We start from the raw sequence: 54859 nt of genomic DNA on the forward strand, positions 1-54859 counted from the left end.
CTGGTCCGGGTTCCGGGGTCGGTCCGGGTTCGGTCTCCGGTCCGGGTTCGGGGTCCGGGTTCGGGCGGTGGTCCGGGGCTGGTCCGGGTTCCGGGGCTGGTCCGGGTTCGGCTTCCGGTCCGGGTTCGGAGGCCCGGACCGGCTCCTCGTTAGGCAGGGGGCGGGCGACGCGCTGGTGGATCTGCCGCATCAGCACCCCGAAGGCGAGCATGCTGGCCGTGGGCGGGACTGCGGCGACCACGTAGTCCAGGTGCGGCACCGGACCGGGGGTCGCACCGCTGACGCCGAGGACGTTGAGAGCGATCGATCCGATGGATCCGGTGGCGGTCACGCCGATCGCCCACCAGTCCGTCCGTCGGCGCAGGCCCGCGCGGAACATCAGCAGCTCACCCGCCACGATGAAGGCGTCGAGGGTTGCCGGCCAGGCCCACTGCCGGATGGGCGAGCTGTCGAGGCCGTGTCGTGCGGCGACTTCCGCCAGGTGGGCGTAGGAGAGCCAGAAGCCGGACCCTGTCAGCACCGCGATCACCATCACGGCTGCGGTCAGGGCGTATCGGTCCGCAGTCTCCTCGGTCAACAGGTACCTTCCGTTCGGCGTGGATGGAGGCGGGTGAGGTGGGGCTGAGACGGCTCATGCCGCCTTCCGCAGGGCATCGATCAGGTCATCCGTCTGGGCTTGCCGGGGGACCGGGCAGAACGTTTCTTCCGTGGCGTCGGCCTCGTTGTCGTCCGGGTCCGCCGGCGTCCAGTAGCGGTCGCGGTCCGTGATGGCGTGGCCGGCGTCTCGCAGAAGGTCGCGGGCATGGTCGAGGTCGACGGCGAGGACGTAGGAGAGGCGCTCGGGGGTCCACTTGCGGACGTAGGCGTGGCGGGCGACGGCGTCTCGTTCGGCGGCGGTGAGGAACACGTCCCGGCCCATGATCGCGGCGCGCACTCGGGCGTAGTCGAGGCGCTTGGCGACCTTGGCGTGCCAGGGCCGGCGCTCGTCTCGGGTCAGTCCGCCCCACATGCCCCAGCGGATGTCGTTGTCGAGGGCGTGGGTGAAGCAGTCCTGGCGGACGGGGCACCGGTGGCAGAACGACTTCGCCTCGGCGATGTCGGAGAGGGCGCGCGGCGCCGAGAAGAACAGCCGGTCGGCCTCGTCGGCTTCCAGGTCCCGGCAGGCTCCGCGGGCGTGCCAGGAGATATCAGCGATGCCTCGTACGGGCGGGGTCGGGCTGCTGGCGTTGGTGGTGATGTGGCGCATGGGTGTCTCCAGGGGATGCCGCCGGGCAGGCAGGAGCGGCGCGGCACGCGAAGGTGGTGGTCGGCGCGCGGCTGGGGCGGGCGGCGAGAAGCAGGTGAGGGGTTCCGGGGCCGTCAGGCGGCGGCGCGGAAGCGGCGGTCGGGGCCGCCGAGGTGGACCGGGGTGCACATGCCGGACAGGCGGGAGAGGACGCGGTCGCCGATCTTGTCGCGCAGGACAGGCTGGCGAGGGTCCATGTGCTCGGTGCGCACCGGCGGCAGGTTGGTCGTGATGATCGTCGGCCGGCGGTGCTCCGAGCGCCAGTTGAGCAGGCGGAAGGTGATCTCCTCCGTCCACTCGCTGCTCTTGGCGGCGCCGAGGTCGTCCAGCAGCAGCAGCGGTACGCGGACGATCCGGCGCAGCAGGTACTCGGGATCGAGCCCGTTCCGGGCCCGCATCGCGCCGTAGAGGTCCGCTGCGGTCGTCGCCTCCCACCGCACCCCGCACCCCGCAGCGGTCAGCGCGCGGATCGCCCCGTACGCCTCGTGGGTCTTGCCGGCGCCTGTGGGCCCCCACAGCAGCAGGCTGCGGCCGTGGGTGATCTCGCGCTGACCGGCCCGACCGACGTGGGGCGCGAGGGCGTTGGCGGCGTGGCCGACCGCCGCGTCGGCGATGGAGCGTACCCAGCGGGCGACGTCCGGATGTTCGGCCTGAGCGGCGCGGTACTCGTACGGGATGCGCTCCTGGGCGGCTTCCAGGGCCGGGTTCGGCTCAGGACGTTCGGCGAGCGGCGCAGTGACGTTCGGGTCGATGCCCCGCTCGGCGAGCTTGCGCTGCATCCAGGCCATCGCCGGGTTGTCGGCGGCCGTCTGAGGGTCGTCGAGGCGAGAGCGGATCACAGGGCGACTCCGAAGGTCCCGGTCGGGGCGGTGGGATTGAGGTACGGGGTGTAGGCGGCGGCCCAAGGGCCCGCGCCGGAGGCGGAGGACGGCGCCGAGTTGACCACCTCGTTGACGAGGCTCGGCAGGACGCTCGGGTGCAGGCCCTTGGCCCGCAGGCGGTCGAGCGCGGGTCGCAGCGAGCCGGGCTCGAAGCCCTCGTCCAGCAGCTGGCGGATCTCCTTGCCCAGATGGCCGAGGAACGTCTTCGGCGGACGGCGGCTGCATCCGCGGAGGTACTCCGCCATCAGCCGCTTCGCCGACCACTCGCCCGCCTCGGCGGACTCCAGCACCTGCTCCGAGGAGGGGACCGGCGCGGGCGCCTCGCGCCCCCTACGGGAAGATCCAGGATCCAAGATCCTAGATCCAGTACCGGAACCCTCAGTGAATGTGACCTCCGTCACGTCACCGGATCCAGCGACATCGCTCTGACCTGCGACTTTTTCGGATCCTCGCCAGAGAGCAAGCCCTTCCGGCGAAGTGGCCTCCATCACGCGAGGGGCTGAGGGAGTGATGGGGGCCTCTTGGGCGCCAGGGGCCGGCGGATCAGCCAGCATGAGGTCGTCGTGAGGGCTCATGAGGGCGGGCGCCACCAGGTCGCCCTCGCGGCGGCCGAGGTGGCCCTGCGCCGGGCACGCGCGGGTGCCGCATTCGCCGCACGGCTTCTTGGCCTCGTGGAGCGGGCAGCGCGGCAGGCGGGACACCGAAGGGCGGTTGATCTTCTGGTGACGATCCCACGTGACGATGTGCAGCCACGTCTTCCCGTCACATCCGGTGTAGCGGCAGATCAGGCCGCGTTCGGCCAGCTGCTCCAGGTCCTGGGCGACATGTGCTGGGGTGTGGTCGGGGCGCAGGGCCCACAGCCGCCCGGCGATCACGGCTGGCAGGTCGCGGTGCCGGCCCGCGTCATCGGCCTGGGTGAGCAGGCCGATGAAGGTCAGTACGGCTGTCACGGGGACGGAGGCGAGGTCCTCCGACTCCCAAGCCTCTGGCTTGATCGTGCGGATGCGGGCCATCAGACCTCACCGCCGTGCCGGCGTGCCGGACGGTTCGTGACAGCCGTGACAGCCGTGACCGCGGTGGGCTCCACGGGCCCGGTCCCAGAGGACGGGGTTCCGCGCAGGGCCGTGCTCATGCAAGACTCTCCTTGTAGTACAAGCCGCTCCGGTGTTGCCCCGTAGGAAGGGCCGGTGCGGTGGTGATGGGTCGCCTGTCCGCCGTTGGCTCGGCGGAAAGGTAGGACTCTTCGCATTCCGGCGCCCGGGAGTTGGCTCTCCTGGGCGCCGCGGCGTTTCTAGGTGCTTGCTCGGATCCTCATATCGCTCTTTCGCCGGTCGCCGGGCTGCCCGGCGGGGGACGACGAACATACGTAGAGCGCCGGCGCAAGTCCATACTTTGCACTAGTTTTCGTCACTGTCCGTGTGGGTTGCGGTGCCCCCAGGTGAGGGGTCAGGGTCGTAGAAGCCCGTCTCTGTCTGCCGCTCAACGGAAATGATCTTCTTTCTCCTTGCCTCGACGACGGGGCGATCACGCCGCCGATCTGGTGATGTCCAGGATTTAAGCCCGCTCGGGATTCATCGTCAACGCCATCTCAAGCCGCGTTTACGCGCGTAGAAAATGGTGCTGACGGGAGGCCCTGGGGAGTGATCTGACCCCCAACTTGCCTTTCCTGTAAGGAGGGATGGCGGGAGGGTGTCCGTCGAGGGTTGGTCGTGAAGAGGTCGTAAAGGTGCCGAGGGTGCGTGGAGAGAAAAAACCGGCAATTAATTGCCGGTTTTGGAACCGGAAAATCCTTGCCGGTTTATTGTCCGATTCGGGCGGATCGCGTCTCTATTGCCCCTGGGGCTCTTCCCTACGCGAGCGTAGGTAGATGTGGGGCGCGTCACTCTGTGGAAGGAGGTGATCCTGGCCACCGAAAATGATCTCGTACTCTGGAGTAGAGGCAGGGGAGGGCCGGCGCGTATCGCGCAAGGTCCCCCCTCTTTTTGTTGCCTCCGCTCGGGGAAGGTAGCCCTCAATGCGAGGGGAAGTACACGATGATCGAGGAGAGCGGATGGGCGCGACTGAGCCCCTCCACCCGGGCCCCGGGAGCGGCGGGGAAGGCGCGGAGCGGACGGCTGGCAGGGAGCGCGAAGGGCAGGAGACCCCGTGGGCCGGACAGGTCATGGGCTTCGCCGGCCAGCTCAAGACCTGGCGCAAGGCGGCTGGGCACCGTCGGGGGCGGAGAGTGACCCAAGAGGAGTGCGCGACCGCGGTCGGCAGGTCGGAGAGGTGGTGGCGAGCCCTCGAACGCGGTGACGGCCGCAATCGCCTCGACCGCTCCCAGTGCGACAGCCTTGCGGAACTACTCCAGCTGGATCGGGATGAGTACATCGCCCTGCTGCTCTACAACAACCTGACCATTGCCGCTGCTGACAGCGGGGCCACGGCAGATCCGCGTGTTCGCAGTGGTCTGCGCCTGCTGATCGACAAGCAGATGCCGGCTCCCACCTACCTGTGCGATGCCCACTGGAACATCATCGGATTCAACCCGGCGATGGCTCAGTGGTGGCCCTGGGTCCTTGAGCCCGGCGCCAATCTCATGAGGTGGGCGCTCACGTCAGGCGAGGCGCGCGTCCAGTATCACGACTGGGAACGTCATGCTCGCGAGTACGTCCGCATGCTGAAGTTCGCCCTCGCCCGCGGGAGCGACTCGGCCGAACTGATTGAACTGATCGGTGACGTCTGCAAGGACGAGGATGTACGGGGTATCTGGGAGACGACGAACGAGCTGACGGAGAACCGGGACGGGCACATCTTCCGGATGTCTATCCCGGCGATGGATTGGGAACCGATCGACGTCGTCTCCCACGTCTTGTATCCGGCAGCACTTCCCGACTGCCGCATGGTCGTAATCACCTGGTGGACAAACGAGGATGGCGAGGAGGAGGCGCGCGACGTGGACACCGCACTCGGCGCTGCAGGAGAAGAGTCGCAGGTTCAGCAGCCGGCTCCGCCGGCCGCCGCAGCTCGACGTCGGATCGCTCACGCGATTACTGGACGGATATCCGTTCCCACGGCAGAAGAAGCAGCCGCGCTGGCCGGGGCTGACGCTGTTCCCCTCCCGGTGCTCAGCCGGCTCATGGGCGACGGGTGCCAGCTCACCCTGTCCCCCTCTGCCCAGTCGGTCATCTGGGCGGTGAAGGAGGAGGACGGAGCCTGGAGCGTCTCGGAGGTCTCGGTCTACACCGCGATCGTGAAGCTTCCTCACGCTGCCACCGAACCCGAAGCCCGGGCGGAGATGAAGACCTTGGTCAGGGCCAATCTGCCGGCCGACCCCAAGGAGGCGTCGGGACGGATCCAGGAGCTGCTGCCCCAACTCCGTAACCGAATCCACTTCCTGGAGCAGATCGGTCGGGACCTGTACGAGCAGGACCCGACACTCCCGTACATCTGGGATCCGACCGACGAGATCTGAGCGGGCCCGTCGGGTCGCCGGAGGCCAGCCTCAGTCGGAGGTGGCCTCCGGCGTTCTCCGACCTTCGCGGACACGAGTCGTCCTCAGAGATCGGCGAACCGTGCCTGTCGGGGACAGTCGAAGTGGGGCGGTAGGGCCAGATGGGGCAGAGGCTGCGCATCGACCGGCACTCCCGCCGCATCGACATCACCGCGCCCGCCTCGCCTTCTGCTGCGTCACCCTCGATCGCCTCCCCGAGGGCTGGGCCGCCGAAGCGGCCACGATCACCACCGCCTGGCGCCCGCCGACGCCTCAGAACCAGCCCGGCTCCACGATCTCCTCGCCCTCACCCTGAGGCTCCTCGAACCGCACGAAGAAGTCGTCCAGCGCCTCCGGCGTCACGACGAGCGCGTTCGCGTCCGCCCGCTCGTTGCGTTCCGCCAGCCGGCGCAGCAGCTCGTCCCGGGCCACGGGGAAGTACAGCAGCCGCCACCGCCCGCCGGCCGACTCCACCAGCGTCTTCATCGCCTCGCGGTCCTTGCGCGGCCACAGCCCGTGGTCCCACACCACGTCCCGGCCCTCCGCGACCAGCTCGGCCAGCCGCTTGTGCAGCTCGGCGACGACCGGAGCCTCCTTCTCGAAGTACGCGTTTTCCGGGTAGTCGACGCCGTACCGGCCGTACCGCGCGAAGACCACCTCGTCCACAGACAGTCGCACCGCCCCCCGAGGCTCCAGCACCCGCTGGGCATAGGTCGTCTTCCCCGAGCCCGTCAGCCCCACCAGCAGGAAGACCGTCGGAGCCCCGCTCTCGACCACCATCAACTCCTCCCCACATCCGCCTCGTTCCCGGGAGTCTTCCACCGTCGTCCCAACCCTCGTACGTCGTGGGGGCCGCGGTGCCGCCGCTCGCGCATGGATCTTTATCTTGTTCCAGCCGTTCAAGGACTGCCCGGGGTGGTTACAGGGAGAGAGCCTCGGTGTACACGCTCCGCAGGCGCTGCTGGAGCCCGGGGTGGGGAATGAGTGCGAGCGCGTGCGCGTAATCGGGCGTGGTGGTCGCGAGCAGTCGGCGCTGCTGGTCGAGGTAGCTGGCCAGGAAGCGGTGGATGGCGGGGTCACTGGTTTCGGTGAGGACGCGAGCGGTGTAGATCATGGTCAGGGGGAAGGCCCAGCAGGCGTGGAGGAAGCCGAAGGCGGGCCTTTGGGAGTTTCGCCAGGGGGAGTGGAACGTGGCCGCCTCGTCGAGCTTGCAACCGATCGAGGCCAGGGCGTCGTTGAGCCAGTTGTGGCCACCTTCGTGAATCAGGTCGCGGCCGAGTATGACAGGGGCGTCGACGTGATCGGTGTAGACGGTTCCCGGAAGTCGCGTGATGGCCCAGCTGACGAGGGTGTCGCCGAGCGCCTTGCGCCGGAGCAGACAGGTGACCACCGCGTGGTCCGCCAGCAGATCGCCGAACCCGTGCCGAGCTGCCGTGTCGAAGGCGGTTGCGGTGAGGGCGAGTTCGTCCGCCGAGGCGACGGTGGTGTCGGGGCCCAGTACGTAGTACGCCGTGTCGGAGATCGGGGACCGCGGCATGAGGCCCGGGTCGGGCGAGACGACGATACGAGGGCCGACGGCGGTCGGTGTGGTCAGAGCGGTCCCGTTCGCGTCGGGGTGGGCCTGGTACCAGTCGAAGGAGGGGGTGTCGCCGGCGCGGGCGGCGGCCTCGGCGCCTTCGAGGGCGTGATGGGCCAGACAGTAGGTGTCGGCCGGCCGCTCGGTCTCGCCGACGGCGGTCCGGAAAAGGCCGTGAATCCGCCGGGTACGGTCCTGGTGCAGGTCACGGATGGGGGAGAACACGAAGTCGAGGGGTGTGGGCACGAGGGTTCCTTCCCGGGGCTGGGCCTGGGGCCGACCCCGTCGGGGCCGGCCCCAGGATGACTACCGGCGGGTCGCCGCCGGCGTCAGATGGGTGTCTCAGGCGTCGGCGCCCTCGGGGGCGACGGAGGTCGGCTCGGTGGCCGTCCAGCCGTCGGCGGAGACGCTGGAGGTGTGGGCGGTGGCGCGGACGGTGTCCTCGTCGGCGCGGAGGGTGTCCACAGCGGTGAGGAAGGACTCGGGGGTCGTCTGCTTCTCGGTCATGGTCGGTCTTGCCCTCTCATGGGTGGGGATGGTGGGTGTCGTGTACTCGGGCCGGGCGGGGGTGCTCGGGCGGAGCGCACCGCAGGCCCTCCTTCCAAAGGTGGGCTAGTGCCCGCGGCGCGGCTGCGGCGCGGAAGTCTGGTCGGCCGCCTGCCGGAGGCCCTCGTGCAGGTCCGCCATCGTGGGGCGGTCCCTAGGCTCCGGTGCGAGTGCTCCGGTGAGTAGCGGGTGCAGCGGGGCCGGCGCGGAGTCCAGGCGGTGGGTGCCGTGGCGCGGGATGTCGCCGTATGCGAAGCGGTGGACCAGGACCGCGAGGCTGAACACGTCGGCGGCCGGGGTGGCGGTGTTGTAGGAAGAGGCGTACTCCGGGGGCCAGTGGACTTCCGGGCCGCGCCCGGCGGGGCCTTTGGCGGTGGTGGTGAGCCGGGCGGCGCCGAGGTCGGTGATCAGGCCGTGGCCGTCGTGGACGAGGACGTTCTCCTGGTAGACGTCGCGGTGCACGATGCCGCGCTCGTGCAGGTGGGCGAGGCCGGCTGCGACGTCGGCCAGGATGCCCAGCCCGGCGGCCGTGGTCTCCTCGTCGCGCGGGGTCGTGAGCCAGGAGCGGAAGGAGCCGCCGGGGCAGTAGGGCATCGTGTACCAGTCGAACCGGTCGGTGGTGCCTTCCTCCAGGAGCGGGACGACGTGTCCGGCGCCGGTGGCGGTGCGGGCGACGGCGATCTCGTGGCGGAAGTCCTCGCGGGCGAGGGCACGTTCGGCCGGGGTCATCTCGGCGTACCAGTAGAAGCCGTACGCGGCCGGGCGGTCCTTCTCGTCGAGTTCGGCAAGGACGTGGTTGCTGCCGAACCCGGCCTTGAGGACCACGGGCGCCGCCTCGTCCCGGCTGACGAGGGCCAGGGTGCTGGCGCGGGTGAAGGAGAGCAGGTTGTGGACCTGCCATCCGTCGGTGCCGAGCTGGTCGAGGACCCAGGCGGCCGGGTGCATCGGATGCAGACACATGTTGGGGCACTCCTCCTATACGCGCGCGGTGGGCGCGGGGGCTTGGCGTATGGCGCTCAGGCACATGGCGGTCAGGGTGTCGAGGTCGGAGCCGGTGCTGCAGGGGTGGCGCAAGACGGGCAGCCCGGTCACCTCGGTCCAGGCCGTGGTCGCCTGGTCGTACAGGTTGGTGAGGCGTGCCGCGGTGTCGGGGTCATCGCCGAAGCGACGTTGCGTGGCCCGGCGTGAGAGCCGCTCAAGGCACAGGCCGGCCGGTGTGGTCAGTAGGACGGTCAGCTTCGCGCGTGCGGCGGGCACGTGTGCGAGCTGTCGGACGCAGTCGGCCACGGGCAGACCGTGGACCAGGGCGAGCTGGCACGCGGTCGACAGGGTGAGCCGGTCGGCGACGACGTGCCCGCGGGCGAGGGCAGGAGCCAGGTTGTGGCGGCCGTGCAGGTCCAGGTCGAGGCGTACTGCGGAGATCGCTTCCGTGTTGTCGGCGGCGCGGAGACCGGAGCGCATGCGGACGATCGTCCGGGTGGCGGGGAGCGACAGCCAGGAGAACTGGCCGACGTGCCCCAGCGGCAGGCCCTCGGCGAGGGTGGCATCAAGGAGCCGGTCGCGCAGGGTGCTCTTGCCCGCCCCGGAGATGCCCTCGATGGCCAGCAGCATCCCCTTCACCGCTCGCCGGCCTCGGCGGTTAGCCAGCTGATGAACTTCGCGCATCGCCCGCGGACCACCGGCTCCGTGCCGTGGGCGAGCTGGGAGCCGTAGAGCAGGGCGGTGCCCCGGGCGGCGCTCACGGTCCAGCGGGTACGGGGCATCTGCGTGAACCAGTCGGCGGAGTGGTCGGCGCCGTCGTGCGCCAGCCACATGCCGGGCGCGTAGCCGCTGCCGGGAGAGTGGCCGAGGCGGGTGTCCCACAGGCGGCTATCGGAGGAGGTCTCGACGTAGAACCCGCCGCCGTTCTCCGCCTCGCTGATCACCACGCTGATGCCGGCGATCTGCCGGGGCCAGGCGAGCGGGTCGGGGGCGATGCCGTCGAGGTGGGAGGTGATGTGCTGCCCCGGCCCGTACTCGACGTACGTCCACGGACGGCACGTCGTGATCGACGGCATGACGCGGGACAAGGCGGGGCGGGCCCGGTCGAAGGCGTCCTGGAGCAGCTGCTCGGCCTGCTCGGGGATCTTCGGGATCTCCACTCGCCCGGCCGGCTCGTACACGGCCATCGCCTGCTCCGGGGTGTGGCCGGGGATCTCGTGGATGGAGCTGCTGCGCTGCTCGCCGAAGTGGCTTCGGCGCTCGGAGGTGAGGAAGGCGCGCATCAGGGCGGCGAGCTGGTCCCGCTCGCCGTCGGTGAGGAAGCCTTCGACGCTTCCGACGGCGACGGTCTCGGCGATGTGGATCACGACGGGTTCCTCCTTGATTCGAGCACGCGGCGGACGTCGCCTAGGCCCCCGGTGCAGTGGTTAAGCCAACTGACCACGGGCGCCTGGGTGGTGGCGGTCGGGTCCGTCCACAGGGCCAGTAGCTCGCCGGTCAGCGGCAGCTCGTCCACACCGGGCAGGGTTTCGGGGGCCGGCGGTTCGGCGGCGAGCAGGTCCAGGGCCGCGCACTCGGTGGCGTACCGGGCGGCGAAGACCCGCCCCACCCGGCCAGCCGCTGCACGTCCGCAGGCATCCAGGAGCCCCGGTGCCGGAGAACGCTGGTGGTAGGCCCGGTGCTCGGCCGCAGCCCAGCCGCTCCCTATCGCCGCCGCTGCCGCGATGACACGACAGGCCGCGCAGCACGCGTTGGGCGTGCGCGGGCAGGGACGGTGGTGGTCGGGCAACTCGGCCGCGACCTCCAGGAGCGCTCCCCACGCGGAGCCCGCCAGCACCGTCTCCGGCGACCGGGAGCCGGGAGCCCGATGGCGGCAGCAGGCCGGTCCCGACACCGGCGGCCGATCGGAAGCCTGCAGATCGGGAGCGATGAGCAGGGCGTGGAAGTACACGATGCGCCCGAGTAGCTGGTGGACAGTCAGCTCGTCGAGGGCCCGCTCTCCGCTCACACCGGCACCCCCTCACGAAGGGACACGTCCGGCGCGGGGACGGGGCAGGCGCACCGGTAGCCGGTCGGCTGCTCGCCGCCGAGGGCGGCGGCGACGGCCCGGGTCGCCTCGTCCACGGCCGCGAAGTACTCCGCCCAGCCGTGGCCGGGCGCGGGCAGCAGAACCAGGTCGACCACAGGGACACTGCGCCCGCTGCTCTCGCACTCCAGTTCGGCACGGCCCACCGTCACGTGAACCGAAGGGGGCAGGGCGGGGGCCGCAGCGGTGGCCGCACGGCACAGGGCGGCGGCCACGCGGGCGTACTCCGCGCGGTCGCGTGGCAGGACCCCGATCCGGCGTTCGGTGGGGAGCATGTCGAGGCCGTGGTACGGGTGGCCCTCGCAGCTGTCGTACGTGACACAGCCCCATGGGCCGGTGACGGCGTCGACCAGTGGACGGACGCCGGCCTCGATCGCCTCGTTCCACTGCGGGTGGCCTGGGTCGAGGTCGTCGGCCTCGTGTACGCCGGGTTCGCCGACGGTGTTGATGTTGCCGTACGCGCTGGTGTGCAGCCGCACCGGCGGACGTTCCGTGTCCGGGCGGTCCCACCGGGAGAGGAAGGCGTCGATGTCCCGCATGCTGTTCGGGGTCTGCGGGCGCCAGCGGGCGGTGCGGCACCAGGCGCCGTCCGGGTGGGCGGGCTGGGCGAGGAGGGCCGCGATTCCGTCGATCATCCGCATGCGATAGTCGCAGTAGGCGTCAGGGTCGCCGGCCTTCTCGTAGCGCCAGCGGGTGGCGATACACCCTCCGCCGCACGCTGAGCGGTACGAGCAGCCGGAGCACCGCTCCATCAGGTCCTTGCCCTGGTTCAGCAGCGGGAGCCGGCGCTGGGCGGCGACGATGTCGGGTTCTCCCGCGGTCTGGTCGAGGCGGGTGAGCTGGGCCTGGGGCCAGGGGAGTTCGTCGCAGCTGCCCAGGCGGCCGTCGGGGTAGAGCGTGAAGACGTGATCGCACTTCAGGTCGGAGAAGTGGCAGAAGCCGGTCCCCAGACCCCGAAGCCGGCGGATCGTCGACACCGCCGGTTCCAGCTTCAGCCGGGCGAAGTGCCCGCCCTCGATCCACCGAGCCGTGGCGGCCAGGACGAACTCGGCGTACTGCGACGGACTGATCGCCCAGGCCGGGCCGCCTTCGGCGCCGACGGCCGCCTGCTGGAGCCGACGGCTCGCCGGAACCCGACGGCCGTAAACGGCGGTGGGCCGCCGCACGGGGGTGTCGAAGCACGGCACGAAGCTGACGGCGTTGACCGCCTCGAACCCGGCCAGGTGATCAAGGACCTCCTCGGCGCGCCCGACCACGGCCGGCGTGACCGCCGCGATCACCCCGGCCTTCCACCCGCGAGCGGCCAGGAGCCGGAGGGCGGCAGCAACCTTCGCGTACACCGGCGCTCCGTCGTACCCGACCCTCCAGGCGTTGCCCTTCGCGTCCCCATCCAGAGACACCCCGATCCGCAGCCCCGGGTAAGCGGACTCGAAGAGGTCCAGCCACGCGTCGTCCAGCAGGACACCGTTGGTCTGGATGGAGACACGGATCACGGACGGCTGTGCGGCGAGCTCGCGCAGCACCTCGCCGATGTGCTCGCGGCCCGCGGTCAGCGGCTCACCGCCGTGCAGCTCGATCGCGAGCCGGCGGCCCGGGAAGATCTCGGCGAGCCGGCGCACCTGCCCGGCGTCGATCCGCGCTCCTCCCGGGGCCTCCTTGCGCTTCTCGTAGCAGTACAGGCAGTCGATGTCGCAGGTCTCGCCGCGCACCTTCAGGATCACCGAGACGGCGGCCGCACCGTCGTCGGCCGTCAGGCCGCGGTACAGCTCGTCGATCGGGCCGTGCTGAACGGGGCTGCTGTGCATCGGCTGCCTCCCTGATGCGGGTCGGGGCGGATGGGTGGGTCAGACGTCCAGGAGGCCGAGGAGCGCGCCCTGCCCGGACTGGAGCACGTGCGCGGTCTCCAGGGGGATCCAGAAGCACTCGAACCTCGTCGGCTCACCGTGCCCGTCGTGGTCCTCCTGGCTCGGCCACCGCTCGGGCGTCGGCTCGGTCAGCTCCATCAGGAACGTGTGCCGCTCCTGGATCTCGGGGCGGTACGGACCCATGTCGTACGAGGTCACGCCCAACTTGCGCACGATCTTGAAGTCGCTCAGTCCGGTCTCCTCGCGGGCCTCGCGCAGCGCCGCCGCCTCGGGCGACTCGCCATCGCGGATGCTGCCGGCCGGGACCTGAATGCCTACCTCCTCCCAGGGGAAGTCGGTATGGCGGTGGACCAGCAGTCGGCCGTCGCGCACGATGTAGCACAGCGCTTTGGCCTTGATGGTCTTCTCGGACACGCGGTTCTCCTCAGGAGTCGTCGGATCACGCCCGCCGGCCACAACCCGAGGTCGGGCAACGAGGACCGGTCGGGACGGAAGCGCTGAGTCTAGGTCTCGCGAGGAAGCTCCCGATGGAGCCCGCAGAGGCCGAAGAGACCTGCCACATCGGGCTGTCATCGCCACTCGTGCAGGACTTCGAGGATGCGACAACTGTCCCTTCCTGCAAAGGGGTTGCCGGTAGTCCCCCGGTAGTCCCCTTCGGTCGAAAGAAGGGACGGAGGGCGCGGCCCGGTGCTTGTATATCGGCGTGGACCAGTTCACCCACCCGCTCGCCTACCGCCGGTGGCAACGCGGACTGACCGGGCCTGACCTCGCGGCCCGGGTCCGTACCGCCGCAGCCCGCCGCGGCCTGCGCTCCGGCGCGGACAAACAACGCGTGCGCAAGTGGGAGCGGGGAGCCGTCCCCGAGGCCGACACCCAGCACGACATCGCCGAGGCCCTGGGAATGCCGGCCGACGACGTCGACCCGGACAACTGGCCGAACTGGCTCCTCGCCGGCGACGCCGGCGTCGTCCCGCTTGGCCCATCCAGCACCGTGCCCGCCCTGCGAGAGGCCCTCACCAGCACCATGGACCGACGTGCGTTTCTTTCCGCTTCGGGCGTAGCCCTCACGGGCCTCGCCGCCACCTGGGCAGGCTCGGGTGCCGTCGTCCTCCCCTCCGCGAAGGGCCCCACGAACGTAGGGGGCGAACTGGTCACCCTCCTCGAAGACAGCACCCGGCGCCTCAGCTCGATCGCCACCGAGCAGCGCCAGCACCTCACCGCGCTCCTCGACGGACACCTCACCACCGTCACCGACATGATCCAGCACGGCCGCTACGACAAACCGACAGGCCGGCGCCTCCACCACCTCGCGGCCTCCCTCGCCCAGACAACCGCCTGGCACCGCTTCGACCGCGGACAGCACACGACCGCCCAGAAGCACTGGGTCGCCGCCCTCCACAGCGCCCACGCCACCGGAGACCGCGACATGGGCGCCGCCATGCTCGGAGACCTCGCCTATCAGGCCGCCTGGTGCAAGGACCACCCCACCGCCGTCGGCATCCTCACCCACGCCATCACCCGCACCGATCACCCCGCTGCCCGCAGCCTTCTCCACCTCCGCCTCGCCCGGGCCCTGGCGGCCCAAGGAGACGAGCGGGAGACCCGACGAGCCCTCACCACAGCCGAACGACTCCTCGCGGCCTCGACCGCGAAACCCCTGCCGGCCTGGTGCTCCTGGTACGGCGAAGCCGATCTCGCCGTCGATACCGGTCAAGCCCTCCTCGACCTCGGCGACACGGCTCGCGCCCACCAGCTGATCACCGAAGGGCGTGCCCTCTTGCCCCCCGAGCGAGACAAGACCAAAGGGGTCTTCCTCGCCTACCAGGCCAAGAGCCACCTCGAACTCAAGGAGCCGGAGATCGCCGCCCGCACAGCCGGGGAAGCCCTTCGGCTCGCCCGCCGCATCGGAGCACCGCGCTGCGAAGCCCTGGTCCAGGACCTCGTCCCCGCCTTCCGGCAAGTGTCGGCCGCCGAGGGCGTCCAAGAGTTCCTGGCCCTGGCCGCCGGTTGAGGAAACCTGGAGAGCGCGCCTGCACGCCGGTCCTCTGCCGCGTGACTCCCTGTTCGCCCGCACCGTTTTTCACGCCCCTTCGCCAGGCGGCGTCCTGGTGTCGCCGTCCAGGTCGAAGAACCTTGCGGCCTTCCGGGCGAGCAGGGCTTCGAAGAAGGCCGGAGCCTCGTCACCCAGCATCCGGTGCAGGGAGACCAGGCTGGTGATCGCGGCATCAGCGACCTCTTCCTGGACGTGGCCCCAGGTATGGCTCTGCCCTTTCCGGGGGTTGGTGGCCCAGGCGCCGATCACGGCCTGGGCCGACTCGCCGACCTCCTCGGTGAGTTTGAGGACCTGCAAGGTCCACTGCTGCTCTGCGGGGATCCCGCGTTCGGTGTCGAGACGGGTGAAGAGCTCGGCCAGTCGGCCGATGGTCTCCCACGGGACAGTGCTCACAACAGAACTCCTTGGTCTCTGCAGGGGGAGCGTCCGCCAGCGGAAGCGCTGGCGTGTGTGATGGTGGGCTGGGTCATATGAGTCCCTGGCGCATCGCGTAGGCCACCGCGTGAGACCGGTTGCGCAGTTGCAGCCGGGTGATGACGCCGTGCAGCACGTGCTTGATGGTGCGTTCGGAGTACGAGAGCTTCGCGGCGATGTCCGCGGTGTTGTAGCCCTCCGCCACCAGGCGCAGCACGTCGATCTCGCGGGCGGCGAGGCCGGTGAAGTGCAGGCCGCGCGGGCCGAGGACCTGGCCCTGGAGCCTGCCGACCTCCTCTAGGAGGCGCCCCACCAGGTCGGAGGGGAGGTGCCCGGCGCCCTTCGCGACCGTGCCGATCACGTGCACCAGGTGCTCGGGGGTCGCCTCCGCGCGCCGGATCACCCCGGCGACCCCGCACTCCGCCGCGCTCACCAGCTTCTGTTCGTCGATGTCGGTGGTCACGAGGACGGGGCGGGAGGTGCTGGTCCGATTGATGTGGCGGAGCAGCCGCAGAACCTCTTCGTCGACCGTGTCCACCACGAGGACGACGACCTCGGCCTCCGGGACGGCGTCCTCGGGCCAGTCGGCGATGGTGATCTCGGGACGGGGCCGCAGCTGACTGATCACTCCGGCCTGGGAGATCGGGTCGGGTGCGCGCAGCGCGACAGTGATTCGGGTGCTGGTCACGGCGGCGATCAGCTGTCCGGAGTCGGCCGTGAGTCGGGCGAGAGGCGGGTGTCGTAGGGCTGGAAGTCGGCCGGCGGGTGGTCGAGGGGGAGGTCCTGGTTCCAAGCCGTCAGGCATTGGCTGCTCGGCTCGAAGAGGGGCTGGGGCAGTGCGTCGAGGCTCCAGAATCGCCACGAGCCGATCGTTCTCTCCAGCTCCCGTGGCGTGCCGGACCAGCGGGTGATCAGCGCGGGCACGGTGAGCCGGAGGACGCCGCCAACGTGGTCGAGAAGCGTGCCGAGCAGCTGCACGTCGGCCGGCTTCGCGGTCAGCCCGGTTTCCTCGGCGAGCTCTCGGATCACGGCCTCGACGAAGGTCTCGCCGGGCTCCAACGATCCGCCGGGCAATTCCCACGTGCCGCGCCGGTGGCGCCCCAGCAGGGCACCGTCCGGGCCGTGCACGATGATGCCGACCCCCAGCGCCGCGTGGGGCGCGGGCGGCGCCGACGTCCGGGGCCGGCTGCGGATCCGTTCCGGGCGGCGAGCCGCGTACAGCCGGTACGACAGCGGCTGGTCGGCCTGCGGGGAGTCGATCGTCGTGACCGTCTCCATGACAAGGCCGTGGTCGACGAGGAGGTCCTCCCACAGCTGCGGTTCGAGGACCCACATGTGCATCTGGTGCTCGATGTCCGAGCCGGGCAGCCGCAGGATCTCCGGGCGGGCCGTGACGGAGTCGGACGGACCGTCGCCGCAGGAGCTGGTGTGCAGCGCGCTGAACACCAGCCGCCCCCCGGGCCTGAGGCCGTTGGCCAGGGCGGGCATAAGGCGGTGCGGATCCAGGAAGGGCATGCCGCTGACGGAGTAGATCAGGTCGTAGGGGTCGGCTTCCCGTAGGTGGTCGACGGCGTCGGCGCACACCAGGCGCAGGCCGGGGGTGTCGGGGTAGCGGGCGAGGGCGCGCTGGTGCTGGGTGGGGGAGGCGTCGACGGCGGTGACGTCGGCGCCGAGGGCGGCCAGGTGGGCGGCGTGTCGGCCGACTCCGGATCCCAGGTCCAGGACGCGCAGGCCGGCGACCTCGCCGAGCACGCTGATTCCGGGCCCGGCCTGCGACATATCCCAGGCCCATTCGCCCAGCTCAGGCAGGTCGAATGTACGGCCGAGCTGATGGCGGCCGTAGAGGGTCCAGATCTTGCCGATTTCCTTCTCGACGTCCAGCACGAGGGACTTCCTTCCGTTCGCGGGGCCGGGTGGTCAGGGGCGCAGGGCGTAGCAGCGCAGGACGTCGAGGTCGGCGGTCCGCGCGGCGGACCAGCCGGCCGCGAGCAGTTCGGCGTCCGCCGGCGGGATGCCGAGGCCGAGGAGGCTCGGCTCGGTGGTCGTGCGGCGGCCGGCGATCTCGGTGACGACCCAGAAGGTGCCGCCGGGCGCGAGTAGGCGGCGGACCCGGCTGAGGAAGCCGGGCTTGTCGTCCATCCATCGGTAGACCAGGCGGCAGGTGATGAGGGCGTAGGCCGCGTCCGGGAGCGTCGTGAGATCGCCGGTCGCGATGTCCAGGCGCTGCCACGTCGGCCCCAGCCCGGCGTCCTGGGCGGCGGCGAGCGTGATGGCGCTGGGGGAGCAGTCGATGCCGGTCGTGCGGTAGCCGAGCTCGTGGTGGAGGTGGCGGGCGAGGCAGCCGTCGCCGCTGCCGATGTCGAGGGCGGGACGGCCCTCGCCGGGGCCGAGGTGCTCGGCCATCAGCTGCTTCTCGGCCTGACACAGCGGCCGGTAGCGACGGCCGCTGTGCCACAAGGGCTCCCAATAAGCTGGGGTCGCGGTAGATGCGGTGGCGGTCACGAGGTTCCCTCTCGGGCGGGGCGCGGTGAGGTCGGTCAGCGGTCCTGGGAGAGTTCCAGGAGTTCGGCGAAGGTTCCGCCGCCGTGGGCGAGGTCGTCGTACCGGCCCTGTTCAGTGATCCGGCCGTGCTCCATCACGATGACGTGGTCGGCGATCTTGGTGTTCTCCAGGCGGTGGGTGACCACAATGGTGATGCGGTCCGCGGCGATGGCCTTGATCTGCTCGAAGATCTGGTGTTCGCCCCGGGGGTCCATCTGGGAGGTGGGCTCGTCGAGGATCAGGAGTTCGGGCCGGCGGTACAGGGCCCTGGAACACGCGATGCGCTGCCACTGGCCGCCGGAGAGTTCCGTGCCGCCCCAGAGGTCCCGGGCGAGGAGGGTGTCGAGGCCGGCGGGGAGGTCATCGACGGCGTCGCGCAGACCGACCGCGTCGACGGCCTCCCACACCGGTGCGTCGTCGTCGGTACGCGGCTGGCCGAGGGTCACGTTCTCGCGCAGGCGCAGCGGCCACTGCCCGAAGATCTGCGGCACCAGGCCGGTCAGGCGCCAGACCGAGGCCGGGTCGGCGTCGGCGAGGTCGGTGCCGTTCCACGAGACCGTGCCCTTGTCCGCCAGGTAGATGCCGGTCAGCAGCCGGGTCAGGGTGCTCTTCCCGGAGCCGTTCGCCCCGACGATCGCGAGGATCTGGCCGCGCCGCAGGGTCAGCGAGACGCCGTCGACGGCGGGCTTGTCCTTGCCCGGGTACTGGTAGACGACCTCTTCCAGACGGATCTCGTCCACCGGTGAGGCCAGACGGCAAGGACCCCGCTGGGGCGCGCGGTCGGCGGCCTCGTCGAGGAAGCTCTGCATGTCGCCGAGGTACAGGCTGGTGTGGAAGACCGCGGCGCCGCCGGTGACGACCTGGGTCAAGGCGGCGAGCATGGTCTGCACCGCGATCACGGCCGTCGCGGCGACGGCGAGGTCGATCCGGCCGGAGACCGCCAGCCAGGCCAGTGCACCCCACGTCGCCGCCAGGCAGATGCCGCCGGCGAGCGCGGACAGCAGAGCGATCCGCAGGGTTCGTGGCGCGGCGGCCAGGGTGCGCCGATCGCACCGGTCCGATAGAGCCCGGTACCAGTAGACGAGATAGTCGACCATGGAGTTCGCGCGGACCTCGTCGCTGTACTTGGACTCGGTGGCCCACCAGCGCATCATCCCGCGTACGTTGCGATCCGCGATGTTGCCGTAGTGGATCTCGTAGTCGACCCGCGCGCTCAGCACGGCCCCGACACCGGCCGGCAGCACGGCGAGCAGCAGCAGCGGCAGCATCAGCGGGTTCAGCACCGACAGCACGCCTCCGGCGGTGACCATGCGGATCACCGCCGACACGAACTGCTGCGCGTCGGCCACCATCACGTGGGTGCGCATCACCCCCATCTCGGCCGCCTCACGCCGGTCGGAGAAACCGTCCTCCGCGTACGCAGCCGCCTCCACTCGGCACACCGCCTCGACCAGCGCCGAATCCATCTCCGTCGTCAACCGCGGCGTGATCCGCCGCCCCGCGTACGAGGCCACCGCTCTCGCTGTCCGAGCCACGGCGGCGGCGACCGTCACCACGAGCAGCGCCGGCAGGGCACCCCGCAGGCGGTCTCCGGCGGACCCGGGTCCGAGTACGGGTTCCATGGCGCGGGCGGTGGCCGTCAGCAGCACGGCGGCCGAGACGCCCGTGACCAGCTGGCAGCCGAGAAGCAGCTGCACGGCGCCCCGGTCGATCCGCCAGGACAGCCGCGCGATCCGGCCCAGGACGGCGGGGATCTGCGCGCACATCCGCCGGAAGGACACCTCGGCGAGCGGGTTGATGGAGTACTGCCCGGTGTAGGTGATCTCCGCCGGCGGGGGAGGAGGCGGTGTGGTCTTGTGCTGATCGTTCACGGGAGTCGAGGTCAACGGCGGTTCCTCCTGGACGGTCGCGTGGGGCGGTCGGGTAGCTCAACGACCGCGCCGGGATATCGAACTGGTGTCTTTCGGTCTCAGTGGGATCCCCGAGATTCGGCGCGTGTCGGAGCGTGGACAGTGCATCGACCCGCCTGCAGCAACAGGGCTACTGAGGAAGGAGGTTGGCCGAAACGCCGCCAGCGAGCGCTTCGGCGTGAAGATGAGCGCGTTGGCGTACTGCGAATCCCGTGCGACTTGTAGAGTGCGAGCCTTCCCGCCCCGTACGCCTTCGCTGGAGTTGACTTGTGGCGATCACGGACACCGACATCTCGGACGCCCTTGGTGCCTATCTGCAGCACTACCCGGACGAGGTTGAGCAGCTGTCTGAGCCTCTGCGTCTCTTGGGGCAAGGCCAGGACTTCGCCTCCCGGTTCACCTTCCCCTTGCATGTGACCGTCGGTGCCCTGGTTGTCCGCAGAGGCGCCGAGATCCTGCTCGTCGAGCACCGCGCCTACGGAATCACCTTGCAGCCGGGCGGCCACGTCGAGCCGACCGATGCCACGCTGGTCGAGGCGGCAGCGCGCGAGCTGGCGGAGGAGACCGGTATCGACCCCAGCCAGGTCTCTGCCGTCTCGTCGGCTCCCGTTTACGTCGAGTACGGCTTGGTGCCCGCCCGGCCTCAGAAGGGCGAGCCAGAGCACTTCCACCTGGACCTCGGCTTCGCCTTCACCACGGTCCGCGGCGAGGTGGGGCGTCTGCAGGAGTCCGAGGTGACAGGCGCTGGTTGGTACCCGCTCGATGTCGCCGAACGCCTTGTCGGAAGCCGTATCGCCCGAGCGATCTGCGCGCCGACGCAGGTCAACTGACTTAGAGGCGGTGCGCGGGGGCACTGCGCCCGCCGTGCGCTGCCAGTCCTTGGGGTGCGACGCATCACCCGATCGGGCATGGATTAAGGCGAGCTCGAAGGCGAGCCGGTCCATCAAGCGCGCCAGTAACACCCCTTTGTGTACCTTGAGTTTGCCTGCACCCGGCTGGTCCGGTTGATTTCCAGGGTGTGGGGAGACGCGCCCTGCAGGCCGGCGCGCGACTCGCCCGACGAAAACAGAAAGTGACCGACTGTGACGACTGGTCATACTGCTGTCTCTGACTTCTACTGCCACCAGGCGCTGTCCGGCCTGGCGCCGATCGAGATCGTCGCGGAGACGGACCGGGCTCTCGCCTTCCACCACACCAACCCCGCGCACCCGGTGCACATCGTGGTGATCCCCAAAGAACACGTGCCGTCGCTGACGGACCTGGGCCACGCCGACGCGAGCCTGCTGACGGAGGTCGTCGGGCTGGTGCGCGAGGTGGCTGCGGGGGTCGAGAAGGAGCACGGGTCGTGCTCGGTGACCACGAACCTCGGGCTGTACCAGGAGTCCAAGCACATGCACTGGCACGTGGTCTTCCGGGGCGAGAGCACCAAGCAGATCCTCGACACCTACGGTCACCACGACGGCTGAGACCAGCCTCGCCGACGTCGGGAGGTTCGCGCGTCCACCGCGATCCACGCGTCTCACGCCGCGGCGGCGTGCACGTGGTCTCGGCTTGCCTTCGGAAGGCGCGCACCGGTCAACGGGGCGAGAGTCTCGCACGCCTTCGCCGGCGAGCCCCTCCGGCGAGCCGGTCATCGCCCGGGACAAAACGGCACCGGTCCGGTCGCTGCGCGGCGTACGTAGCCGGCCGTCACCAGGGTCGGCCGGGCGGCGACGGCGCTCCGGAGGAAGCTCAGCTTGGAGTGGAAGGTGTGCTCGACCGCCCAACCACGGCTGGCGACGTAGTTTCGGAGCCAGCCGTTGATGCGCTCCATCTCGCCGAGGACTTCGTCCTGGTCCTGGGCGAGGACCCCCCGCGTGCGCAGGTACTCCAGCTCGCACTGCGAGAGGATCACCGTGGGGTCCGCGAGGAGAGCGCAGCGGTCGAGGAAGATTCCGTAGACGTGACCGGTGCGCATCGACTCACACTGGATGTCGTAGCGGACACGCTCGAAGGGCGGCATAGCCCGTACCTGGAGGCCCAGTTCGCTACGTAGGTAAGCCTCGAAGCTGTCGGAGGTGACGTTGATGCCGTACACCAGCTCCTCTCGGCGGGCGAAGGTGTCCTTGGCGAACCACTTCCGCTTGAGCACGTTGCCGGCTGTGACCGTGGGAACGAAGGAGGCGTAGCCGACCTCCGGATCGGGGCCGGTGACCTCGAAGAGGTAGTTCTCGGTGTGGTGGATCTGGAATTCCTCCCGGTACTCCGGCCGGCAACCCTCCAGCTCACCGTCGCGCAGCGCCTTGAGGAGTTCCATGGAGGCGGCCCAGATGTCGGGCGCCGGGTCGAGGGTGTACTTGTACTCCAGCTCGGTGCCTTCAAAGTGCTTGCGGAAGTATCGGCGGTGGTTGTTGAGTGCCGTGCTCGACACGTGGTGCGCGGCCAGGACCGGGTCGAGCCAGCGAAGGGCCTGAACCGGTCCGTGGCCGATCGGCTCGCTGGTGGTGCGCACGAAGCAGGCATCCTCGGGGTGGAACCGGATCTGCGCGTAGGCGTGGTAGCCATCGGGGTATTCGGCCAGGTAGCACAGGGGCACCAGGCTCGCGGCGGCCTCGGCACCGATCAGCCCGCGCAGGGCAGTGCCGGCGATGGCGTCGGGGAACAGGTCCTCACCGTTGATCCGGGCCGAGCCGATCCGGATGCCGTCGCTGCGGAGCGCTTCGGCGGAACATGTTCCGAGCGTGTCCCAGCGGATGATCACGGTGGTGCTCGGCCGGCTCACCTCCTGCGGGGTGACCCGGACGAGGACGAGGGGCTCGATTGCCCGACGTGGCAGGGTGCGGTTGAGGAGATGGACGCCGCCGAGGACGACCCATGCTCCTGGCGCCATCGTGCTGGTGTTCATGTCCTGCCTTCCTTTCGTGAAGTGGGCACCGCGCTTGCCGCCCCGCTGCCTTTGCGACACAGGGCCCCTGGTCAGGCACGGTCGTCTGTTCGGCGGGCCAGTCCTGCGCCGCACGGGTGGGGTGTCGGCCTAGGGTGGTGCGGGTGAGTCTTGGTGAAGCTGTTCAGGTGGTCGTGGACGAGGCTGTTGCGGATGCCGGTCTTGCCGCGCTGGAGTTCGACGGGGCGCGGGCCTGGCTGGAGGAGGCACGCCGGCGCCGGATGGAGCCGTTGGCGGCCGAGGTGTGGGTGACCGATCCCGCCTTCGAGTACGTGCTGCTGGTCAAGCACCGTGTCCGCGGATGGGTTCCGCCCGGCGGCAAGGCAGAGCCGGGGGAGACGCCGCGTGCGGCAGCCGTCCGTGAGCTGCTGGAGGAGACCGGCCTGCGGGTCGAGCTGCTGGCCGAGCCAGCTGCCGTGGCGGTGCGGTCCTACCGGTCCGACTGGTCCCCGACGCTGGGCCTGTCCTACGCCGCGATCGTCGACCGCGAAGTATCGCTCGCGGCGGAGCCGGGGCAGCCGGCGGCGTGGTTCCGCCTGGACGAGGAGTGGGAGAGCGTGTTCCCCGACGACCGCGACCGCATCCGTACGCACGCCCGGCGCCTGGCCACCTCGGCGGCTCGCGCCCGCTGACCGGGTGGTTCGGCGGCCGTTCACAGGACGGTGTCAATCCGGGCGAGGGCGGACGGCGGCAGGGTGATCAGCCGGAGGGCATGCAGGAAGTGGCACCACACCGGGGTCAGGCCGGGACGGCTTTCGAACTCGCTGCTGGTCAGGCGGCCTTCGGCGTAGTCGACGGTGCGCAGCGCGGTGTGCTGGAGCTGCTCGGGACGGACCCACTGGGGGGCACGTACCTCCCTGGCCGAGAAGCGCAGAGTTCCGCGGACCTCGGCCTGGAAGATCCACCACTGGTGCCCGACCGGGCCGCTGGGCGTGCGTCGGCAGTGGTTGGGGCGCCACTGGGTCAGCAGCGGGTGCAGGCGCGTGACGGTGAGCCCGACCTCTTCGGCCACCTCGTTGCGGGCGGCCTGTTCGGGGCTGCCGTGCTGGTCGATGTGGCCGGCGACCGGTGCGAGACCGGCTGGCGGCGTCGCCCGCTCGAACACCAGCAGCCCCTCCGGTCCGGGAACCAGCACCCCGACGCTGGTGTGGTCGCAGGAGTCCTCGGTGGTAACGGGGAGAGAGGCGGCCATGCTCATGGCGTGTCCACGGGCCGCTGGGCGACGGCGACGAGCCAGCTCGTCACGGTCGGGGTGTCGGGCGTGGTCAGGGAGTAGGCCGCGTCCAGGATCTCCATCCGCTGGGCGTGGGTGAACCCGCCGCCTGCCGGACGGGCGAACACGGGAATGGACAGCCACGCCTTCTTCTCCGCCATGGTGCCGTGCTGGGCGGTGACCTCTGTCTCGACGAGGGCCAGTCCGGCGGCGGCCAGCTCGGTGGTGACCGTCTCCAGCGGCAGTTTCGGTGCCGTATCTGTGGCCTTCGGCGGAGGGGTGTAGCCGTGATCGCGGGCGGCGACCAGATGGATGAGGGTGTTCAGCGACGGGCCGGTACGGACGGTGCGCTCGTCGGGGTGGTGCACGCCCGCGAAGCCGCCGCCGATGTTGAAGACGAACCGGCCGCCCGGGCGCAGGACGCGGGCGACGGCGGCGAAGACCGCCGCGACGTCGGCCTTCCAGATCGCCGAGTTGCACACCACCGCGTCCACACCGCCGGCCGGGACGTGTGCGGCGAGCTGCTCGGCCGGGGCGGTGATCCAGGACAGCCGGGGATCGGACAGGGAGCGTCGGCCGACACGCTGCATCGCGCCGGAGCTGTCCACGGAGACGACCCGGGCCCGGTCCGGGACCAGGCCGAGAATCGCGCGGGCGGTCGTACCCGCCCCGCCGCACAGGTCCACCACCAGACCGGCGTCGGCCAGCCCGGCTCTGCCGGCGAGGTCGAGGCTGGTGACGTTATACATCGGGTGGATGCGGGTGAAGGCTTCGTACGCCTCGGCGGTGGCGGTCTCGTCCCAGCCGGTCAGGGCGTCCTGGGGTGCCATGGTGGAGAGGTCCTCGCTTCACGGATCGGGGCCGCGGCCGGGGCCGGACCAGAGGCTTGAAGGGTTAGAAGAGAGCGGACTGCACCGCGGCGGCGGGGGAGGAGAACTGCGGCCCGAGGGTGATGCGGTGGCCCTTGAGGACGCCGAGGTCGAGCAGGTAGGGCAGGTCGTCACCGTCGAGCGTGGCCAGGCCCTGGGAGCCAACGCAGGCGAGCACCGTCAGGCCGTGCTCGCCCTTGCGCAGGTCGTGCGGGTACAGGGCACGCTCGGTGACGGGGGCACGGAGCAGGTCGCCTTCGGCGGGCGGCGCCCACGGCTCCAGCACGGCCGGAATGCTCATCTCGGACAGGGCTTCGGCCGCCCGGTCGAGGTGCTGCTGGTGGGCGGCGCGGACGGGGGCGAGGTCGCGCAGAGCCGCCAGAGCCTTCAGTTTGGCCGCAGCCCGAACGGTCTGCGTCAGGTCCAGGCGCCGGGAGAGAGCGTCCTCGACGAACCGCACCGTGCGCCCGTCGGGGCTCTTGGCCAGGTAGGTGGCCGCCAGGGCCCCCTGCTCGTCGAGGCGGGAGCGCTTTCGGGGTTCGGCTGCGGTGCCGACCTTGGTGGTGCCGTCGGCGAACGTCGCCAGGTAGAGCCAGTGCGGCTGAGCCATGTAGGCGGCCAGGGCGTCGGGGACGTGGCCCCCGGAGTGGAACTGGTGGGCGAAGCGGAATTCGTCCCGCGCGGTGCAGGCGGCGCACTGGCCGCCGGTCTCGGCCGGGGCCTGGTCGGGGCAGGCGACGGCTTCGACGCGGACGCGGTCGGCGAACCGGTACCGGCCGGTGCACCACCGGCCGGCATCGTTCACCTGGTAGGCCAGACGCCCGCCCACGACCTGGGCGTGAAGCAGGGGTTTGCCGGGCGGCGGGGCGAGCAGGAGACAGGGGGCTCCGTTCGCCCAGGTGATGCCGTGGCATACGTACGTCCCGCTGGTGGGCAGGCTCTGGTCCATGGTGGTTCCTCGCCGATCAGTGCGTGGGGTGGGTCAGACGGTCAGGTTCAGACAGTCAGCCAGGTTGCCGGCGGCCGTCTTGAAGACCTCGTCCCGGTCCAGGCCCGCGACGTCGAGCCACAGCCAGTCGCTGCAGGACGCCTGTTCGCGCATCTGGTTCAGGACGGTGTCCTGGTAGCGGATGAAGTCCTCGTCTCCGTCGCCGGAGTGGCCGGTCTCCAGAGAGGTGAACGAGCCCTTGCGGGCGAGGGCTTCGCGGGCGCCGATGTTCAGGAAGAACACCAGGTCGGGTTCGGTCAGATGGGCGAAGACCTGTTCGGCGAGGCGGGCGGGGACCTCGGGGTTGACCGCGTAGCGGGCGAGGATCTTGTGGTGGGCGTTGTCGAGGACCACGTGGGTGCCGGCAGCGAGCGCGGGCCGGATCACGAGTCGGTCCTGCAGGGTGTACCAGGAGGCCAGGGCCAGCAGCCAGTAGTAGTCGCCGCACGCCTGGGCGACGTGGGCGTCGCGCCGGTAGACCAGCTGGTTGAGGCGGTCGAGGTATGCAGACAGCTCCGGGTCCGCCGTGATGTCGGTGGTGTGCTTGCCGACGAGGATCGCCTCGTGGCCGGCGTCGGTCAGGGCCTGGTGCAGGCGGGTGGCGAGGGTGGACTTGCCGGCTCCGTCGCCGCCGACGAAGGTGATCAGCCGCCCGGGCTCAGGGGCGGACGTCGTGCTGGTCGTCATCGGGTTCCTTCCCCGGAGCGGGCCGGAGTGCCGGCCAGGCGGTGGGTGATGATGGTGCGGATCCGGTCGATGAGGACGGCTCGCCGCCGCAGGACGTCGTCGTGCCGCTCGTTGGACAGGTCGGCGGGGTAGTGCGCGGTGAGGTTGTTGGAGATGACGTGCAGGTATCCGAACCGGATCCCTGCCGTGTGGGCGGCTGCCCCCATCGGGCCGATCTCCGGGTCGACGAAGGCGTACGAGGGCATGTGCCGGGCCAGCCAGTCGGTGTCTTCCAGCAGGATCGAGGGCGAGGAAACGTGCAGGCCGCTCTGCACGCCGCCCTGGGCGGCGGCGAAGTCGCCGAAGAAGTCGTCCCAGGTCACCAGCGACCCCCGCAGCAGGCTGGTGTTGCCCGTCGCCAGCCAGGTGTTTGGCTCGATCCCGGGGGCCAGCGAGCCGACCTTGCCGATGTAGACGACGTCGCCGGCGCCGAGCTGGGCCAGCCGTGCGACGACCCGTCCGGCGACGTCGCCCCAGATGCTGTGGAGGAACCCGAGGTAGACCACGCGCCGTCCGGCTATCTCCGCGCGCTGCCAGGCGTAGCCGGGCCCCCGCATCCACACCCCGTTCGTGGGGGCGAGGTGCTGAAGGCCCCAGCCGACGATCACCAGATCGCCGTCCAGGTCCAGATCGAGCGTGTCGAAAGCGGAACGGCACTGTTCCTGCCCGGGCGGCTGGTAGGTGACGATGTCCGCCGGCCGCCCTGTCAGGGCCAGATAGGTGGCGATGATCAGCGCGTAGTGCTGGACGTAGTCGGCGCCGGGGAACGCCTGGAGGACCAGGTCCCGGCCCTGTACGGTCGCGGTGGGCCGCTCGATGTTGAACAGCTTCCCGGTCTTCTCGTATCGGGAGACCACCGCGGTGCGGTCGTAGCCGCCCACCACGCGGATGCTGTCCCAGTCCTTTTCCTGGATGAGGTCGTGGACCTTGATCTCCAGGTAGCGAAGCAGACGGCTGGGGCTCATGGTGTGCCCGTGGAAGTCGACCGGGCTCGCGTGCAGCAGCCCGGGGGCGGGAGCGGCGATCAGGGACGTCATCGGTTCTCCTCGGCGATCGTGACACTGCTGCCGGCCGCGGTACGGACGACGGCGATGTTCCGCCGGATCAGGTCGAAGCGGTTCGGGAGGATCGGGCCGAGGTTCTCGATGCGGGGCGTGGAGGGCTTCTCGTAGGGGCCTTCGAGTCGCAGGGCGATGCCCATCGCGCCGAGGATGACCGGCGCTGCGCCGTCCACGGAGGAGATCCACTCGTGCTCGCGCTGCTCGACGAGTTCCAGGTGCCCGGTCCGGCCCAGACCCAGCAGCCGGTAGACGATCAGGTCGTCGACCAGACCGTGCTCTTCCAGGTAGGCGGTCGCCAGCCAGCGGGTGCGGCACAGCTGCCCGTCCCGATCCGGACGGCGCGAGGCCGGCAGGGCGATGGCCCCGGCCCAGCCGCTGTTCACGAACGCGTCGTAGGTCCGCCTCCACTCCTCGTCGTCCGAGGCGTGCAGGACCGCGCACAGCCGGAAGGTGTCACCAGACAGCTCCCGGATCTCGCGCGCGGCCTGCTCGCTGGCCTTCAAGGTGGCGGCCCCGTCCCGCATGACGTCGGGCAGGATGATCTCCCGCGCCGACACCGCGAGCGCGGCCCGGACGAGGTCGGCGGCGGGCAGGGCGTAGCCGAGGTCGAAGAGCCCGTTGTCGACGATGATCTCGGCGCCGCGTACAGCCTCCCGGGCGAAGAAGTCCCGGTAGGAGAGGTCCGTCAGGACCCGCTGGGCGGCGACGTGGTGGACCCGGGCGGGCTCTTGGGCGACGAAGGCACGGAGGTAGGCGGGCGGGGCGATCACGGAGAAGTCGATGCTCTTGGCCATCACCGCCCTCCCCACTGCCCGGCGGCGATGGTGAGGAACTCCTGGGAGAGAACCGGGTCGGTGCGGAAACGGCCGCCCCGATGCACCGTCGTGGTGCGGGCGTCCTCCATCCGCACGCCACGCATGCTCATGCACAGGTGCACCCCGCGCACGGTGACCGCGACGTCCTCGCGGCCGAGGACGCCGACGAGGTGCTCGGCGACCTGGCGAGTGAAGCGTTCCTGGACCTGCAGCCGTCCGGCGGCGAACTGGGCGAGGCGGCCGAACTTCGACAGGCCCACCACTTCGTCGTCCGCCACGTATCCGGCCGCCACCTGCAGGTTCATGGGGAGCATGTGATGCTCGCAGAGGGACCACACGCTCATGCCGCCCACCACGACCAGCTGGCCGTCCAGATGGGACTCGGTGAAGCACGTGAGTGCGGGGGCGTCGGCCGGGGAGAGGAAGTCCCTCCACCAGGTCGCGACCCGCTCCGGGGTGCCGTTCAGCCCTTCGCGGGCGGGGTCCTCGCCCAGCTCGACCAGGAGGTCGCCGATCAGGGCAGCGACCCGGCTGGTGTCCACGCGCGGCATGGGGCGGCCGGGTTCGGTGGTACTGGGGACCATCGTGGTGGCGCTCGTCATGGGTGTCGTCTCGCTTCCGGGGACGGTGGAGAAGAGCAGATGAGTGGGGTGCACGGTCAGCGGCCTCGGGCGTCGGCGAAGGCGAGCACGTGCAGGCGCGTGGTGAAGTACCAGTGACGCGCCGCGACCGCGTCCGCGAGCTCCCGGGCCGTCGCGGTGATGGCCTCCGCGGTGGTGCCCTCGGGCATCACCCACACCGGCGCGAGCCCGTGCCGGTCCACCAGCTCGGCGATCCGGTCGATGTCGGCGACGGAGGAGGCGACGAACTTGAAAGCGGCCCGCTCGGAGGCGGCGAACGCCCGGAGCACGGACGGCACGATGCTCTTGGCCTCGTCCATCCCGAAGCTCGCCAGCTTCGGCGATACGTTGAACCGGACACCGTCGACCAGCAGCGCGGGGTCGGGCATGAACGTGCCGTTGGTCTCGAACTCGACCCGTCGGCCCGCCTCCAGCAGCCGTCGCACCAGGGGGACCAGGTTCCGCTGCTGGATCAGCGGCTCTCCGCCCGTGATGACCACGAGCTCGACCGGCGACTGCAGCGCCCACGCCAGGAGGTCCGGCACGGACTCGCGCGTCGAGACCTCCTGAGGCTTGAACTGGCTCCAGTCCCACGTCTCCTTCGTGTCGCAGGACTCGCAGGTCAGGTTGCAGCGGGACAGCCGGATGAAGATTGCCGGATGGCCGCAACTCGGACCCTCGCCCTGGAAGGTGGGCACCTCGACGCCGAAGCGCTCGGCGACGAGCAGCTGCCCCAGAGGCCCGTCCACGGTTGCTGCGGTGCCGGTCACGGGGTGGCCACGTCGAACCGGGCCCAGCTCCGCTGGGTCTCGCGGACGCGGACGGCGGCCAGCTGCCCGGCGATCCCCGGCGGCATGTTCGCGAGGAACCAGCCCGCCAGGTACTGCGCCAGCAGCTCGGACGTCGGCTCGAAGGCGAAGACCTCGTGCAGGTTGCGGTGGTCGAGCTCGCTGTCGAGGTACCGCTTGAAGGGGGCGAGGTCACCGAAGTCCGTCACGAATCCCGGCCCCTGGAGGGAGGACGCGGAGAGCACGACCTCGACCTGGTAGGTGTGGCCGTGCTGCCGGGAGCACTTGTGCTCGGGCGGGAGGCTGGCGAGGCGGTGACCGGCCTCGAAGTCGAACGTCTTGCCGATGGTGAACCTGCCGGAAGGCAGAGGAACAGGGGTAGTCTCCACGGGAGTCCCTTTCTCGTGACGGAGGGAGCGAGGGCGTCTGCGGCCCTCTCCGGCGCCTCGCTCGGGAGTCGCCAGTACCGGTACGGATTCCTGGGGCGCCGGCGGTCCCCGCGCGGCCGGCGAACGCGTCCCGACGAGTGCGTCCCGCACGATCCGCCTGCGGCCATGGGCTGGTCCGGCGAAATGGTGTCGCTCAGGGCAGTTGGAGCGCTGGTTCCTACGATGCGCCTCGTGCTGAGGGGCAGTCATTGAGTGTGTGCTGTAGGAACATTGACTGCTGCGGTCAAAGCCCGTCCGCATCCCGAGGGGTGCGGACGTGGCAGGGCGACGAGGGGGCGGACGGTGGGGAAGGTATCGCGAGCGCGGCGGGCGGAGATCCAGCGGGAAGCGACCCGGCTGCGGGCCCAGTGCCAGCGAGACGGCGACAGCCAGGAGCGCACCGTCACCGTGCTCCGGGCCGCGATTCCCGAACTCACGGCGCTGGAGGCGTGGCGCCTGGCTCTGGGATGGTCCCGAGCACAGGCGATCCGCGAGGTCGCTCAGGTCTACCTGGCGGACGACCTGCTGCCGCCGGCCTTGTCGCAGGCTCTGCTGTGCCGGTACGAGCATGGGCAGGCGCAGCCCGGCGACGAGTACCGGATCATGATCTCCCGGGCATACGGGGCACGCCCGGACCAGCTCGGGCTCGCCACGAACCACCTGTGGTGCAGTACGTGCGCGGCTCCGTTGCCGCTCGACTACGGTCGGCGGCAGCGTGAGGAACAGGGCATCGACCGAAAGGCATCCATGACGACCGAGAGCGGGCTGCCCGCCATCCGTGAATCCGTGCAGTGGGCCGTCCTGGACGCGCCCGAGGGCTCGCCGTCGCTCGTCGCCCTGGCCGAGGCCGCAGTGGAGCACTACGCCCTCAACTACAGCAAGCACCCGCCGTCCACCCTCCACGACGAGGTCCGGGCCACCCGCAACCTGCTGTCCACCGTGGTCGCCGCAGCCGACCGGGACACAGCCCGCGGCCTGCACCGGCAAGTCGGCTGGCTCTCCGCCCTCCTCGGAAACCTCGCCTACCACCTCGACGACCGCGCCGGCGCCCGCGCTCACCTGACCCTGGCGGGAGCCATCGGCAAGTCCACCGGCGAGACGGCACTCACCGCCTGGTCCAGCGGAGCCCTGGCCATGGTCGCCACCTCCCGACGCGACTGGGACCACGCCCGCGGACACGCCGAGCACGGCCTCCAGCACGCCCCCGCCGGCCTGCGCCGCGCCCAGCTCCTGGGCTGGGCCCTGCTGCCGACGCTTGCCGCGCTGGGGGACGCCTCCCGCGCGGACGACGTCGTCAGCGAGAGCGACGAGATCATGCGGACGGTCGTCGAAATCCCGGGCCGCTTCGGATACGACCGTGCCGAGCACCGCCTCCACGTCGCCGAAGCCCACCTCACCCTGGAGCGCTACGACCGGGCCGCCGGCGTAGCCCGCACGTCCATTGCGGCAGCCCCGGAGCACACCCCGGGATGGGTGGCGGCCACCCTCGTGCTCGCCCTCGCCGAAGCCCACGACGCTCCCGAGGCAGCTGTCGGCCGCGCGCTGAACGTGCTGGACCTCATTCCGCCCGCGAGGCTGCGGGCCACTGCTCGCAGCCGTCTTGCCCGCCTCACCCGACTCCTCGACTCGGCAACGACCGGTGCGGGCGCCGAACTGGCCGAGCGCCTGCGCGCCCTGCCCGCTCCGGTCCGGACGGACGGCACTGCCGCGTAGACGTCTGGCATACCCGGCCCCCTGCCGCCGGAGGGAACGGACCCGGGGCAGCACCGGGCTGGTCGGCCGGATCAGCGGGACGCTGATCTGCTCGCGGATGCCCTGGGCGCGGTGGCGGCCGGCCAGGAGAGGCCCGTCAACGGTCATCGCGCAGCTCCGGACCGGGCGTTGAGGCAGACGCTGCCGGGTGCAGGCCAGCCAGGGACAGGACCATCTCCGCCTGGTAGCCGGCGGTACGCGACAGCGGCATGGGCCGGGGCCGGAGGGCCTTTTCCGCCCGGTGGCACCAGGCGAGGAGGACGGCCTCGGTCTTCGCTCGCGGGGCCTGGAGCTGTTCGTGGTCCGGGGCGGCGGCGAGGAGCTGGTCGGCGTGCCGCAGGAGCATGCCTGCGGCGCGCGCCGGGACGAGGAGGACGAGGTCCTGGTCGCGGCCGGCCTCGGGGTTCTCCTGGATCTGCCGGATCATCAGAGGGGTGATCGAGCGGACCTCCTTCGCGGAGGCCAGGAACACGGTCTCTTCTTCCGAAGCCGCTGCAAGCTCGGCGATGAGGTCGCCGAGAACGTGGCGCGCGTCTTCGAGGATGCCGACGGCTTCCTGGGGGGAGAGCCGGATGGGGTCGGAGTCCCACATCGGTACCTCGGGGAAGAGGCCGAGGCCGCCGTGCCGGGCGGTGTAGTGGGCGCTGCTGGATCCGGCCGGCTCCCACTCGCGGTCGTCGCCCTTGCCGTGAGAACTGTCCGGCTCGATGGCGGCGGGAGGCGCCAGGAGGTAGGCGCCTGGTCCGAAGGAGGGCAGTCCGATGCAGTCCGACGGGGTCTGCTCGGCGCGCAGGCCGTACCGGGCCGCCAGGTCTCCCATGATCTTGGGGAGGGCGGGCTCGGTGCGGGAGGCCATCGCCCACACCCCGCCGGAGTCGCTTCCGTGGAGGGAAACGGTCAGCGCCGGCCGTACGGTGTCGATCACCCTCATGAGGGCACGGGTCTCCGGCAGGGTCGCGTCGAAGCCGGGGGCGGGGAAGGTCCACTCGGGCTGAGCGGCGGCCACGGGCCGGTACAGGCCGCGGTGGTAGTCCTCCAGCGTCGGCGGCCAGGTCTTCGACCACCAGTCCTGGTTGGCGGCGACGCCGTCGGGGTCGGCGCATCCCACGAGGTGCCAGGAGACGTCTTCCCGTGTCTGGGGGTGCTCGGTGAGGTACCGGGCCAGGGCGGCGATCACCGCGAGTCCGATCGGTTCGTTCGGGTGCGGGGCGCCGAGGACGAGGACGTGCTGGGGGCCGCCCTGGACGGTCAGCATCGTCATGGGCCTGCCCTCGCGGGAGCGGCCGATCTCGGACAGGACGCAGAACGCCGGGTGCTCGGCGGCGGTCTTCCGCAGCTCCTGGTCCAGTTCGTCCAGGGTGGGCGGCCGGTCGCCGATGTAGGGGGCGAGCGGGTCGGGGGTCACGACCAGCCCTCCCCGCGCAGAGCGCCGTGGGTCGGCGGGACGTCCTGGTGGACCGGCCCCGGCATGTGGGGCTCGTAGCGGTAGACGCTGGTGCTGGTGCTGGTGCTGGTGTCTGCCGTGGCGTTGGCCGCGTGCTGCGGCTGCTCTTCGGCGTGCGGCTCCAGGTCCGGCACGGACGCGGCGGCGAGCCCGCGGGGGCTGCCGATCTCGTCGGCGATCAGGCTTCCGGTCAGGGCGAGGCCGGCGGCGTTCATGCCGAGGAGCATGAGCCCGGGGACGGTTTCGAGGAGGTCGAGGGCGGACCACCCGATTCTGGTGGCGGGGGCGGGTAAGCGAGCCATGCGGATCACGGCAGCTGCTCCTTTCCGGAGGCGGCGGCGGGGGTGATGAGGTCGGGCAGGAGTTCCCAGAAGGCGACCAGGGCGATGAGGTGCGGGTCGCTGCGGGCGCCGCAGCGCTCACGCAGCTCGTCGACGCGGTCGAGGAACAGACCGGTGGGACGAAGGTCTTCGGGAAGGTCGTCCTCCGTGGCGAGGCCGGCGAGGACGCGCAGGACGGCGAGGTCGGTCTCGGCGAGGTCCGGGGCGAGCATCGACACCGGAGGCGGAGAGACGTGGCCGCCCGCGAGCAGGGCGGTGGCCCTGCGGGCAGCGGTCGGGGCGTCGAAGCGGCGGCCGATCGAGGTCAGGTGCCGGCGGACGATCCCGACAGGCAGGCCCAGCTCCTCGGCGATCTGCGCGTCCGACGCCCCGGTGAGCAGGAGTTGCCCGACCCTCAGCTGGGCCGAGGTGAGCGGGCGTGGCCTGGCCGGGGCGGCGGCGCGGACCGGCGCCGTCGCAGCGGTCGGCGGTTCGGCCGGCGCGGGAGCGGCGCGGGCGGTCAGGAGCCGGGGGTCGCGCAGCACGCGGTGCAGGTCGGCGGGCGAGGTGGAGCCCAGGCCGGGGGGCACGGCCCAGTGGACGTCCAGGCCGCCGGTCGTGGTCAGCGGGGGGATGCCTATGGACCTGCCCTTCGGCATGACCCGCACGCCGTGGGGCCAGTCGGCCGGGAGGACGGAGTCGGACGGCAGGAGGAAGTGCCAGGTCCGCGTCGTGCGGTTGGCGAGGACGGGGCCGGTGCGCGGCCCCAGTGCGGTCAGCGCCGGGCGGGCGAGGTCGGCCGGGACGCGGATCGCGGTGAAGTCCTCGCCGCAGCGGGCGGGCAGGGTCTGACTGCTGTCCGGCATCCAGTGGGGGATGTCCCAGCGGCTCAGGACCGGACGCGTTCGGGTCCTGGTCGTCACGACTCCGCTCCCGCCGGCTCGGCGATGCTGCAGGCTTCGAGGGCCGTGATTTCGGCGGTCGCGTCGAGGTGGGCGATGTGGCTGAACGCCTGCGGGAAGTTGCCGAGCTGGCGGCCGGTGGCGGGGTCGTACTCCTCGGCGAGCAGGCCGAGCCCGTTGCGGACGGCGAGCAGGCTGGCCAGAGCGGTGCGGGCGTCGTCGGGCCGGCCGATCCGGGCGAGGGCCTCGGCCAGCCACCCCGTGCAGATCAGGAACCGGCCCTCTTCACCGGCGAATCCGTCGGGCCCGACCTCGCCGCCGTGGGTCCGGTAGCGCAGCAGGAACCCGTCGTCGGTGCCCAGCTCGCGCTGGACCGCCTCGACGGTGCCGATGAATCGCTTGTCGTCGGCGGGCAGGAAACCGGCGAGCAGGCCGTGCAGGAGTGAGGCGTCCAGCTCCCGCGACCCGTACGACTGGGTGAAGGCGTTGCGGTCGGAGTCGTAGCCGTGCTCGCAAACCTCGGCGTGGATCTTCTCGCGCAGGCCCCGGAACCGGTCCAGCGGGCCGTCGGCGTGACCGGCCTCGATGGTGCGGACGGCACGGTCGAACGTTGCCCAGGCCATCATCTTGGAGTGGGTGAAGTGCCGTTCGGGCCCGCGCATCTCCCAGATGCCCGAGTCCGGCTGGTCCCAGACCTGCTCCAGTTCCGTGGCGAGCGTGACGACGAGCGAGCCGAGACGCCGGGACCAGCTGCTGTCGGCCAGGGCGAGCTCGTGGAACTCCATGGCGAGTTCGCCGTAGACGTCGACCTGGAGCTGGCCCGCGGCGGCGTTGCCGATACGGACCGGCTTCGATCCCTCGTACCCCGGCAGCCAGTCCAGCTCCCGCTCGGGAAGCTCCGTCTCGCCGCCGACCCCGAACATGATCTGCAGGCGGCCGGCGCTGCTGACGGCCTGCGCCGCCCACATCGCCCAGGCGAACGTCTCGCGCAGGTAGCCGAACCGGCGAAAGGAGCCGGCGGCGATGGCGGTGTCGCGCAGCCAGCCGAAGCGGTAGTCGAAGTTGCGGGTGCCGCCGATCTCCTCGGGCAGCGAGGTGGTCGGGGCGGCCACGATCGCGCCCGTCGGGGCGTAGATGAGCCCGGCCAGGGTGAGCAGGGAGCGGACGACGTCCTCGCGGTCCGGGCCGGTGTAGGTGCAGCGGGCCGCCCACTCCTCCCAGAAATCGAGGGTGAACCCGAGCAGGGCGTCGTCGACGGGGACGGGCGGCGGGCTGTCCACGCCCTCCCGCCAGGAGAGCCCGAAAGAGATCGTCTCGCCTTCGGCGACGGTGAAGTCCGAGACGAGATCGGCGCCTTCGACGCGCACTCGGGCGTCGGCGTCGAGCCACAGCCGGGCGTCTTCGTCCTGGGGGAGGTCGATCGCGTGCCGCCGGTCGAAGACGGCGATCCGGGGCACGGTGCGTCCGTAGTCCGGGCGGGCCCGCAGCAGCGACCGCATGGTCACCTTGCCGGTCACGCCGGTCACGATCCGCACCAGGCGCGGGGACCCGCCGCCGGGCACCATGAAGTCGCGGACGGTGGCCGTGCCGGTGTCGCAGACCCACGTGGTCTCAAGGGCAAGGGAGTTGCCCATGTAGCGGCGGCCCGAGCCGGGGACGGCGGTGCCCTCCATGAGGCAGGCGGGCGCGATCTGCCAGAAGCCGTGCTCCTCGGTGCCCAGGAGGCTTGCGAAGACGGCGGGGGAGTCGAAGCGCGGCATGCACAGCCAGACGACGGTGCCGTCCCGGCGGACCAGGGCGCTGCCCTGCTGGTCGCTCAGCAGCCCGTGGTCCTCGATCCGCGGGCCGGCGACGGGCGTGGGGCCGACGGTGTGCTGGCGGGGGATGTAGGGGAGGGCGGTCACGCGGCCACCGCCGTCGTGGGGCGGTGCGGGGCGATGATCCGGCCGTCGGGCAGCAGCTCGCCGGTGTCCTCGAAGAGCAGGACGCCGTTGCACAGCAGGGTCCAGCCCTGCTCGGGGTGGCTTGCGACCGGCTTGGCCGCCTCCCGGTCGGAGGATACAGCGGATGGGCAGGCGGGTTGGTGCTGGCACATGAGGCAGTCCTTGAACGAGAAAGAGAGGAAGGGGACAGAGGCGAGCGAGGCCGGACGCGGCCGGGGGTCAGGCGGACCGGAGGCCCTGGACCGGTTCGGCGTCGAAGCCGTGCCGCGGCTGGGCCGCCGCGGTCCGCCGGCCCCAGCTCACGCGGTACGGCCGGCCGGGCTGCGAGGGCTGCGTGACCCACAGGGGGGCGTAGCCCTCGCGGTCGGCGAGGAAGCGGGCGGCGACGAGGGCTTCCTCGCGGTCGGCGATGTCGAGGTGCCGGGTGGGGGAGTGCCTGGTGGCCGGGGCCGCCAGGCGGTAGTCGCTGAGCAGGGGCACGATCAGCCACCGCCCGGTCTCCGGCGGACGCGGGCGCTGGGCGTGCAGGGCGGCGAGGTCGGCGGCGAACGGGCGGGGGCCGAGGATCTGCCGCTGCCAGGCGTGCCGGATCAGCGAGGGTCGCGTCGTCGCCCCAAGCCTGGCGGAGGTCTTCTCCAACAGGTAAGTGGCCTGGTGGGAGGCCGTTCCCCGCTGGCGTGCGTAGGCGGTGAGGGTCTTGCCGGCGGCGAGCGTACGGACCAGGTCGAACGCGTCCGCGTCCAGGAGGAGCGGGTGACGCAGAGGGGGCGGTGGCACCGCGCCGCAGGCGTAGCCGTGGTGGACGAGCTGCGGCCGGACCACGGCCTCCAGACCGAAGTGGCGGGCGATCTGGTCGAGCCGGGACCGCACGCGCGTGACGGTCCCCAGTCCGAGCCGGGCCGCCACCTCCGGATCCCTGTGGCCTTCGGCGATGAGCTCCAGAACCTGCCGGTCCAGGGGAGGCAGAGAAGCCGTGACGAGCGAGGGGACGAGGGTGGTCATGCCGCTCCCACCGAGGTCTCGTCGATGGCGGGGTCCTGCTGGAGACCGGGAGCGCTCACGCGGGCGGCGGCGTCCAGGACGACGGCGCTCCCGCTGGCGCGGATCTCCACCAGCTTCCTCGCGGCCAGGTCCGCGAGCGCCAGGTCGACGTACACGGCCGGCACCCGAAGGCGCCTGGCCAGCGACCTGCGGGGAACTCGGGCGGCGGGCTTCAGCGCCCCTGCCCGGATGAGCCGTTCGATCTCGTTGGCGACCGACCCGACCGAGGGACAGGGGGCGAGCGTCTCCCGCAGCGCCCGCAGCATCTCCCGGCCCTGGCCGACGAGGACGCACGCCTGGGCGTAGGTGCCCCGGACCGACTGCTCGGGCGGGGTGAGCGCCGCGATCCACATGTCCCACCGGGCCCGGTCGGCCGGCGAGTCCGTCGTGTCGCGCCGGGTCCGGGCCAGACTGAGCCACGGCTGCGTCGAGGCATAGATGTGGTGGTGCGCCTCCGCGACGGCCGCCGCCGGCCAGGCGCGGCGGGTGGTCACCCGCCGCAGCGCGGCGAGGTCTTCTTTCAGCTTGGTCGCCGTCCGTACGACGGCCGGGTCCGCCGGTCGGCGGAGAGAGAAAAGAGACACGGTCAGGTCACTCCGAGGTCGAGCGGGGCGGCGGCGCGGTCGGCGAGGAAGCCGGTGCAGGAGGGAGACCCGTTCCGCCTGGTCGGGAAGGCAGGCGCCGGCTTCTTCTGTCTGTGCCGGGCGCTCGCACCCGCCAGGCCGAGCGTCAGCAGGGCGGCGATCACGGTGAAGGTGTCGGTCACGGCTCAGCCCCCGCTCGTGCGGCGGAGCCGACGAGAACGTGCAGCGCGCGCTCGACGGCGTCGGGGTACTCCGCCCACGTCCACCCGCCCCGGCGCATCGCCACCTGCAGATCGGCCAGGAGAAGAGCCTCCCGAGCCTCCCGGGACGGGTCGAGGACGTACGTCCCGGGCCTCTCGGCCGCCTGGTGGCGGCGCAGCAGCCCCTCCAGCGTGAGCTGGAGAAAGGCGAGCTGGATCGTCGTCCGTGACGTGTCGAGCTCGATGGCGAGGGACTGCTGGGGCGGCATTTGCTCGCCGGGCTGGTAGGTGTGGTCGGTGAGCCGCTTCCGGATCGCCTGCACGACCTCGTCGGTCGCGGTGCTGGTGCGGTGGGCCGGCTGACCTTCGGGCCCGAGGGCTCGCACACCGGGGAGCCCGTCGAGCGCGACCAGGCCCTCGTCGCGCAGGACACGGGTCACGGCCGTGGTCATGAGGTGGGTCTCGCCGAAGCGGGTCCGCAGGCCGGTCTGGGTACGCACCGTCCCGGGCCGCCAGACGCCCGAGCGCAGCTCCTCGCGCAGGGTGAGGAGCATCGGCTGGTCGGGCCCCGCTCCCTTTCCGCGGACGCGGGGGAGCTGTTGCGTACCGGATCTTGCCTGGCCGGGCGCGGGCATACGGGGATCCGCTGCGGAGAGCGCCGTGCGGGTGCTTCTGCGCATCGTCGAGGAGGGCCTCATGGTCAAGGCGCTCCCTTCTGGTCGTCGTGGGCGTGCTGGTCGGTCGGTGGTGGCGCTGTTCCCGCGTCGGCGCGGCGCCGGCCCGGCAGGCGGGGCGCGATCTCCACGAGGAAGAGGACCGCCCCGCAGAACCCGGCGACGAACAGGGCTCCCCACCAGGTCATCGCTCTCCTCCGTGTCTGCCGGCGCCAGCCGCACGAAGCGGGCGGCCAGAACACCGCCCCCGCTTCCACTGACGGTCATGTCGGTACAAAAGGGGTGCTTTGGGGGCGGGGGATGCCGTGCCGGCCCCGGGCTCCCGGTACCGGTGAGGGGGGAGGGCCGGCCGCGAGCTCCCCCATGGAGGTGCGGCCGGGGCGCGGACGGGTGCGCCGCCTCCCTCGGGCGAGGAAGGCCCCGGTTCAGGTCCGCGCCGTCAGGACGGCGCGGTATGCCCCCCTCCGCGTCAGGCGGCGGCGGGCTGGGTCTCGCGCTCGGCCGCCCGTACGGCTTCGTCCGCGGCCTTCTCCAGGGCGTCGTTCAGCCGCTCGGCCCGCGGGTCTCCCAGGGCCTCCTGGATCCGCAGGTCCCCGAACCGGTCCCAGTACCGCCGGGCCGTCTCGTTGCGCATGATCATCGAGGCGTAGAGGCGGAGCTGGTGCCTGCTCACGCGGCCGAGCCGGTCGCGCAGGCTGAGGGTGCAGATCATGTGGTTGGCGGACATCAGCCCCATGTACTCCTCGGGCTTCATGCCGGCGGGCGCCCACGTCGCCGCCACGGCGGGGTCCGTGGAGACCTTCTCCAGCCAGTCGAGCTGGTTGCGGGCGAGGGCGATGTCGACCCGCTCCCGCTGGTGCTTCGCCTCCTGGAGCAGGCGGGCCACGCCGACGCCGGCCACAGCCGCGCCCGCAAGCAGTACCGCCGTGGTACCGAACTTCATCGGAAAGTCCTTTCTCTCAAGGGGTGTTGGTGGTGTTTCCGCCCAGACCGGGCGGAGTGGAAGGGGCGGCGTCCAGGGCGGACAGCAGCCCGGCCACGAGGCGCGCGAGGTTCTGCGCCCGGCGGACGGCAGTGTCGGTCGTGAGGACGAACGGCGGCACCGCGGACGTCAGCGGCTGGCCGAGCCGCCTGTGCGCCTCGCCGAGGACGGCCAGCGTGCGGTCGGGAGAGTCCGGCCGCACACCGGCCCGGACCGCGTCGCGCAGACGCTCCCCGTACGCGTTGAGCTGGTGCACCGCGATGACGGCCCGGTCCAGCGGCGGCCGGTCCTCACCGTCCGGCGCCCACACCAGAACCTCCTCCGCGAGCGCCCGCGCCTTCTCCCGGAGGCTCACGGCTGCGTCCGGGGCGGCAGCGGCGGTCATGCCGCGCCCACGAGGGCAGCGGGTGCCGTGTCGCCGAAGCACGGGCTTGCTGTCAGGCGGTCGCGCAGTCTGCGCAGCGCGAGGCTGGCGGGCGGGAGTCCCACGGCGGCCCGGCGCGCGTCGAGGTCGCCGGCCGGGTCGGACACCGCCTGCCGCTGGGGCCCGTCGGGGCCGAGACGGTACTGGGTGCCGTAGAGCTGCGGCAGGTCGGCGTTCACGAGACACCGGTCGTAGAGGTGAGCCCACTGAGACAGGGAAGCGGTACCCCGGCCCACGGCGTCGTACATCAGCCGGGAGGCGAGCCGCTGGACGTCGGCCCGGGTATCGGCACGAAGAGCAAGGCGCCACGCGGCCCTCGCACCTTCCTCTCCGACGAGCGGCACGCCCGGCCACCCGTAGTCCGCGACGGCCCGCGCCAGGACCGCGGCGTTGCCGTGATCGATGTGGCGGGCCGCGCCGATCTGCTGGTCGGCCGGCTGCATCCGGGCCAGCCGGGCCCAGTGCTCGTCAGCCTCCTTCGCCCGGGCGACCAGCTCGCGCGCGAGGTAGGGGTGCATCGGGGCGGTACTCATCACGCTCCGGGTCTGGGGCAGGCGGTCGGCGCTCACGCGGCATCCCCCGCGAGGTCGAGGACGTCCAGGACGGCGGTGGCCACGCACGCCAGACGCCAGACCTCGATCTCCCGCTCCGCCGGCCAGTCGTGCAGCGCGGCGGTGACGGTGAACCCCAGGGCGGCGTGTGCGTCCGGGTCATCCGGGTGCCGGCGGGCGGCGAGAGGAAGCAGGTCCGCGGCGGAGGCGACCAGGCTCTGGCGCACCTCTCGCAGCGATTCGGCGTCGGGGGCTGAGCGGCGGTGCCACCAGACCTTGGCCCGGCGGCAGCTCTTTCGGAGGCCGGCGCGGTCGAGACTCGTACCGGACGGCGCCGCACTGCGCAGCCGCCCGACCAAGTCCTCCAGCGTGGGCGGCCCGCTCACCGGGACCGGCGGCACCGGGCGGACCACCGCTCGCCTGCTGTGCTGGACGGAGAGGTACCCCTCCTCGTGCAGCCGGCGCAAGGCCCGGCTGACGACCGACCTCTCGGCAGCAAGGAGCCGGGACAGATCCTGCTGGACGGGCAGGGGTGACATCAGAGGATAGACGCCGGTGGACACCAGTACGCGCAGCAAGTCGGCCGCGACGGTGACCTGGTCGTACGCGCTCCTGGGGCCCGCCACCAGGACCTGGTTCGAGTAACGGACCACGACCAGGCCGTCGGCCGCGAGGTCCTGGAGAGCGAGATCCACACGGGTTCCGGAGGCCGAAGTGAGCCCTGCGTCCGCCAGGATGCGCAGACGCGACAGCAGGGTTCCAGGCGGAAGGGCGCCGTCGGCAATTCCCCTGCGCACGCGGTCCGCGAGCTCGCTCACGCTCGGCCCCGGCAAGAACGCCTCCACCAGCCCCCGCAGCAGCGACCGCGCCGCCGAGCTCGCCGTCACGAAGTCCGCTTCGGAACTGGCGCGTACCTCGTCGATGAGGCTCCGCCAGCGGGCCTGGTCGGCGGACGAACCCTCCGCGGCCTGCAGGCGCCCCTCGGCGACCGGCAGCCAGGGCGTCACCAGCCGCAGCACGTCCTCTGTGTCACCGGACTTCCCGTCGTACTGCTTCCCCAGCCGCCTCAGCGCCGCCAGATCCGACCGGAGCCGGATAAGCGTCGGGTCGCCGACGGGCTCGGCGTTCTGCGGGTCGGGAGCGGCTTCGAAGTCGGCGGTCATGATGCTCCGGCAACGGGACGAGAGGAGGGAACGGGTGGGGTCGGCGAGCACGGGGAGAGGGGGCGTCATGGGGCGTCACCCCTCACGAGGTCCAGGAGATCCAGCAGCACCTGGGCGTAACGGCGCAGGTAACCGACGGTGTCATCGCCCTCGGGCATCCCCTGGTGGAGCGCACGCGCCTGCGCGATCAGCCGGGTCGGAACAGGCCGGACCCGGACCGTCGCTCGGTTGATGGTCGGCTCGGTCGCCCGCCTGAGCTGGAAGCTGATCCAGGCCACGTCCTCCTCGGAGAGCGCGCCAGCCTTCAAGGCGACCTCCCTACGACGGCGCGGTCGGTACGGGAGGCGGTCCAGAAAGGCGCCGGCCGCGGTCGGAGCCGCAGGGGACGTCGGTGCGTGACAGGGGTCCATGACAACGTCGATGGCGGCGAGCAGGACCTCGTCGTCGTCCGGCGGGTCATCCGCAACGGACTGGCGGAGGGCCGTCAACGCCCAAACCATCGTGCTCACGTCGCTGCTCGCGGCCAGCATCACAACCCCTCCGCCAGCACGGGCGGGACGTCCAGCTCCATCCAGACCGTCTTCCCTCGGCCCGGTGCTCCTGGCTGGACTCCCCAGTTCGCGGCCACGGCGTCGACCAGGATCAGACCGCGCCCCCCCTCGTGGTCCCCGTTCTCCGGCCGAAGGCGCGGCCATTCGTCCGAAGCGTCGTGCACTTCGACACGGACACGCCCACGCAGGTGAGAAGCCTTCACGGTGAACTCCCCTGCCGGCTGGCTGCCGCAGCCGTGTTCCACCGCGTTCGCCATCAGCTCCTGGGCCCCGAGCGCGACGTCGTCCGCGACCGAGGAAAGCCCGACACAGCACATCAGCCGGTGGAGCTCCCGGCGAGCCTCGGAAACGAGGGAGAGGTCCGCCGGGAAAACCGAAACGGCCTGGAACGGGCGCCCGTCATACGACGTCGGCTCGGTGGGGGACGGGGTGCGTGGCTGCTCGCCCACAATGTCGTGCTCCTGCGGGCTCCGGGCGTGCACTACCGTCGCAGTGCAGGGCGGACGGAGGTCGGCCGCGGGGTCGTGCACGTTCATCAGCTCCCCTTCTTGGACCCTGCAAGGGCCAATTCCGGTCACCGTCCTCGCCCATAGGCGTGACAAGGCCGATTTCTTTACGTCGCACGGGGGTTGGAGGAATATCGTCCTGACGAGGAAACCGCGCCTGCGGGCCTGCGGGTATCCCGGCGGCCCCAGCGAGGTGATGCACGTGATGCAAGATCGTTTCAGGGACAGGGGCGCACGCACGTGAGCCGGATGCGCAACACCAAACTGGACGCTCTCGTCCAGGAACTCGGCTTGTCGCAGCGGCAACTGGCTGCCCGGTTCCGAGCCGTCGCCGCCGAGAACGGCGCCACAGAGCTGCTTCGATGCGACCAGTCGCGCATCGCCCGATGGATCGGAGGCGCGATCCCCGAGGGCCGGGCACCGCATATCTTGGCGGAGACGCTCACCCGGGGCCTTGGCCGCGTCATCACGCTCGCCGACATCGGGCTGGAGCAGGAAGACCGAGCCGCGCCGCCGGCACCCGGGTGGAGCGTCGACGCCCTCACCACGCTGGCCACCCTCGGGAGCACGGACATGGACATAGAACGGCGCCGGGTGCTGGCGCAGACGGCCTACTCGGTTACGGGCCTGGTGCTCCCCTCCGAGGCCGAATGGCACCAGGCTGCGGAACGCGCCCGCGCCAGGAAGCCCCTCTCGCGACGCACCGTCACCCTCGACGACGTCGCCAGCGTCCGCGAGATGACGACGTTCCTCTCCCGCCGGGACCAAGAGCGCGGCGGCCACGGTGTGGGGCGTACCGCACTCGTCGCCTACCTGCGCACCGACGTCGTCGAGCTTCTCTCCGGCCGGTTCCCCACCGACCATGTGCGCCGGGCCATGACCTCGGCGGCAGCCGAACTCGCCTACCTCGCGGGATGGACCTCCTTCGACGCGGGCGAGCACCCGATCGCGCTCCGGTGGCTGACCTTGGCGACCCAGCTCGCCGAGGAGGCCGGCGACGCCCCCCTCGCCGGACACGTGCTGCGCGCCATGGCCCACCAGGCGGTCGACCTGAAGCAGCCGGCCGAGGCCATCCGCCTGGCGGAGGGATCCCTCTCCGGCCGCCGCTACCGGGAGGCGTGCTGGCGGGAGAAGGCCCTCTTGGGCGTCGTGCATGCCCGGGCGCTCGCTGCCGCCGGACACAAGCCACAGGCCGCAGCCGCGCTCCTCCAAGCCGAGAAGGACCTCGGACGCGCCACCGACGAGGGCGAGGAACCGGAGCGTGTCTGGTTCTTCGCTGAGGCCAGCCTTGCCCACGAAACCGGTGCCACGCTGAGGGACCTCGGCGATCTGAAGGGCGCCGAGCGGGAGTTCAAACGCAGCGTCCGCACCCGCCGGGCGCAGTTCAAGCGCACCCACTCCGTGACCCTGGGATACCTCGGCGACGTACAGGTCCGGCAAGGGCAGCTCGACGCGGCCTGCGCCACATGGCGGCAGGCGCTCGACGCCATGACCGGGGTGCAGTCTGGCCGCGCTCGGGAGACCGTCGTACAGATGCGCCGAGCGCTGAGCCCGTTCCGAAACCGAGGCGGCAGCCCGGCAGCAGAACTCGACGCCCAAGCGCGCGCAGTGCTCGCCGCCCGCTGACCGATAGCGTACGGACGCCCGGATCAAGGAACCTCCGTCCTCGGACGGCGGCCATGTCAGGAGAGGCAGTACGTGTTCAAAGTCAGCAACTACATTCAGGTTCCGGTGATCGCCACCGTTGTCGGAGGCCAGACCGGTCGCCTCGACGACTACAAGGCCGGCGTCGAATCGATCATCCGTCTCGTCCCGGAAGTCCCTGAGAGCGCCCTCGAAGGGATCGACGAGTTCAGCCACATCGAGGTGCTCTTCCACTTCCACCTGGGAACGGACGGCGACATCGAGCTCGAACCGCGAAGCCCGCGGGGAAACCCCCAGTGGCCCGCCACCGGCGGCCTCGTGCACCGGAACCACCGCCGCCCGGCCCGCCTCGGGGTCTCGTACCCCCGACTGCTGCGAGTCGAGGGCCGGGACCTTCACGTCACGGACCTGGACGCCGATGACGACACGCCGGTGATCGACCTGGCGCCCGTCTTCCGGGAGATGCTGCCCCGCGGCCCCGTCCGCCAGCCGGAGTGGCCGACCGACATGCTGCAGAACTACTGGCGGGACGCTCGCGAGCGGCCGTGAAGCGAGATCCGTCTTCAGGGCCCCCTCTCGGCCGGTCGCGCCTGCGACGCGATACGGCAAGGGCAAGCTGTTTCGCCCGCACCGGCCGTTGCACCGCAATGGCGCGTGCGTTGCGCCGAGATCGCCGCGTAGCCGAAGACGCCTGCCGCGTGATACGGACACGGCCCTGTGTCCTCGTTTCATGAGGCATCCCCTTTCTGGAGCAGCGGATCAAAACGGCCCGGAAGCAACAAAGCTCAACGGGGAGTAACGGGTTCAGTGCCATGAGTTTGGATTCGCACCGGCTGGCAGGGCACCGCCGCAGCGATATCGCTGCGGCGATATCGATCTCCGCCTAGCCTGTTCTCACGGCTGGGGCGAGCTGGATCACGACCAGGGGAGCTGAGGTGGCCATGTCAGAGGCGCCTGGGCGGATGTGTGTGCGGTGCGGGCTGCCGATTAGCCGGTACAACCCGGATACGCGGTGCGCTGCCTGCGCCCGGACTGATGAGGCACCGACGATCCCGGACCGGGCCTGGCGCGACGAGCAAGTACACAAGGCCCTTGCTGCCTGGGATTTCGGGACTGTCGTACGCCTTGTGCGTCGCCGATCCGGGCTCTCCCAGAAAGCAGTACGCGAGCTGACCGGGTTGACCCAGGGCTACATCTCGGATGTGGAGCGCGGTCTCAAACAGGTCAACGGCCGAGAGGCGATCATCGACCTTCTGACCGGACTTGGGCTTCCTGCCGACCTGCGCCCGCTCCTCCTGACCCCCTTCGCGCAGGCTGAATCGCAGCGGCTCAGCGCTGCCATCGACCCGGCCCTGCCGTGGACGACGGCTCGTATGGTGACGTCACTGGACGCAGCCGTCGGAGGAGCCATGACCGGATTGAACCGCCGCAGTGTGATCGCCCTGGGGGGGGCCGGCCTCACGCAGTACATCCTGCAAGCAGCCATCGCCCCCCCTGAGGCCGTGGCCTCCACCGCTCGGAACGGAATCAGCGTCTCCGACCAGCTCCTCACGAGCCTGCAGTCGACCACCGACGCTCTGCGTCAGGCCGATGCCAACCACGGCAGCGGCAACCTCGCCCGAGCCGCCACGGCACACCTCAAGGTCCTCCTCCGGCTTCTGAAGGAAGGGGACTTCACCGAGGCGACCGGCCGGCGCCTCGCGGCGGTGGCCGCGGACACCGCGATCCAGACCGGCTGGTACCACTTCGACAGCGGCGCCCACGACGTCGCCCGCAACCTTCTCCTCGGAGCCCTGCGCGCTGCCCATGCCAGCGGCGACAGCAGGCTGCGTGCCGGGGCTCTGTCCTTCATCGCCATCCACGGCTATTCCGTCGGCGACCCCCGCGACGCGATCACCGCCGCGCGCACCGCCCGCCAGGTCATCGCCGACCAGGACGCGCCCGCCCTGCACGCCATGCTCCTCACCCGCCAGGCCCGCGGGCATGCCCGTCTGCGCGAGGAACGCCAGGCCCGCATCGCCCTGGAGGAGGCCCAGGCCCTGTGCGCCCAGGGACGCGGCGAGGACGACCCCCACTGGCTTTACTGGATCAACCCCGGCGAGATCATGGGCCAGACAGCCAGCTGCTTGCTCGATCTGGGCCGCCCCGACCAGGCCGCCCAGGCATTCGCTGACGCCCGCGACGCATTCAGCCCGGATGAGATCCGCACCCGCGCGCAGTTCCTGTCCCGCGCCGCCACCGCCCAGATGCGCGCCGGCGACGTCGACGCCGGATCCGCGACCGGACACGAAGTCCTCGCTCTCGTCACCGGAGTCCGTTCCGCACGTTTGGACGACAACCTGGATGCGATGCTCGCCGAAGCCCGCCGCTACTCCTCGGTGGTTCCCGTCCGAGAGCTTCTGGAACATGGTCAGGCCGTCATGAACGAGCGTGCCGCATGATCTTGGTCTTGTGGGACATTGACCGCACCCTCGTCTACACCGGTGACATCGACCGGCGTGTGTACCGGGAGACCTTTACCAGCGTCGTCGGTCGACCCCCGACCGCCCTGCCGGCCCGCGGCACCGGAGTCACCATGCCCCTGGCAGTCCGCGAGCTCCTGCGCGTCAACCATGTTCCTGAGAAGAGCGTGGAGGCGCTGGCGAACCGCATCGTCGCCGAGCTCCCCGACCGCCTGGCCGGCCACCGGGAGCTGCTGGCCGCCGAGGGGGTCATCATGCCCGGAGCCGTGGACGCGCTGGCCGCGGTTCAGCAGGCGGAGCACCTGATCCCGACCGTCGTCACGGGAAACCTGCGAGGCAGCGCCGAGACCAAACTGTCCGCGCTGGGCCTCATCGGCTACCTCGACACCGACATCGGCGGCTACGCGTCCGACGATCCCCACCGGCCGGCTCTCGTACGCATCGCCCAAGACCGGGCAGCCGCGAAGCACGGAGGCCGGTTCGATCGCGACAACACGGTGATCGTGGGCGACTCGCTGGAAGACGTACGCACCGGTCTGGAAGGCGGTGCCAGGGTCATCGGGGTCGCCTCGGGCACCACCACCGAAGAGCAGCTGCGAGCAGCAGGGGCAGACCAAGTCGTGTCTGACCTCGGCTCGGCTCGTACTCTCCTTCGCCTCATCGGCCAGGTTCGGGCTTCCTAAAGCGGGCTGGGCGACGCTGCGAACGTGGGACCTGGAGCCGTTACCGTTGTTCGCCGGTACCCGGCACCCGGCATGGTGGACGGTCCACATGGAGAGGACCTCCACCACCGTATTCAGGAGCTCTCCCAGAGCGGTCGACTTCAGGCACATCCCGATCGCTGGCTTGGTAACTTCGAGCGCATGACGCTGCGTTCGGTGGATCTGCGCAAGGAGCCGGTGGAAGCCGTGCTGGAACGGGTCGAACGGTCGGTGGGCACGAAACTGGACCGCGAGAGCGTGGTGCGCAAGCGCCGGTCGGTCGGCGCTCGTACGGGCCGTGAGACATGGGTGCGGGTTGAACGGCGGGGCCTCGACCGGGTCGGTGTCCAGGGCGCCGACGGGACAGCTTCCGCAGAGGCCCTCTCCGGGATCGCGAAGCCTCGCTGGTACGCCGGGGTGGCGTGGCGGGACGAACTGGAGCCCGTGATGTGGAGGGCGGACGAGACGGAGCTGTTGCCTGGTGTACCAGCGGGCAGCGCCGTGATCACAAGGGACCCGCGCTTGCCGGACAGGTGGTGGGCCGACATGAACATCTCGCTGGACGCGCTTGCCGCGCAGCCCACCAACCGGATCGCGTCGCCAGATACCGAGACCATCACGCAGGAGCTCGTCACCGCCACGATCCGCGCGGTCTTCCCGGACGTCGACACCACACTGGGGGAGTGGCGTCCAGCCCACGCCGACTTCAACTGGGCGAACATCACCGCACCAGCGTTCTGCATGTTCGACTGGGAGGACTGGGGCATGGCCCCCCGTGGCCTCGACGCGGCTAGCCTGTGGGGCGCATCCCTCGCCGTGCCTGCACTTGCCGACCGCGTCCTCCGCGAGCGACGCGCCGACCTGGAGAGCCGGGACGGCCGGCTAATGACCCTGTACGTTGCCGCGAAGATCCTCGGCCCCCACGCCGACCCGGACGACCCCCGGCTGGGGGCCGCCCGGGAGACGGCGCAGCGCGGGGTGGAGGAGCTTCAGTCGCTCTGACGGCGCCCTTGAAGGAGCCGGCGGTACTCGGTGACCACGTGGTGGTCGACTTCGTGGGCGAGGGCATCGACCAGCTCCCGAAGGTGGCCGGCATCGTCGGTGCCGACCGCTACGGCGTTGACCTGGGGCAGGTGGTAGGCGGAGCGGAACGCTGCCTGGACCTTGGTGACCGACGGTCCGTCCCGGAGGAAGATCCGAGGGTCGAAGCGCTCCCAGACTGCCTCGGTCGTGCTGCCGTTGAAGGGGCTCATGCCCCAGACCTGCGACGGCCGCCACCGCGCGGCGAGGGCCTCGGCGGCTTCGAGGACGTCGAGGCCGACGAGCAGCCCGGCCCTGACCATGAGCACAGCCGGTTGGGGCACGTCGAAGCCGACAAGCGGGCGCGGGTCCCAGCTCGATACCCCCCACCCGCCGCACAGTCCCGCCTGGGCAGCGTCTGCCAGGGCCGCGCACGCCTGGGACAGGAGTCCGGCGGCGGGGCGGGAGTGCTCGGGGTTGTGGAGGAGCACCGTGTCCGGTTCCCGCCCGAGGTCCTTCGCGGCCCGCTCAACGGCGGCGCGCAGCCGGGCCGGGTCGAGGGAGTGTCCGTCGGGGAAGTACGCGACCTTGGTGGAGACCGTGAACTTCGACAAGAGGTCACCAGCCACGGCGTTCAAGGTCTCGTGGGAGCGGTGGCGCAGGTAGTTGGAGGCGGTGTCGAGGCGTGTTACGCCGAGGTCTGCGGCTGCTTCGAGTACGTCACGGGGGTGACCAGACCGGTGTAGCCCGAGGATGATGTCTCCGTCAGCGGTTCGCACAGCCCCTCCGTGATCAGCAGATCGGCCAGTGTGAGGGTGGTCTCGTCGGCACCGGCGAGCTGGACCGGGTGGCCAGACAGGATCGTGCGCAGGCTCGGCTCCGCGCGCTCGTGGAAGGTGAGCCGCTTGCCGCCGCCGACGACCTGGACCGCGCCGCCGGAGCGCACGATCGAAGGGGCGAACTCCGTGACCGCGGCGACGCCGTCCGGTCGGCCGAACGCGGCCACGTGGGGCATGTGGCGGGCGGGCGGGGTGCTGGCGCGCAGCTCGTCCAGGTACTTCTCGGGGCTGTGGGCAGCGGCCAGGGCACTGAGCCTGTCCGCCAGCTCCTGAGGCCCGGTGTCCCCGGTGCCTTCCAGATCGCGGCGGAACTCCTCGTCGGAGCGCGCCCTGTCGGAGAGGTAGTTGACCCAGGTGACTCCGGTGCGCTTGGTGAATCCGAAGGTCACGTGCAGCGAGTGGCCACCGCTGCCGGAGCCGAGACGGGTGGCGGTGTGCCAGAAACCGCGGGGGATGTGCATGACGTCCCCGGCCTGCATGGTGCCCTTCCACAGCACCTCCTCGGAAGGGGTGCGGTTGCGCTCGGCGTCTCGGTACATCGGCGCCGGCCGGGACGGCCCGCGGACCTCCCAGGACTTCTCGCCGGACAGCTGCACGGCGATCACCTCGTGGTCATCCCAGTGAAGGTGGAACCCGTCGGTGTCCCCAACCGCCAGATAGGCGTTGGCCGAGGTCAGCTCGCCCGACCACCACCCCAGGGCGCGGCAGGCGATTTCCAACGTCGGATCGAAGAAGTCCACGTGGTCCAAGACCACCGTGCCGCCACTGCTGAGGATGCGCCCGAGGGCTGCCATGTCGGCCTGGCTCACGGACTGCCGCCGCCGGTTGACGTTCATGGACAGATAGTTGGACGGGTGGACTTCCTCGCCCTCGGCGTAGCAGCGCAGCTGCGGGTTGGCCAGGTGGCGGCGCTTGATCAGGTCCAACAGCCGGTGCGGAGTCAGCAGCCGGGCGGGCAGGTCCGGGTCCGTGAGACGGCCGCGCGCGAACGCGGCCCCCACGGCGCCCGGCCCGTCCCAGCCGAGAGCCTTCTCGATATGGGTGACGAGCCGGTGCTCCACGGGCTCCTCCTTATGCCTTCGGGAGGTTCAGGTCGCGGTTCTCGCCGTCATCGCCCGCGCTGTTCTGCGAGCTGGTGACGTCAGACCGCTCGGACTCACTGCGGTCGTGTGCCACGGCCAGTTCCTCCACGGCGATCAGAAGCGCGGGACTGGTCCCCGCTGCCGGAGTGGATGCTCCGCTGCTCATCTGCACTCTCCCCTCAGTCGCTCCCGCCCGGCTCCGGGCGAAGGTCTGAGTTAACCGGGGTCCAGCAGGCGGCAGTAGAGCTGAAATCGGACACATGTGCGCAGCGAGGCGCCGTTGCCTGTCGGCTTAGAGGCGCCCGGGTGAGGTCATGTAAGCCGAGGGTCGTCTTGTGGCAAATCCGATTCAATCTGGTTGGCCATTCGCTCATGGCAGACAGGAATCCTGAGGGCAGGACTGGAACAAAGTGCGGTTGCATGTCAACCTACACACCCGCCGATTTATCCGCCGCCAACAGGCTGCCTGGTTATTTCAGGAGACTTCCCTGTCACCACTCGGATCGCTTCGATACGTCTGCCCAGTCCTCTTTGCCGTGGGGGCAACGAACGCCGTTACGGCGTCACTGCAGGATGATCTTGTCAGCGTCTCGACTGCCCTATGCCTATGCCTCTGCGCCGCCGGGCTTTTCGTTATCGCCCAGAAGCAGCAGGCTCTTCAGCTCGGCCAGAAGATCCTTGTATGGGTGGCGAATCACCCGGAAGTGACGGCTGGGCAGGTGGCGAGGGCTGTTGGCTGCTCAACGCCGACAGCCCAGGTCGGCCTTGAACGGCTGACAAAAGAAGGCTTCTTGTCCCGCCGTGAACTCCACGGGGGTGTTCGCCGGTACAGCCTTCCGGTCTGATGGGGCGTTGAGTGCAGGGCGCAATGTAGCGGACGATCCCCGGTTTCCGAAACCGGGGATCGTCCGGATCATCAGGGACGTGCTCTGGCTGCTTGGCGGTGGACCAGATCGCAACGCCTGTTCCCGTCGGCCACCGAGGGCCGACTACGGATGTGAAGTCAAGGGAACCCCTGCCCCCCGGTTCGCTCGGTTGAACCCTTAGGAACTGCGACGTGTTCTGGCTCGATGAAAATCCGTCCTCGCGTAAATCTGCGGTGCTCGTTGCCCTGACGCAGACTTGCGGAGGCTGCTTTCCCCTGGCAGTGGCTTACCCCCGCTTCGGGCAGGTGGTTTCGTGAGGAGGCGGCAGAGCAATAAGTCGCGAGCGGGTGATGTGCTCATGACGGTTCCCGAGGCGCTTTCAGAGCTCGGCGGCGTATCGCGTAGAACTTTTTATCGATGGAGGGAGTTGGGCGTCGCACCAGCCTCCTTCAAACTGCCTAACGGCGAGCTGCGCCTATGGCGTAGCGACCTTCTCGAATGGCTGCAGGAAAGAGAGGATTTGGCAGCTTGAAAACGACTGACGTCCGAATATGGAAGGTCAGGACGAAGCGGCGTCAGGGCAAGGACACCTTCGAGGTGCGGTGGGGCGTGGCCGGCCGTCCCTTCTCGCGGTCACGGGCCACCCAGGGGCTGGCTGACAAGCTGCGTGCCCGGTTGCTCATGGCCCAAGAAGCTGGCGAGCAGTTCGACACGGAGAGCGGCCTCCCTGGCTCCATGGAGGAGCAGCCGCAGGGGCCAACCTGGTACGAGTTCGCTCTGAGCTACATGGGGCGCCGATGGCCGATGGCCTCACCGAACTACCGCGACGAAATCAACGAGTCGTTGACGGCGGTCACCAAGGCAATCCTCCCCAAGACCTCTGGCCGGCCCGCAGACATGGCGCTACAGCGCGCCCTGCGCGACTGGGCTTTCGTTCTCCCGGGGCCGAATGATCGCGAGATTCCCGCGGACTCCCGGGCGGTCCTCAACTGGGTTGCGGAGAATTCCCCGCCCCTGAGCGCCCTGGACGACAGGAAGCTCGTGCATACCGTCCTCGACGCCCTGAAGCTCAAGCTCGACGGCACCCAAGCGTCCACGGAATTCGCGAAGCGAAAGCGCAAGGGATTCGTGGCCGCACTCAACTATGCGACGGAGATCGGCGAGTTCGCAGAAAATCCGGTCGGCCAGGTGAAGGAGACGGCCAGTAAGAAAGTCGTAGAAGTTGATCCGCGCGTCGTCGCGAATCCTCGACAGGCTGCGAACCTTATTGATGCAACCTCCTACGTAGGGTCTTTTGGGCGGGCTCGCGGTCGTCGGTTGGTCGGTATGTTCGGGGCGATGTACTACGCGGGCATCCGGCCGGCCGAGGCTGTGGGCCTTGCGCTCCCGGATTGCTACCTCCCCAAGGAGGGGTGGGGTTCGGCCACTCTCCACCGGACGCGGCCCACGGTCGGGAAGAAGTGGACGAAAACTGGCGAGGTTCATGATGACCGGGGGCTGAAGAACCGGGCACCGGAGGACGTCCGGGTGGTGCCCCTACCTCCGGTGCTGGTCTGGATGCTTCTGGATGGGATTGAGACCTTCGGGGTCGCCGACGACGGGCGGCTGTTCTTCAACGAGCGTGGAGGGGTAGTCGGGTCGTCCACATATGGACGTGTCTGGTCGGAGGCGCGCGAGTTTGGCCTTCCGCCGGAGTTGGTCGCGAGCCCGCTGGCAGGCATCCCGTATGACCTACGTCACGCCGCTCTCTCGGCTTGGCTCAATGCGGGCATGGACCCCACGGAGGCCGCCCGGAGGGCTGGCAACTCCGTGGAGGTGCTTCTGGCCCGGTATGCGAAGTGCATACATGGCCGAGCCGCGATTGCCAACCAGAAGGTCGAGAACTTCTACGCCGAATACGCGTGATGATCATCACACCAAACGCCCCGAGGGTTCACCCTCGGGGCGTTTGGTATGTCTTGGTTGGTCTGACATGACACCTGATGTCCGATCCCACGCATGTCCCACAGAGGGTGTCCTAGAGGTGCGTGAGGTGGCATACGGCTGCGCAAAACAGCAGGCCCTCCGACCTGGCTAGTTGCCTGGTCAGAGGGCCTTTTAGGCACCTGAACTGCGGTGCCCCCGGCAGGATTCGAACCTGCGCACACGGCTCCGGAGGCCGTTGCTCTATCCCCTGAGCTACGGGGGCGTCCGCCGCGTTCGGCGGCGACGGGTAGAACACTACCAGCTCCCGGGGCGTGCCCGTGAACAGGTATTTCCGGGGGTGTCACCGGGGGAGGGGTCCCCCGCACGGGGCGGAAGTGGGTAAAACCCGGACGCGGCCGTCGGGGGCGTCCTACTCTCGTTAGTGTGTCAGGCGCGTCCGGCCGGGTGCTCGTTGTCGACGACAACAAGGTGATCCGGCAGTTGATCAGGGTCAATCTCGAACTCGAGGGGTTCGAGGTCGTGACCGCGGCCGATGGTGCCGAGTGTCTGGATGTCGTGCACCGGGTCCGTCCGGATGTCGTCACCCTCGACGTCGTCATGCCCCGTCTCGACGGGATCAGGACGGCCGAGCGGTTGCGGGCCGACGCCCGGACCCGGCACCTTCCGGTCGCCCTCATCAGCGCCTGCGGCGAGCGCGAGGTCGCCGAGGCCGTCGCCTCCGGCGTCGACGCCTTCCTCCCCAAGCCCTTCGAGCCGAACGAACTCATCGCTGTCGTCAAGCGGTTGTTGTTCTGCGAGCGGTCGAAGCGTTCGGGGGCGGCCGGGCCCGACGGCGGAGAGGAGCCGGCCACAGCGGTCGGCGGGCTGACCTCCGCCCTGGTGGACGCGGCCGGGGACGGTCTCCTCGGTCCCCGGGGCGGTCCTCCCGGGTCCCGGGAAGGCGTTCCCGGTCCCCGCGATGGTCTTCTCGGGCCCCGCGACGCCTTTCCCGGCCCCCGTGATGGTCTCCTCGGCCCCCAGGACCGCTTCCTCGGCCCCCAGGACGGACTCCTCGACTGACCGGCCGGGCCGCTTCCCGACCGCAGTCGATCACAGTCGACCGAAGCCGACCGAAGTCGGCTGATCACTCGCTCCAGCCGGTCCGTCGATCACTCGTCCCGGTCGGTCCATCGGTCCGCCGCCTTCCGGCCGGCCCGCCGACCGGCATCCCCACCCCCGCCCGGCCGGCCGGCCGCCCCGCC

60 protein-coding genes, 1 tRNA gene and 1 pseudogene are annotated in these 54859 nt (G+C 70.7%); 14 read left to right on the top strand and 48 right to left on the bottom strand.

Features of this window, described 5'->3' with window-relative positions; genetic code table 11:
• From ACFYZY_RS02770 to ACFYZY_RS02785, 4 genes are all read right to left on the bottom strand, one after another.
• On the bottom strand, positions 1 to 580 hold a 580-nt coding region (locus tag ACFYZY_RS02770; RefSeq protein ID WP_388689351.1), incomplete at its 3' end, for a DUF2637 domain-containing protein.
• A gap of 51 nt (positions 581 to 631) precedes the next feature.
• Entirely contained in the window at positions 632 to 1246 is a 615-nt protein-coding gene (locus ACFYZY_RS02775; RefSeq protein ID WP_351104283.1) for a WhiB family transcriptional regulator, read from the bottom strand.
• A 113-nt stretch (positions 1247 to 1359) separates the two neighbouring features.
• Positions 1360 to 2121, bottom strand: coding sequence for an ATP-binding protein (locus ACFYZY_RS02780; protein ID WP_381533152.1), 762 nt, complete (start codon positions 2119 to 2121; stop codon positions 1360 to 1362).
• Positions 2121 to 3179: a hypothetical protein gene (locus ACFYZY_RS02785; protein ID WP_388688877.1), complete on the bottom strand. Its 1059-nt coding sequence runs from the start codon at positions 3177 to 3179 to the stop codon at positions 2121 to 2123. Before ACFYZY_RS02785 ends, ACFYZY_RS02780 begins: the two co-directional genes overlap by 1 nt.
• 1037 nt (positions 3180 to 4216) lie before the next feature.
• Between ACFYZY_RS02785 and ACFYZY_RS02790 the strand changes: the two genes are divergently transcribed.
• A complete protein-coding gene (locus ACFYZY_RS02790; protein ID WP_388688879.1) occupies positions 4217 to 5620 on the top strand; it encodes a helix-turn-helix transcriptional regulator in 1404 nt (467 codons plus the stop codon).
• A 291-nt stretch (positions 5621 to 5911) separates the two neighbouring features.
• On the opposite strand, the gene ACFYZY_RS02795 is transcribed toward ACFYZY_RS02790, so the two are convergent.
• The 9 genes from ACFYZY_RS02795 to ACFYZY_RS02835 form a co-directional block, all read right to left on the bottom strand.
• The gene (locus ACFYZY_RS02795) at positions 5912 to 6418 is read right to left on the bottom strand and encodes an AAA family ATPase (RefSeq protein ID WP_388688880.1); all 507 of its coding nucleotides are present in this window, start codon (positions 6416 to 6418) and stop codon (positions 5912 to 5914) included.
• A gap of 139 nt (positions 6419 to 6557) precedes the next feature.
• Complete coding sequence (locus ACFYZY_RS02800; protein WP_388688882.1) at positions 6558 to 7460, bottom strand: aKG-HExxH-type peptide beta-hydroxylase; 903 nt, start codon at positions 7458 to 7460, stop codon at positions 6558 to 6560.
• Between the two features lie 96 nt (positions 7461 to 7556).
• Positions 7557 to 7721: a hypothetical protein gene (locus ACFYZY_RS02805; RefSeq protein WP_388688884.1), complete on the bottom strand. Its 165-nt coding sequence runs from the start codon at positions 7719 to 7721 to the stop codon at positions 7557 to 7559.
• A gap of 105 nt (positions 7722 to 7826) precedes the next feature.
• Entirely contained in the window at positions 7827 to 8720 is an 894-nt protein-coding gene (locus ACFYZY_RS02810) for a protein kinase (RefSeq protein ID WP_388688886.1), read from the bottom strand.
• A 15-nt stretch (positions 8721 to 8735) separates the two neighbouring features.
• Positions 8736 to 9371 carry a hypothetical protein gene (locus tag ACFYZY_RS02815; RefSeq protein WP_388688888.1) on the bottom strand — a complete coding sequence of 212 codons (636 nt, stop codon included), beginning with the start codon at positions 9369 to 9371 and terminating at the stop codon, positions 8736 to 8738.
• 5 nt (positions 9372 to 9376) lie between these two features.
• The gene (locus ACFYZY_RS02820; RefSeq protein WP_388688890.1) at positions 9377 to 10108 is read right to left on the bottom strand and encodes a hypothetical protein; all 732 of its coding nucleotides are present in this window, start codon (positions 10106 to 10108) and stop codon (positions 9377 to 9379) included.
• Positions 10105 to 10350: a hypothetical protein gene (locus ACFYZY_RS02825; protein ID WP_388688891.1), complete on the bottom strand. Its 246-nt coding sequence runs from the start codon at positions 10348 to 10350 to the stop codon at positions 10105 to 10107. Before ACFYZY_RS02825 ends, ACFYZY_RS02820 begins: the two co-directional genes overlap by 4 nt.
• Positions 10351 to 10745: 395 nt before the next feature.
• Positions 10746 to 12632, bottom strand: coding sequence for a radical SAM protein (locus ACFYZY_RS02830; protein ID WP_388688892.1), 1887 nt, complete (start codon positions 12630 to 12632; stop codon positions 10746 to 10748).
• A 39-nt stretch (positions 12633 to 12671) separates the two neighbouring features.
• Positions 12672 to 13106, bottom strand: coding sequence for an NUDIX domain-containing protein (locus ACFYZY_RS02835; protein ID WP_376395776.1), 435 nt, complete (start codon positions 13104 to 13106; stop codon positions 12672 to 12674).
• 289 nt (positions 13107 to 13395) lie between these two features.
• On the opposite strand from ACFYZY_RS02835, the gene ACFYZY_RS02840 reads away from it, so the two are divergent.
• Positions 13396 to 14703, top strand: coding sequence for an XRE family transcriptional regulator (locus ACFYZY_RS02840; RefSeq protein ID WP_388688894.1), 1308 nt, complete (start codon positions 13396 to 13398; stop codon positions 14701 to 14703).
• Positions 14704 to 14772: 69 nt separating this feature from the next.
• On the opposite strand, the gene ACFYZY_RS02845 is transcribed toward ACFYZY_RS02840, so the two are convergent.
• From ACFYZY_RS02845 to ACFYZY_RS02865, 5 genes are all read right to left on the bottom strand, one after another.
• A complete protein-coding gene (locus tag ACFYZY_RS02845) occupies positions 14773 to 15138 on the bottom strand; it encodes a MazG-like family protein (RefSeq protein ID WP_388688895.1) in 366 nt (121 codons plus the stop codon).
• Between the two features lie 73 nt (positions 15139 to 15211).
• Positions 15212 to 15787 (bottom strand): response regulator transcription factor, encoded by a 576-nt coding sequence (locus ACFYZY_RS02850; protein ID WP_388689353.1) that lies wholly within the window; start codon positions 15785 to 15787, stop codon positions 15212 to 15214.
• A 68-nt stretch (positions 15788 to 15855) separates the two neighbouring features.
• Complete coding sequence (locus ACFYZY_RS02855; RefSeq protein WP_388688897.1) at positions 15856 to 17043, bottom strand: NUDIX domain-containing protein; 1188 nt, start codon at positions 17041 to 17043, stop codon at positions 15856 to 15858.
• Between the two features lie 33 nt (positions 17044 to 17076).
• The gene (locus ACFYZY_RS02860; RefSeq protein WP_388688898.1) at positions 17077 to 17661 is read right to left on the bottom strand and encodes a class I SAM-dependent methyltransferase; all 585 of its coding nucleotides are present in this window, start codon (positions 17659 to 17661) and stop codon (positions 17077 to 17079) included.
• Between the two features lie 35 nt (positions 17662 to 17696).
• Positions 17697 to 19466: an ATP-binding cassette domain-containing protein gene (locus tag ACFYZY_RS02865; RefSeq protein ID WP_388689355.1), complete on the bottom strand. Its 1770-nt coding sequence runs from the start codon at positions 19464 to 19466 to the stop codon at positions 17697 to 17699.
• Between the two features lie 413 nt (positions 19467 to 19879).
• Between ACFYZY_RS02865 and ACFYZY_RS02870 the strand changes: the two genes are divergently transcribed.
• Together ACFYZY_RS02870 and ACFYZY_RS02875 are read left to right on the top strand one after the other, a co-directional pair.
• Positions 19880 to 20440, top strand: a complete 561-nt coding sequence (locus ACFYZY_RS02870) for an NUDIX domain-containing protein (RefSeq protein WP_388688899.1) — start codon at positions 19880 to 19882, stop codon at positions 20438 to 20440.
• A gap of 252 nt (positions 20441 to 20692) precedes the next feature.
• On the top strand, positions 20693 to 21076 hold the full coding sequence (locus tag ACFYZY_RS02875; RefSeq protein ID WP_382944925.1) for an HIT family protein: 384 nt from the start codon (positions 20693 to 20695) through the stop codon (positions 21074 to 21076).
• Between the two features lie 164 nt (positions 21077 to 21240).
• Here the strand turns inward: ACFYZY_RS02875 and ACFYZY_RS02880 are convergent, their stop codons facing one another.
• The gene (locus ACFYZY_RS02880; RefSeq protein WP_388688901.1) at positions 21241 to 22494 is read right to left on the bottom strand and encodes a hypothetical protein; all 1254 of its coding nucleotides are present in this window, start codon (positions 22492 to 22494) and stop codon (positions 21241 to 21243) included.
• A gap of 143 nt (positions 22495 to 22637) precedes the next feature.
• Here ACFYZY_RS02880 and ACFYZY_RS02885 point away from each other — a divergent pair, with 143 nt between their 5' ends.
• The gene (locus tag ACFYZY_RS02885; protein ID WP_388688903.1) at positions 22638 to 23165 is read left to right on the top strand and encodes an NUDIX domain-containing protein; all 528 of its coding nucleotides are present in this window, start codon (positions 22638 to 22640) and stop codon (positions 23163 to 23165) included.
• Between the two features lie 20 nt (positions 23166 to 23185).
• Here ACFYZY_RS02885 and ACFYZY_RS02890 read toward each other — a convergent pair whose 3' ends face one another.
• The 9 genes from ACFYZY_RS02890 to ACFYZY_RS02930 form a co-directional block, all read right to left on the bottom strand.
• Positions 23186 to 23725 carry an NUDIX hydrolase gene (locus ACFYZY_RS02890; RefSeq protein ID WP_388688905.1) on the bottom strand — a complete coding sequence of 180 codons (540 nt, stop codon included), beginning with the start codon at positions 23723 to 23725 and terminating at the stop codon, positions 23186 to 23188.
• A gap of 2 nt (positions 23726 to 23727) precedes the next feature.
• Positions 23728 to 24576 carry a class I SAM-dependent methyltransferase gene (locus tag ACFYZY_RS02895; protein ID WP_388688906.1) on the bottom strand — a complete coding sequence of 283 codons (849 nt, stop codon included), beginning with the start codon at positions 24574 to 24576 and terminating at the stop codon, positions 23728 to 23730.
• Between the two features lie 64 nt (positions 24577 to 24640).
• Positions 24641 to 25564 (bottom strand): DUF2797 domain-containing protein, encoded by a 924-nt coding sequence (locus ACFYZY_RS02900; RefSeq protein WP_388688908.1) that lies wholly within the window; start codon positions 25562 to 25564, stop codon positions 24641 to 24643.
• Between the two features lie 33 nt (positions 25565 to 25597).
• Positions 25598 to 26290: a dTMP kinase gene (locus ACFYZY_RS02905; protein WP_388688909.1), complete on the bottom strand. Its 693-nt coding sequence runs from the start codon at positions 26288 to 26290 to the stop codon at positions 25598 to 25600.
• Positions 26287 to 27366, bottom strand: coding sequence for a hypothetical protein (locus ACFYZY_RS02910; RefSeq protein WP_388688911.1), 1080 nt, complete (start codon positions 27364 to 27366; stop codon positions 26287 to 26289). The genes ACFYZY_RS02905 and ACFYZY_RS02910 overlap by 4 nt, the downstream gene beginning before the upstream one ends.
• Positions 27363 to 28184 carry a hypothetical protein gene (locus tag ACFYZY_RS02915; RefSeq protein WP_388688912.1) on the bottom strand — a complete coding sequence of 274 codons (822 nt, stop codon included), beginning with the start codon at positions 28182 to 28184 and terminating at the stop codon, positions 27363 to 27365. Before ACFYZY_RS02915 ends, ACFYZY_RS02910 begins: the two co-directional genes overlap by 4 nt.
• On the bottom strand, positions 28184 to 28861 hold the full coding sequence (folE, locus tag ACFYZY_RS02920) for a GTP cyclohydrolase I (protein WP_388688914.1): 678 nt from the start codon (positions 28859 to 28861) through the stop codon (positions 28184 to 28186). The genes ACFYZY_RS02915 and folE overlap by 1 nt, the downstream gene beginning before the upstream one ends.
• Positions 28862 to 28863: 2 nt before the next feature.
• A complete protein-coding gene (locus tag ACFYZY_RS02925; protein WP_388688916.1) occupies positions 28864 to 29574 on the bottom strand; it encodes a 7-carboxy-7-deazaguanine synthase QueE in 711 nt (236 codons plus the stop codon).
• 17 nt (positions 29575 to 29591) lie between these two features.
• Entirely contained in the window at positions 29592 to 30002 is a 411-nt protein-coding gene (locus ACFYZY_RS02930) for a 6-pyruvoyl tetrahydropterin synthase family protein (RefSeq protein WP_388688917.1), read from the bottom strand.
• A 342-nt stretch (positions 30003 to 30344) separates the two neighbouring features.
• Between ACFYZY_RS02930 and ACFYZY_RS02935 the strand changes: the two genes are divergently transcribed.
• Positions 30345 to 31754 carry a Twin-arginine translocation pathway signal gene (locus tag ACFYZY_RS02935; protein WP_388688919.1) on the top strand — a complete coding sequence of 470 codons (1410 nt, stop codon included), beginning with the start codon at positions 30345 to 30347 and terminating at the stop codon, positions 31752 to 31754.
• Positions 31755 to 31890: 136 nt separating this feature from the next.
• Here ACFYZY_RS02935 and ACFYZY_RS02940 read toward each other — a convergent pair whose 3' ends face one another.
• The 16 genes from ACFYZY_RS02940 to ACFYZY_RS03015 all read right to left on the bottom strand — a co-directional run bounded on the left by ACFYZY_RS02940 (position 31891) and on the right by ACFYZY_RS03015 (position 43108).
• Complete coding sequence (locus tag ACFYZY_RS02940; RefSeq protein ID WP_388688921.1) at positions 31891 to 33198, bottom strand: M14 family zinc carboxypeptidase; 1308 nt, start codon at positions 33196 to 33198, stop codon at positions 31891 to 31893.
• Positions 33195 to 33539 carry a hypothetical protein gene (locus tag ACFYZY_RS02945; RefSeq protein ID WP_388688922.1) on the bottom strand — a complete coding sequence of 115 codons (345 nt, stop codon included), beginning with the start codon at positions 33537 to 33539 and terminating at the stop codon, positions 33195 to 33197. Before ACFYZY_RS02945 ends, ACFYZY_RS02940 begins: the two co-directional genes overlap by 4 nt.
• Positions 33540 to 33544: 5 nt before the next feature.
• A complete protein-coding gene (locus ACFYZY_RS02950) occupies positions 33545 to 34480 on the bottom strand; it encodes a hypothetical protein (RefSeq protein ID WP_388688924.1) in 936 nt (311 codons plus the stop codon).
• A complete protein-coding gene (locus ACFYZY_RS02955) occupies positions 34477 to 36345 on the bottom strand; it encodes a glycoside hydrolase family 15 protein (protein ID WP_388689357.1) in 1869 nt (622 codons plus the stop codon). Before ACFYZY_RS02955 ends, ACFYZY_RS02950 begins: the two co-directional genes overlap by 4 nt.
• A 14-nt stretch (positions 36346 to 36359) precedes the next feature.
• Positions 36360 to 36554, bottom strand: coding sequence for a DUF5999 family protein (locus ACFYZY_RS02960; RefSeq protein WP_017236920.1), 195 nt, complete (start codon positions 36552 to 36554; stop codon positions 36360 to 36362).
• A 67-nt stretch (positions 36555 to 36621) separates the two neighbouring features.
• Positions 36622 to 37404, bottom strand: a complete 783-nt coding sequence (locus tag ACFYZY_RS02965) for a hypothetical protein (protein ID WP_388688926.1) — start codon at positions 37402 to 37404, stop codon at positions 36622 to 36624.
• Positions 37401 to 38027, bottom strand: coding sequence for a hypothetical protein (locus ACFYZY_RS02970; RefSeq protein WP_388688928.1), 627 nt, complete (start codon positions 38025 to 38027; stop codon positions 37401 to 37403). Before ACFYZY_RS02970 ends, ACFYZY_RS02965 begins: the two co-directional genes overlap by 4 nt.
• A 2-nt stretch (positions 38028 to 38029) precedes the next feature.
• Positions 38030 to 38209, bottom strand: a complete 180-nt coding sequence (locus ACFYZY_RS02975; protein WP_388688930.1) for a hypothetical protein — start codon at positions 38207 to 38209, stop codon at positions 38030 to 38032.
• Positions 38206 to 38781, bottom strand: a complete 576-nt coding sequence (locus ACFYZY_RS02980; RefSeq protein WP_388688932.1) for a GntR family transcriptional regulator — start codon at positions 38779 to 38781, stop codon at positions 38206 to 38208. Before ACFYZY_RS02980 ends, ACFYZY_RS02975 begins: the two co-directional genes overlap by 4 nt.
• Before the next feature lie 146 nt (positions 38782 to 38927).
• Entirely contained in the window at positions 38928 to 39089 is a 162-nt protein-coding gene (locus tag ACFYZY_RS02985) for a hypothetical protein (protein WP_388688933.1), read from the bottom strand.
• 281 nt (positions 39090 to 39370) lie between these two features.
• Positions 39371 to 39844, bottom strand: coding sequence for a DUF6082 family protein (locus ACFYZY_RS02990; protein WP_388688935.1), 474 nt, complete (start codon positions 39842 to 39844; stop codon positions 39371 to 39373).
• Between the two features lie 16 nt (positions 39845 to 39860).
• On the bottom strand, positions 39861 to 40268 hold the full coding sequence (locus ACFYZY_RS02995) for a hypothetical protein (protein WP_388688936.1): 408 nt from the start codon (positions 40266 to 40268) through the stop codon (positions 39861 to 39863).
• The gene (locus ACFYZY_RS03000) at positions 40265 to 40876 is read right to left on the bottom strand and encodes a DUF6624 domain-containing protein (RefSeq protein ID WP_388688938.1); all 612 of its coding nucleotides are present in this window, start codon (positions 40874 to 40876) and stop codon (positions 40265 to 40267) included. The genes ACFYZY_RS02995 and ACFYZY_RS03000 overlap by 4 nt, the downstream gene beginning before the upstream one ends.
• Positions 40873 to 42090, bottom strand: coding sequence for a GntR family transcriptional regulator (locus ACFYZY_RS03005; RefSeq protein WP_388688940.1), 1218 nt, complete (start codon positions 42088 to 42090; stop codon positions 40873 to 40875). The genes ACFYZY_RS03000 and ACFYZY_RS03005 overlap by 4 nt, the downstream gene beginning before the upstream one ends.
• The gene (locus ACFYZY_RS03010) at positions 42087 to 42329 is read right to left on the bottom strand and encodes a hypothetical protein (RefSeq protein WP_388688941.1); all 243 of its coding nucleotides are present in this window, start codon (positions 42327 to 42329) and stop codon (positions 42087 to 42089) included. Before ACFYZY_RS03010 ends, ACFYZY_RS03005 begins: the two co-directional genes overlap by 4 nt.
• Before the next feature lie 221 nt (positions 42330 to 42550).
• Positions 42551 to 43108, bottom strand: coding sequence for an ATP-binding protein (locus ACFYZY_RS03015; protein ID WP_388688942.1), 558 nt, complete (start codon positions 43106 to 43108; stop codon positions 42551 to 42553).
• A 219-nt stretch (positions 43109 to 43327) separates the two neighbouring features.
• Here ACFYZY_RS03015 and ACFYZY_RS03020 point away from each other — a divergent pair, with 219 nt between their 5' ends.
• From ACFYZY_RS03020 to ACFYZY_RS03040, 5 genes are all read left to right on the top strand, one after another.
• Positions 43328 to 44704: a Tat pathway signal protein gene (locus ACFYZY_RS03020; RefSeq protein ID WP_388688944.1), complete on the top strand. Its 1377-nt coding sequence runs from the start codon at positions 43328 to 43330 to the stop codon at positions 44702 to 44704.
• A gap of 72 nt (positions 44705 to 44776) precedes the next feature.
• A complete protein-coding gene (locus ACFYZY_RS03025; protein ID WP_388688946.1) occupies positions 44777 to 45271 on the top strand; it encodes a TrmO family methyltransferase in 495 nt (164 codons plus the stop codon).
• A gap of 392 nt (positions 45272 to 45663) precedes the next feature.
• Positions 45664 to 47163, top strand: coding sequence for a helix-turn-helix domain-containing protein (locus tag ACFYZY_RS03030; protein ID WP_388689359.1), 1500 nt, complete (start codon positions 45664 to 45666; stop codon positions 47161 to 47163).
• Positions 47160 to 47867 (top strand): HAD family hydrolase, encoded by a 708-nt coding sequence (locus ACFYZY_RS03035; protein ID WP_388688947.1) that lies wholly within the window; start codon positions 47160 to 47162, stop codon positions 47865 to 47867. Before ACFYZY_RS03030 ends, ACFYZY_RS03035 begins: the two co-directional genes overlap by 4 nt.
• Before the next feature lie 180 nt (positions 47868 to 48047).
• Positions 48048 to 48887: a hypothetical protein gene (locus tag ACFYZY_RS03040; protein WP_388688948.1), complete on the top strand. Its 840-nt coding sequence runs from the start codon at positions 48048 to 48050 to the stop codon at positions 48885 to 48887.
• On the opposite strand, the gene ACFYZY_RS03045 is transcribed toward ACFYZY_RS03040, so the two are convergent.
• Genes ACFYZY_RS03045 through ACFYZY_RS03055 form a run of 3 tightly spaced genes read right to left on the bottom strand, consistent with a single transcriptional unit; the run spans position 48875 to position 50992 of the window.
• Positions 48875 to 49684, bottom strand: a complete 810-nt coding sequence (locus tag ACFYZY_RS03045) for an aldo/keto reductase (protein WP_388688949.1) — start codon at positions 49682 to 49684, stop codon at positions 48875 to 48877. The two genes, ACFYZY_RS03040 and ACFYZY_RS03045, sit on opposite strands and share 13 nt — an antisense overlap.
• Positions 49594 to 50805, bottom strand: coding sequence for a JmjC domain-containing protein (locus ACFYZY_RS03050; protein ID WP_388688951.1), 1212 nt, complete (start codon positions 50803 to 50805; stop codon positions 49594 to 49596). The genes ACFYZY_RS03045 and ACFYZY_RS03050 overlap by 91 nt, the downstream gene beginning before the upstream one ends.
• Before the next feature lie 10 nt (positions 50806 to 50815).
• A complete protein-coding gene (locus ACFYZY_RS03055) occupies positions 50816 to 50992 on the bottom strand; it encodes a hypothetical protein (protein WP_282693502.1) in 177 nt (58 codons plus the stop codon).
• Positions 50993 to 52050: 1058 nt separating this feature from the next.
• Between ACFYZY_RS03055 and ACFYZY_RS03060 the strand changes: the two genes are divergently transcribed.
• Both ACFYZY_RS03060 and ACFYZY_RS03065 read left to right on the top strand, forming a co-directional pair.
• Complete coding sequence (locus ACFYZY_RS03060) at positions 52051 to 52224, top strand: helix-turn-helix transcriptional regulator (RefSeq protein ID WP_388688952.1); 174 nt, start codon at positions 52051 to 52053, stop codon at positions 52222 to 52224.
• Positions 52191 to 53597 carry a tyrosine-type recombinase/integrase gene (locus ACFYZY_RS03065; RefSeq protein WP_388688953.1) on the top strand — a complete coding sequence of 469 codons (1407 nt, stop codon included), beginning with the start codon at positions 52191 to 52193 and terminating at the stop codon, positions 53595 to 53597. Before ACFYZY_RS03060 ends, ACFYZY_RS03065 begins: the two co-directional genes overlap by 34 nt.
• 211 nt (positions 53598 to 53808) lie before the next feature.
• Here the strand turns inward: ACFYZY_RS03065 and ACFYZY_RS03070 are convergent.
• Positions 53809 to 53880, bottom strand: a tRNA-Arg gene (locus tag ACFYZY_RS03070).
• A 161-nt stretch (positions 53881 to 54041) separates the two neighbouring features.
• Between ACFYZY_RS03070 and ACFYZY_RS03075 the strand changes: the two are divergent.
• A pseudogene (locus tag ACFYZY_RS03075) lies at positions 54042 to 54569 on the top strand (response regulator); the annotation flags it as partial.
• Between the last annotated feature and the right edge of the window lie 290 nt (positions 54570 to 54859).

Source organism: Streptomyces sp. NPDC001744 (assembly GCF_042892575.1).
In the GTDB taxonomy this organism is placed as follows: domain Bacteria; phylum Actinomycetota; class Actinomycetes; order Streptomycetales; family Streptomycetaceae; genus Streptomyces.

Coding starts and splice junctions, on each gene's coding strand:
- ACFYZY_RS02775 (WP_351104283.1), bottom strand. CDS start 1,246: ATGCGCCACATCACCACCAACGCCAGCAGCCCGACCCCGCCCGTACGA.
- ACFYZY_RS02785 (WP_388688877.1), bottom strand. CDS start 3,179: ATGGCCCGCATCCGCACGATCAAGCCAGAGGCTTGGGAGTCGGAGGAC.
- ACFYZY_RS02790 (WP_388688879.1), top strand. CDS start 4,217: ATGGGCGCGACTGAGCCCCTCCACCCGGGCCCCGGGAGCGGCGGGGAA.
- ACFYZY_RS02795 (WP_388688880.1), bottom strand. CDS start 6,418: ATGGTGGTCGAGAGCGGGGCTCCGACGGTCTTCCTGCTGGTGGGGCTG.
- ACFYZY_RS02805 (WP_388688884.1), bottom strand. CDS start 7,721: ATGACCGAGAAGCAGACGACCCCCGAGTCCTTCCTCACCGCTGTGGAC.
- ACFYZY_RS02810 (WP_388688886.1), bottom strand. CDS start 8,720: ATGTGTCTGCATCCGATGCACCCGGCCGCCTGGGTCCTCGACCAGCTC.
- ACFYZY_RS02815 (WP_388688888.1), bottom strand. CDS start 9,371: ATGCTGCTGGCCATCGAGGGCATCTCCGGGGCGGGCAAGAGCACCCTG.
- ACFYZY_RS02830 (WP_388688892.1), bottom strand. CDS start 12,632: ATGCACAGCAGCCCCGTTCAGCACGGCCCGATCGACGAGCTGTACCGC.
- ACFYZY_RS02865 (WP_388689355.1), bottom strand. CDS start 19,466: ATGTGCGCGCAGATCCCCGCCGTCCTGGGCCGGATCGCGCGGCTGTCC.
- ACFYZY_RS02880 (WP_388688901.1), bottom strand. CDS start 22,494: ATGAACACCAGCACGATGGCGCCAGGAGCATGGGTCGTCCTCGGCGGC.
- ACFYZY_RS02890 (WP_388688905.1), bottom strand. CDS start 23,725: ATGGCCGCCTCTCTCCCCGTTACCACCGAGGACTCCTGCGACCACACC.
- ACFYZY_RS02895 (WP_388688906.1), bottom strand. CDS start 24,576: ATGGCACCCCAGGACGCCCTGACCGGCTGGGACGAGACCGCCACCGCC.
- ACFYZY_RS02900 (WP_388688908.1), bottom strand. CDS start 25,564: ATGGACCAGAGCCTGCCCACCAGCGGGACGTACGTATGCCACGGCATC.
- ACFYZY_RS02905 (WP_388688909.1), bottom strand. CDS start 26,290: ATGACGACCAGCACGACGTCCGCCCCTGAGCCCGGGCGGCTGATCACC.
- ACFYZY_RS02910 (WP_388688911.1), bottom strand. CDS start 27,366: ATGACGTCCCTGATCGCCGCTCCCGCCCCCGGGCTGCTGCACGCGAGC.
- ACFYZY_RS02915 (WP_388688912.1), bottom strand. CDS start 28,184: ATGGCCAAGAGCATCGACTTCTCCGTGATCGCCCCGCCCGCCTACCTC.
- ACFYZY_RS02945 (WP_388688922.1), bottom strand. CDS start 33,539: ATGGCTCGCTTACCCGCCCCCGCCACCAGAATCGGGTGGTCCGCCCTC.
- ACFYZY_RS02960 (WP_017236920.1), bottom strand. CDS start 36,554: ATGTGCCAGCACCAACCCGCCTGCCCATCCGCTGTATCCTCCGACCGG.
- ACFYZY_RS02965 (WP_388688926.1), bottom strand. CDS start 37,404: ATGACCACCCTCGTCCCCTCGCTCGTCACGGCTTCTCTGCCTCCCCTG.
- ACFYZY_RS02980 (WP_388688932.1), bottom strand. CDS start 38,781: ATGCTCCTCACCCTGCGCGAGGAGCTGCGCTCGGGCGTCTGGCGGCCC.
- ACFYZY_RS02985 (WP_388688933.1), bottom strand. CDS start 39,089: ATGACCTGGTGGGGAGCCCTGTTCGTCGCCGGGTTCTGCGGGGCGGTC.
- ACFYZY_RS02990 (WP_388688935.1), bottom strand. CDS start 39,844: ATGAAGTTCGGTACCACGGCGGTACTGCTTGCGGGCGCGGCTGTGGCC.
- ACFYZY_RS02995 (WP_388688936.1), bottom strand. CDS start 40,268: ATGACCGCCGCTGCCGCCCCGGACGCAGCCGTGAGCCTCCGGGAGAAG.
- ACFYZY_RS03005 (WP_388688940.1), bottom strand. CDS start 42,090: ATGACGCCCCCTCTCCCCGTGCTCGCCGACCCCACCCGTTCCCTCCTC.
- ACFYZY_RS03015 (WP_388688942.1), bottom strand. CDS start 43,108: ATGAACGTGCACGACCCCGCGGCCGACCTCCGTCCGCCCTGCACTGCG.
- ACFYZY_RS03020 (WP_388688944.1), top strand. CDS start 43,328: ATGCGCAACACCAAACTGGACGCTCTCGTCCAGGAACTCGGCTTGTCG.
- ACFYZY_RS03030 (WP_388689359.1), top strand. CDS start 45,664: ATGTCAGAGGCGCCTGGGCGGATGTGTGTGCGGTGCGGGCTGCCGATT.
- ACFYZY_RS03035 (WP_388688947.1), top strand. CDS start 47,160: ATGATCTTGGTCTTGTGGGACATTGACCGCACCCTCGTCTACACCGGT.
- ACFYZY_RS03040 (WP_388688948.1), top strand. CDS start 48,048: ATGACGCTGCGTTCGGTGGATCTGCGCAAGGAGCCGGTGGAAGCCGTG.
- ACFYZY_RS03055 (WP_282693502.1), bottom strand. CDS start 50,992: ATGAGCAGCGGAGCATCCACTCCGGCAGCGGGGACCAGTCCCGCGCTT.
- ACFYZY_RS03060 (WP_388688952.1), top strand. CDS start 52,051: ATGACGGTTCCCGAGGCGCTTTCAGAGCTCGGCGGCGTATCGCGTAGA.
- ACFYZY_RS03065 (WP_388688953.1), top strand. CDS start 52,191: ATGGCTGCAGGAAAGAGAGGATTTGGCAGCTTGAAAACGACTGACGTC.